Origin of the sequence: Variovorax multivorans, from assembly GCF_051216835.1 — a bacterium.
Classification (GTDB): domain Bacteria; phylum Pseudomonadota; class Gammaproteobacteria; order Burkholderiales; family Burkholderiaceae_C; genus Variovorax.
The window spans coordinates 1-57,671 of record NZ_JBPJZL010000004.1 but is presented as its reverse complement, the minus strand read 5'-3'; the positions used below and the strand labels follow the sequence as shown (position 1 = coordinate 57,671).

47 protein-coding genes (1 of these 47 running past the window's edge) are annotated in these 57,671 nt (G+C 65.4%); 32 read left to right on the top strand and 15 right to left on the bottom strand.

What is annotated here, in order from left to right; all coding sequences use genetic code 11:
* From ACSFCA_RS10535 to ACSFCA_RS10525, 3 genes are all read left to right on the top strand, one after another.
* Window positions 1–371: the 3' portion of an NUDIX hydrolase gene (locus tag ACSFCA_RS10535; RefSeq protein ID WP_093052657.1), read on the top strand. Its footprint begins 181 nt before the window's first position; the window shows 371 of its 552 coding nt (coding positions 182–552); the start codon falls outside the window, past its left edge; the stop codon is at window positions 369–371.
* Between the two features lie 17 nt (window positions 372–388).
* Window positions 389–871, top strand: coding sequence for a CreA family protein (locus tag ACSFCA_RS10530; RefSeq protein WP_093052660.1), 483 nt, complete (start codon window positions 389–391; stop codon window positions 869–871).
* Between the two features lie 143 nt (window positions 872–1,014).
* Window positions 1,015–1,527 carry a murein hydrolase activator EnvC family protein gene (locus ACSFCA_RS10525; RefSeq protein ID WP_309148838.1) on the top strand — a complete coding sequence of 171 codons (513 nt, stop codon included), beginning with the start codon at window positions 1,015–1,017 and terminating at the stop codon, window positions 1,525–1,527.
* Between the two features lie 88 nt (window positions 1,528–1,615).
* On the opposite strand, the gene ACSFCA_RS10520 is transcribed toward ACSFCA_RS10525, so the two are convergent.
* The 3 genes from ACSFCA_RS10520 to ACSFCA_RS10510 form a co-directional block, all read right to left on the bottom strand.
* Window positions 1,616–3,523 carry a hypothetical protein gene (locus ACSFCA_RS10520; RefSeq protein WP_435459473.1) on the bottom strand — a complete coding sequence of 636 codons (1,908 nt, stop codon included), beginning with the start codon at window positions 3,521–3,523 and terminating at the stop codon, window positions 1,616–1,618.
* Between the two features lie 120 nt (window positions 3,524–3,643).
* Window positions 3,644–5,272: a phospholipase D family protein gene (locus ACSFCA_RS10515; protein ID WP_435459472.1), complete on the bottom strand. Its 1,629-nt coding sequence runs from the start codon at window positions 5,270–5,272 to the stop codon at window positions 3,644–3,646.
* Window positions 5,273–5,367: 95 nt separating this feature from the next.
* Window positions 5,368–5,598 (bottom strand): hypothetical protein, encoded by a 231-nt coding sequence (locus ACSFCA_RS10510; RefSeq protein WP_093080462.1) that lies wholly within the window; start codon window positions 5,596–5,598, stop codon window positions 5,368–5,370.
* Between the two features lie 170 nt (window positions 5,599–5,768).
* On the opposite strand from ACSFCA_RS10510, the gene alkB reads away from it, so the two are divergent.
* Together alkB and ACSFCA_RS10500 are read left to right on the top strand one after the other, a co-directional pair.
* Complete coding sequence (gene alkB, locus ACSFCA_RS10505; protein WP_435459471.1) at window positions 5,769–6,461, top strand: DNA oxidative demethylase AlkB; 693 nt, start codon at window positions 5,769–5,771, stop codon at window positions 6,459–6,461.
* 5 nt (window positions 6,462–6,466) lie between these two features.
* Complete coding sequence (locus tag ACSFCA_RS10500) at window positions 6,467–8,299, top strand: ABC transporter ATP-binding protein (protein WP_435459470.1); 1,833 nt, start codon at window positions 6,467–6,469, stop codon at window positions 8,297–8,299.
* Between the two features lie 45 nt (window positions 8,300–8,344).
* Here ACSFCA_RS10500 and ACSFCA_RS10495 read toward each other — a convergent pair whose 3' ends face one another.
* The 4 genes from ACSFCA_RS10495 to ACSFCA_RS10480 form a co-directional block, all read right to left on the bottom strand.
* Window positions 8,345–9,157, bottom strand: a complete 813-nt coding sequence (locus tag ACSFCA_RS10495; RefSeq protein ID WP_435459469.1) for a hypothetical protein — start codon at window positions 9,155–9,157, stop codon at window positions 8,345–8,347.
* 43 nt (window positions 9,158–9,200) lie between these two features.
* Complete coding sequence (locus ACSFCA_RS10490) at window positions 9,201–10,919, bottom strand: ShlB/FhaC/HecB family hemolysin secretion/activation protein (protein ID WP_435459831.1); 1,719 nt, start codon at window positions 10,917–10,919, stop codon at window positions 9,201–9,203.
* Window positions 10,920–11,110: 191 nt separating this feature from the next.
* Entirely contained in the window at window positions 11,111–11,905 is a 795-nt protein-coding gene (locus tag ACSFCA_RS10485) for a hypothetical protein (RefSeq protein WP_435459468.1), read from the bottom strand.
* Entirely contained in the window at window positions 11,902–22,146 is a 10,245-nt protein-coding gene (locus tag ACSFCA_RS10480; RefSeq protein WP_435459467.1) for a two-partner secretion domain-containing protein, read from the bottom strand. The genes ACSFCA_RS10485 and ACSFCA_RS10480 overlap by 4 nt, the downstream gene beginning before the upstream one ends.
* Window positions 22,147–22,438: 292 nt before the next feature.
* Here ACSFCA_RS10480 and ACSFCA_RS10475 point away from each other — a divergent pair, with 292 nt between their 5' ends.
* Window positions 22,439–22,645 (top strand): hypothetical protein, encoded by a 207-nt coding sequence (locus ACSFCA_RS10475; protein ID WP_093052689.1) that lies wholly within the window; start codon window positions 22,439–22,441, stop codon window positions 22,643–22,645.
* A 39-nt stretch (window positions 22,646–22,684) separates the two neighbouring features.
* On the opposite strand, the gene ACSFCA_RS10470 is transcribed toward ACSFCA_RS10475, so the two are convergent.
* Window positions 22,685–22,954: a hypothetical protein gene (locus ACSFCA_RS10470; RefSeq protein ID WP_435459466.1), complete on the bottom strand. Its 270-nt coding sequence runs from the start codon at window positions 22,952–22,954 to the stop codon at window positions 22,685–22,687.
* Window positions 22,955–23,172: 218 nt separating this feature from the next.
* On the opposite strand from ACSFCA_RS10470, the gene ACSFCA_RS10465 reads away from it, so the two are divergent.
* Window positions 23,173–24,858 (top strand): alpha/beta fold hydrolase, encoded by a 1,686-nt coding sequence (locus ACSFCA_RS10465; protein ID WP_435459465.1) that lies wholly within the window; start codon window positions 23,173–23,175, stop codon window positions 24,856–24,858.
* Between the two features lie 12 nt (window positions 24,859–24,870).
* On the opposite strand, the gene ACSFCA_RS10460 is transcribed toward ACSFCA_RS10465, so the two are convergent.
* Window positions 24,871–25,059, bottom strand: a complete 189-nt coding sequence (locus ACSFCA_RS10460; RefSeq protein ID WP_093052698.1) for a hypothetical protein — start codon at window positions 25,057–25,059, stop codon at window positions 24,871–24,873.
* A gap of 201 nt (window positions 25,060–25,260) precedes the next feature.
* On the opposite strand from ACSFCA_RS10460, the gene ACSFCA_RS10455 reads away from it, so the two are divergent.
* The 8 genes from ACSFCA_RS10455 (at window position 25,261) to ACSFCA_RS10420 (ending at window position 33,116) form a co-directional block, all read left to right on the top strand.
* Window positions 25,261–26,217 (top strand): S1C family serine protease, encoded by a 957-nt coding sequence (locus tag ACSFCA_RS10455; RefSeq protein WP_435459464.1) that lies wholly within the window; start codon window positions 25,261–25,263, stop codon window positions 26,215–26,217.
* A gap of 72 nt (window positions 26,218–26,289) precedes the next feature.
* Complete coding sequence (gene kdsA, locus ACSFCA_RS10450) at window positions 26,290–27,135, top strand: 3-deoxy-8-phosphooctulonate synthase (protein WP_435459463.1); 846 nt, start codon at window positions 26,290–26,292, stop codon at window positions 27,133–27,135.
* 106 nt (window positions 27,136–27,241) lie between these two features.
* On the top strand, window positions 27,242–28,888 hold the full coding sequence (locus ACSFCA_RS10445; protein WP_435459462.1) for a methyl-accepting chemotaxis protein: 1,647 nt from the start codon (window positions 27,242–27,244) through the stop codon (window positions 28,886–28,888).
* Between the two features lie 83 nt (window positions 28,889–28,971).
* The gene (locus ACSFCA_RS10440; protein ID WP_435459461.1) at window positions 28,972–29,805 is read left to right on the top strand and encodes an alpha/beta hydrolase; all 834 of its coding nucleotides are present in this window, start codon (window positions 28,972–28,974) and stop codon (window positions 29,803–29,805) included.
* A gap of 20 nt (window positions 29,806–29,825) precedes the next feature.
* On the top strand, window positions 29,826–31,046 hold the full coding sequence (locus ACSFCA_RS10435; RefSeq protein ID WP_435459460.1) for a helix-turn-helix domain-containing protein: 1,221 nt from the start codon (window positions 29,826–29,828) through the stop codon (window positions 31,044–31,046).
* Window positions 31,047–31,092: 46 nt separating this feature from the next.
* Entirely contained in the window at window positions 31,093–31,776 is a 684-nt protein-coding gene (locus ACSFCA_RS10430) for a Vgb family protein (protein ID WP_435459459.1), read from the top strand.
* A 1-nt stretch (window position 31,777) separates the two neighbouring features.
* Window positions 31,778–32,545: a DUF899 domain-containing protein gene (locus ACSFCA_RS10425; protein WP_435459458.1), complete on the top strand. Its 768-nt coding sequence runs from the start codon at window positions 31,778–31,780 to the stop codon at window positions 32,543–32,545.
* Between the two features lie 13 nt (window positions 32,546–32,558).
* Window positions 32,559–33,116, top strand: coding sequence for a hypothetical protein (locus ACSFCA_RS10420; protein WP_435459457.1), 558 nt, complete (start codon window positions 32,559–32,561; stop codon window positions 33,114–33,116).
* An 18-nt stretch (window positions 33,117–33,134) separates the two neighbouring features.
* On the opposite strand, the gene ACSFCA_RS10415 is transcribed toward ACSFCA_RS10420, so the two are convergent.
* Window positions 33,135–34,427 (bottom strand): LysR family transcriptional regulator, encoded by a 1,293-nt coding sequence (locus tag ACSFCA_RS10415; protein WP_435459456.1) that lies wholly within the window; start codon window positions 34,425–34,427, stop codon window positions 33,135–33,137.
* A gap of 170 nt (window positions 34,428–34,597) precedes the next feature.
* Between ACSFCA_RS10415 and ACSFCA_RS10410 the strand changes: the two genes are divergently transcribed.
* Genes ACSFCA_RS10410 through ACSFCA_RS10375 form a run of 8 tightly spaced genes read left to right on the top strand, consistent with a single transcriptional unit; the run spans window position 34,598 to window position 42,118 of the window.
* Window positions 34,598–35,626: an amidohydrolase family protein gene (locus ACSFCA_RS10410; protein ID WP_435459455.1), complete on the top strand. Its 1,029-nt coding sequence runs from the start codon at window positions 34,598–34,600 to the stop codon at window positions 35,624–35,626.
* A 2-nt stretch (window positions 35,627–35,628) separates the two neighbouring features.
* Window positions 35,629–36,330: a 4-carboxy-4-hydroxy-2-oxoadipate aldolase/oxaloacetate decarboxylase gene (gene ligK / locus ACSFCA_RS10405; RefSeq protein ID WP_435459454.1), complete on the top strand. Its 702-nt coding sequence runs from the start codon at window positions 35,629–35,631 to the stop codon at window positions 36,328–36,330.
* A 15-nt stretch (window positions 36,331–36,345) separates the two neighbouring features.
* Window positions 36,346–37,632, top strand: a complete 1,287-nt coding sequence (locus ACSFCA_RS10400) for a gallate dioxygenase (protein ID WP_435459453.1) — start codon at window positions 36,346–36,348, stop codon at window positions 37,630–37,632.
* Between the two features lie 35 nt (window positions 37,633–37,667).
* The gene (locus tag ACSFCA_RS10395; RefSeq protein ID WP_435459452.1) at window positions 37,668–38,648 is read left to right on the top strand and encodes a Bug family tripartite tricarboxylate transporter substrate binding protein; all 981 of its coding nucleotides are present in this window, start codon (window positions 37,668–37,670) and stop codon (window positions 38,646–38,648) included.
* A 5-nt stretch (window positions 38,649–38,653) separates the two neighbouring features.
* Window positions 38,654–39,655, top strand: a complete 1,002-nt coding sequence (locus ACSFCA_RS10390; protein ID WP_435459451.1) for a Bug family tripartite tricarboxylate transporter substrate binding protein — start codon at window positions 38,654–38,656, stop codon at window positions 39,653–39,655.
* Window positions 39,656–39,678: 23 nt separating this feature from the next.
* On the top strand, window positions 39,679–40,518 hold the full coding sequence (locus ACSFCA_RS10385; protein ID WP_435459450.1) for a metal-dependent hydrolase: 840 nt from the start codon (window positions 39,679–39,681) through the stop codon (window positions 40,516–40,518).
* Window positions 40,519–40,535: 17 nt separating this feature from the next.
* Complete coding sequence (locus tag ACSFCA_RS10380) at window positions 40,536–41,426, top strand: DUF1932 domain-containing protein (RefSeq protein ID WP_435459449.1); 891 nt, start codon at window positions 40,536–40,538, stop codon at window positions 41,424–41,426.
* Window positions 41,427–41,428: 2 nt separating this feature from the next.
* Window positions 41,429–42,118, top strand: a complete 690-nt coding sequence (locus ACSFCA_RS10375) for a substrate-binding domain-containing protein (RefSeq protein ID WP_435459448.1) — start codon at window positions 41,429–41,431, stop codon at window positions 42,116–42,118.
* On the opposite strand, the gene ACSFCA_RS10370 is transcribed toward ACSFCA_RS10375, so the two are convergent.
* The gene (locus ACSFCA_RS10370) at window positions 42,115–43,020 is read right to left on the bottom strand and encodes a LysR family transcriptional regulator (RefSeq protein WP_435459447.1); all 906 of its coding nucleotides are present in this window, start codon (window positions 43,018–43,020) and stop codon (window positions 42,115–42,117) included. The genes ACSFCA_RS10375 and ACSFCA_RS10370 overlap by 4 nt on opposite strands.
* Before the next feature lie 75 nt (window positions 43,021–43,095).
* Here ACSFCA_RS10370 and ACSFCA_RS10365 point away from each other — a divergent pair, with 75 nt between their 5' ends.
* From ACSFCA_RS10365 to ACSFCA_RS10340, 6 genes are all read left to right on the top strand, one after another.
* Entirely contained in the window at window positions 43,096–43,968 is an 873-nt protein-coding gene (locus tag ACSFCA_RS10365) for an HpcH/HpaI aldolase/citrate lyase family protein (RefSeq protein WP_435459446.1), read from the top strand.
* Between the two features lie 33 nt (window positions 43,969–44,001).
* Window positions 44,002–44,982 (top strand): tripartite tricarboxylate transporter substrate binding protein, encoded by a 981-nt coding sequence (locus tag ACSFCA_RS10360; RefSeq protein ID WP_435459445.1) that lies wholly within the window; start codon window positions 44,002–44,004, stop codon window positions 44,980–44,982.
* 17 nt (window positions 44,983–44,999) lie between these two features.
* Window positions 45,000–46,193 carry a CoA transferase gene (locus ACSFCA_RS10355; protein ID WP_435459444.1) on the top strand — a complete coding sequence of 398 codons (1,194 nt, stop codon included), beginning with the start codon at window positions 45,000–45,002 and terminating at the stop codon, window positions 46,191–46,193.
* Window positions 46,194–46,196: 3 nt separating this feature from the next.
* Window positions 46,197–47,072 (top strand): amidohydrolase family protein, encoded by an 876-nt coding sequence (locus tag ACSFCA_RS10350; RefSeq protein ID WP_435459443.1) that lies wholly within the window; start codon window positions 46,197–46,199, stop codon window positions 47,070–47,072.
* 27 nt (window positions 47,073–47,099) lie between these two features.
* The gene (locus ACSFCA_RS10345) at window positions 47,100–48,071 is read left to right on the top strand and encodes a tripartite tricarboxylate transporter substrate binding protein (protein ID WP_435459442.1); all 972 of its coding nucleotides are present in this window, start codon (window positions 47,100–47,102) and stop codon (window positions 48,069–48,071) included.
* 153 nt (window positions 48,072–48,224) lie between these two features.
* Window positions 48,225–48,794, top strand: a complete 570-nt coding sequence (locus ACSFCA_RS10340; RefSeq protein ID WP_435459441.1) for a thioredoxin family protein — start codon at window positions 48,225–48,227, stop codon at window positions 48,792–48,794.
* Between the two features lie 215 nt (window positions 48,795–49,009).
* Here the strand turns inward: ACSFCA_RS10340 and ACSFCA_RS10335 are convergent, their stop codons facing one another.
* Both ACSFCA_RS10335 and ACSFCA_RS10330 read right to left on the bottom strand, forming a co-directional pair.
* Window positions 49,010–49,753 (bottom strand): response regulator, encoded by a 744-nt coding sequence (locus ACSFCA_RS10335; RefSeq protein WP_258350011.1) that lies wholly within the window; start codon window positions 49,751–49,753, stop codon window positions 49,010–49,012.
* Window positions 49,754–49,851: 98 nt separating this feature from the next.
* A complete protein-coding gene (locus ACSFCA_RS10330) occupies window positions 49,852–50,883 on the bottom strand; it encodes an alpha/beta fold hydrolase (protein ID WP_435459440.1) in 1,032 nt (343 codons plus the stop codon).
* Between the two features lie 248 nt (window positions 50,884–51,131).
* Here ACSFCA_RS10330 and ACSFCA_RS10325 point away from each other — a divergent pair, with 248 nt between their 5' ends.
* Window positions 51,132–52,499: an ATP-binding protein gene (locus ACSFCA_RS10325; RefSeq protein ID WP_435459439.1), complete on the top strand. Its 1,368-nt coding sequence runs from the start codon at window positions 51,132–51,134 to the stop codon at window positions 52,497–52,499.
* 35 nt (window positions 52,500–52,534) lie between these two features.
* On the top strand, window positions 52,535–54,274 hold the full coding sequence (locus ACSFCA_RS10320; RefSeq protein WP_435459830.1) for a cytochrome c biogenesis protein DipZ: 1,740 nt from the start codon (window positions 52,535–52,537) through the stop codon (window positions 54,272–54,274).
* A gap of 201 nt (window positions 54,275–54,475) precedes the next feature.
* Here ACSFCA_RS10320 and ACSFCA_RS10315 read toward each other — a convergent pair whose 3' ends face one another.
* Window positions 54,476–54,724 carry a hypothetical protein gene (locus tag ACSFCA_RS10315; RefSeq protein WP_435459438.1) on the bottom strand — a complete coding sequence of 83 codons (249 nt, stop codon included), beginning with the start codon at window positions 54,722–54,724 and terminating at the stop codon, window positions 54,476–54,478.
* A gap of 361 nt (window positions 54,725–55,085) precedes the next feature.
* Here ACSFCA_RS10315 and ACSFCA_RS10310 point away from each other — a divergent pair, with 361 nt between their 5' ends.
* Entirely contained in the window at window positions 55,086–56,087 is a 1,002-nt protein-coding gene (locus ACSFCA_RS10310) for a hypothetical protein (RefSeq protein WP_093176449.1), read from the top strand.
* Between the two features lie 491 nt (window positions 56,088–56,578).
* On the opposite strand, the gene ACSFCA_RS10305 is transcribed toward ACSFCA_RS10310, so the two are convergent.
* Complete coding sequence (locus tag ACSFCA_RS10305; protein ID WP_435459437.1) at window positions 56,579–57,214, bottom strand: class I SAM-dependent methyltransferase; 636 nt, start codon at window positions 57,212–57,214, stop codon at window positions 56,579–56,581.
* Window positions 57,215–57,671: the final 457 nt, after the last annotated feature.

Here is a 57,671-nt window from a genome sequence, read left to right as displayed (position 1 = left end):
GCAAGCGCAACATCGAGCCGCGCTGGGGCAAGTGGACGCTGCCGGCCGGCTTCATGGAACTCGAGGAAACCACCGCCCAGGGCGCGGCCCGCGAGACCGACGAAGAGGCCGGCGCCAACTACGTGATGGAGGGACTGTTCTCCGTCATCAGCGTGGTGCGCGTGGGCCAGGTGCACCTGTTCTACCGCGCCCGCCTGCTCGACGACAAGTTCGACCCGGGCCACGAAACCATCGAGGCGAAGCTCTTCACCGAAGAAGAAATCCCCTGGGATGAGATCGCCTTTCGCACCGTGCGCGAAACGCTCGAGCACTACTTCGAGGACCGGCGTCGCGGCAGCTTCGACCGCGTCCACACGATCGACATCGTTTGAAAAAACCGCACACACCCATGACGCTTCGCTCCACCCTGCTTCGCGCCGCGCTCGGCTTCGGGTTCATCCTGGCCGCAACGGCACACGCGGAAACGGTGGGCGACGTCGACACCGCCTTCAAGCTCATCGGGCCCGACCACAAGATCGTGATCGAGGCCTACGACGACCCCAAGGTCACTGGCGTTACCTGCTATGTCTCGCGCGCCAAGACCGGCGGGCTGGCCGGCGCCTTCGGCGTGGCTGAGGACAAGTCCGAAGCCTCCATTGCCTGCCGCCAGGTCGGCCCCGTGAGCATCACGCAGCCGCTGCCCAAGCGCGAAGAGGTCTACAGCGAACGGCTGTCGGTGCTCTTCAAGCGCCTGCGCGTGGTGCGCATGGTCGATGCAAAGCGCAACACGCTGGTGTACCTGACCTACTCCGACCTGCTGATCGACGGTTCGCCCAAGAACAGCGTGACGGCAGTGCCCATCGATCGCGGCACGCCCATTCCGCTGAAATAGCCTCAGACCGCCTTCAATGGCCACTTCGCGTCGGGTTGCTCTTCAAGCGCCGACGCGTGAGTTTGCTAGCATCTGCCGCTTGGCCCGCCCGGCGAGCCAGACCGCAGGAACCCTCCGCAACGAACCCGTTCCAACAAAGCGCCATGCACCTTCAGACTTTTGTTTTACGTACCGGCGCCGCAGCGTTGCTTGCCGCGAGCCTCGCGGCCTGCTCCACGGTCGACCTCAACACCCCGTGGCCGGCCCCGGCGGTCAAGCCGCCACCGGTCCAGCAACGCCCGGCAGCCCTGTTCGTCCGCCCCGCGAACGGCGCGACCATCGCCCGCTTCGACGGCGACCGCGTCAAGGGCATCGACATCGCCGGCAACCTAGGCGACCCGGTCGTCGCCTCGGCCGATGGACGCGTGGTGTACGTGGGCGGCGAACTGCCGGCCTACGGCAACATGGTCATCGTGAAACATAACGAGACCTTCCTTACCGCCTACGCGCACGTGCAGACCATCCTCGTGAAGGAAAACGCGGTGGTGCGCCAGGGCGACAAGATCGCCGAAATGGGCCGCAGCAACGCCGACCGCGTGAAGCTGCGCTTCGAGATCCGCAAGAACGGCACGGCCGTCGACCCGGAGCCGTACCTCAGCGGACGGCTGCAGCAGTAGCCTCCCCGCAGCAGCCCGTCTGCTGGCGCTGCGTCCATGAAAAAGCCCCCTCGCGGGGGCTTTCGGCTTTGAGGGGCGACCCCGGTCCTCAGTTCTGGTCGCGAAGCGCCAGTTCGCGCCAGTTGGCGTCGTACGTGCTGACGTACATATTCCTGTAGACGACGGAACCCTGCGCCGGCAGGTTGAACGTCTTCGATGCCGTGCCCGCGGCCGACGGAGCTACATCGGCACGGTCCTGCACGCTGGCAGATGGGCCGGACACCAGGCTCAGGAAGAACTCCGCGGCGAAGCCGGGGTTCAGGTCCGTTGCGCTGACGGCGAAGTCGCTGCCTCCTGAGTAGGACGCGAAGGCTGGCGTGGTCGAGAAGCCCGGGTAAGTTGCGGCCGCCGCCTCCGCCAGCGTCATCGGCCGGCCATGGAAGCGGTGCTTGTAGACGATGTCGAAGCCACTGAACTTGGCCACCGTCGAGCCGTCGCTTTCGTAGGCCGTGAAGGTGTACTCGGGCGTGGCTGGAATCGCCGCGATCGCGCTGTCGCTCAGGCCGGCGGTCGACAGGCCGCTGCAGTTCGACGTCAGGTAGTAATAGTTGTTGTTGGGGGAGCCCTGGATCGGCCAATCGCCGCCGCCCGAAGGACGCATGTGGCGCAAGCCGCCCGCGGGCAGCCCCGGCCCAGTAACGACGACCGAGGCAACGTTGCCGCTGTTGCCGGTGTTCGTGTCCTGGATCGCGAACTGCAGCGAACTGCTCACGCAACCCGTCGCCTTCTCCTTGGTGGAGTGGATGTGCGGGTTGATGTCCAGCACGCGCCCGTCGCCGCGCAGGCGCCACGTGCCGTCAGTGCCCTTGACGATCTGCATGCCCTGGTTGTTGCTGAAGGCGACGCCGTTCTTGTCCTTGTGCGTGAATTCGACATACGCGCGCGGGCTCGTGTTGTTCGCGTCGATGGTGTAGTTGATCCGCTGGATGACCACGTCCGTGAAGCTCGCGCCCACGAGGCTGGGGTCCGACGCCGCGTCGCCGGCGAACTGCGCCGCGTTCAGGTCGGAGGACCGGAAGCCATAGGTTCCGGTGGCAGGGTTGCTGCCATCGGTCATGAGGGGCAGCAGTTCGGCCGGCGCGGGCAGTCCGTTCGCGAACTTGCCCACGAAGTCCGACAGCACCTTGCGGATCAGCGTGATGTCGTCCGCCGCGGTGCTCATGCCATCGCCGCTCAGCGGCGTCGTGGAGGTCTCGGCGGCCGCCTTCACGGCCAGATCGTCGGCAATCTGCTGCTGCGTGACGATGTTCGTGATGGTCGCCACGTTGGTGGCCGGGTCCACGCTCACGCGCAGCACGTCGAGCGCCTTGTCCAGCGCACTCGACAGCGGCGTGAAGGCGGTGCGCAACAAGTCGATGCTCGCATCCACGCCCAGAGCCAGCAGCACCGGCAGCAGCTTGGCCTTCAGGCCGTCGGATTCGGCCTTGAGCTCGTCGGCCGTGAGCGAGGCGAATTCGCCGCCGTCGAAGTACTGCTCGGCCAACCGGCCCGCGATGTTGGCCACCACCAGGTCGGTCAGCGGCGTGATGTTGATGGTGCCGTTGGCGTCGGCGGCGGTCGCGGCCGAATGGATCACCGTGCGCTCGCCGCCCACCGTGCCTTCGGCGCGAAAGACGAAAGGCGCCGTCATGCCGCTCACGTCGATGTTGTAGTTGCCGTCGACCAGTGCCACGGTCTTGGTCACGCCCTTGGCGTCCTTGACGGTGACGGTACCCACCAGGGGCAGGCCGGAGGCTGCCGTGCCCGAAAACGTAACCGGCGTGGATGCGGCCGGCGGATCGCTGGCCGGCGGGTTGCCGCCGCCCGCAGCCGGGAAGCCGGCGAACCCGCCGCCACCGCCGCCCCCACCCCCGCCGCAGGCTGCGAGCGAGATCAGGAGCGCCACTGCGCATGCGGAACGCGTCGTCTTGAAGAAGAGCGGGCTGGAAGCCTCGGGGGTCGCGAAGTTTGTTTTCATGGATGGTTTTTCAGGTGAAAGGGCAAACAAAAGAATCAACTCGTAACACGAGCGTTGCGATTCTTCTGTGCCCCTGCCTTCCTCACCATCCTCTGTTTTGAGGATGCGGTCCCGTGGCGGCTAGAGCAGGCTCTCGGGTACCAGCGGCGCCAGCAGCTCCAGCTTCCAGCGCGACCAGAAGTCCGTTTCGGGCTCCTGGTGCAGGATGGTGTCAGCCGCGTCCCCCGAGGCCGGGCTCACCCACTCGATGGCGCCTGTCGGCCCCAGTTGCAGCTGGTAGGCGCCGTCCAGCCGGATGAAGCCGATCAGGCTGGTGAGCTGCTGAGCGATCTGCGGGCTGAAGATGAAGATGCCGACCTCGGTGTTGTGCAGCATCGAGCGCGGGTCGAAGTTCATCGAGCCGATGAACACGATCTTGCGGTCGACCACCGCCGACTTGCCATGCAGCCGCCCGCTGGCCGAGCCGTACATGCCGAAGCGCTTGGTCTGCTCCACCCGCTTGGGGCTCAGCTCGTACAGCTCCACGCCCAGGCGCAGCATTTCGGGGCGGTAGCGGCGGTAGCCGATGTGCACCAGCGACTCGTCGGTGGCCGCCAGCGAATTGGTGACGATGGTATAGGCCACGCCGTTGCCGCGCACGAGGCGGATCGTCTCCATGCCGCCGCGGCCCGGAATCAGGTAGGGCGTGGTCTGCATGACCTCGTTCTCGGCGCCGCGCACGTAGCGCCGCACGTTGTAGAGCACGCTGTCCTTCGACTCGTCGGCGGGCGGGCCACGCGCTTCTTCGGTCGGCCCGAGCGCCTTGGCCGGCGGGTCGGCATACGCCTCGGCGCGGGCCCACACCAGCTTCAGCGCGCCCGCGTCCAAGTCCTTGGCCAGCGGGTTGTTGCCCAGCAGGTCGGTGGAGTCGGGCTCTTCGGGGTGCAGCTGGTCGGGGCCGGTGGTCAGCCGGTCGAAGCGCTCGCGCAGTTGCTGCGGTGTTTCGCCGGTGGGCGGCACCAGCGACTCGATGGGGTAGACGTAAGGGCTGTTCCAGTACATGTCGAACAGCGACGACAGCTTGGGCACCACGGCGCCTGCCACCAGCGTGTCGATGTCGATGAAGTTCGAGCCTCCGTCGCGCAGGAAGTACTCGTTGGCCATATTGCGCCCGCCCATCACACCGATGGTGTTGTCGACCACGTAGAGCTTGTTGTGCATGCGGCGGTGCACGCGGTCGAAGTCGAGGATCGACCAGGCCCAGCGCGTGCCGAAGCGGCCACGCCCCGCGGGGAACGGGTTGAAGAGCCGCACCTCGACGTTCGGATGCGAGGCAAAACTGGCGAAGAGCGGGTCGGCACCGGCGGTGTAGAGATCGTCCACCAGCAGCCGCACGCGCACGCCGCGGTCGGCCGCGTCGCGCAGGGCGCGCAGCAGGTAGCGGCCGGTCTCGTCGTTCTGCACGAGGTAGTACTGCACGTCGATGGAGCGCTGCGCGCGGCGCGCGAGTTCGATGCGCGCGTGCAGCGAGAACTGCGGCATCGGCAGCAGCCTGAACCCGCTCAGCGGCTCGCCGGGCGGAGCAGCCGCCTTCACGAGGCGGCCGAGCGTGGTGTCCGCTCCGTCGGTGATTGCGACGGAGGGTTTGCGCTGCACGTCGACGGGCAGTCCGGCGCAGCCGACTATGCACAGCGCGACGATGCCGAGCAGCAGCCACGACAGCCACCGGGCGCGCGGTCTGTCAGCAGCCCGACAAGGAGAGTTCGACATTGGAACGACGAGGCGTGGGTTGGAGCGTGGATCGAAAGGCTCGCGGTTTCTACCACGCGCCTGCCGACCTTGCCGCGCCGCCGCGCGCGTTCAGTTCAATGCTCGCGCGCCGGGCCCCATTGCCTGACGAAGTGGTCCGCCCGCAGCGTGGCCCGCTCGATCGCCGCGTCCCATGTCAGCTGCTGGGTAATCACCAGGGCGCAGCGCGGAATGCCGCGCAGACTCAACTCGCAAATGCCGGCATAGGTGCCGCTCGGCGTGCGCATGAGCTCGAACCAACCCGTCCAGCCTTCTGGAACGCTGAGGGGAAGTCGAGCGCTGTCCATGGTGAGCACACCGTATTCCTTTTATTACGCAGTTACAAGAATTTAAACCCTAAGCACTACTTATGGCTGGGAAGCAGAGGCTAAGTGCAACACCGCCAAACGACATCACCTGAACATGGGAGCTCCGGCGAATTGGGGCCGAGGCGGCTTTTCGGCAAAGATCGAGGGGCATGAACTCAACAACGAGCTCCCGGAATTCCAGCGGCGGCGGATCCGCCACCCTTTCACTGTTCGACGACCCGCCGCGCGAGGCGCGCGAACCGCTCGGCCCGGGCGCCTTCGTGCTGCCCGGTTTCGCCCTGCCCTTCGTCGACGCGCTCCTGCCGGCCATCGAAGGGCTGGCAGAACGCGCACCCTTCCGCCACCTCGTCACACCGGGCGGCTTCACCATGTCCGTTGCGCTGACCAACTGCGGTGCGCTCGGCTGGACCAGCGACCGGCGCGGCTACCGCTACAGCGCCACCGACCCCGACAGCGGCAAGCCCTGGCCCGCCATGCCCGAGCCGTTCACGCGACTGGCGCGCGAGGCAGCCTCGGCGGCCGGCTTCGACGGCTTCGCGCCCGACGCCTGCCTCGTCAACCGCTACACGCCGGGCGCGCGGCTGTCGCTGCACCAGGACAAGGACGAACACGACTACGGCGCGCCCATCGTCTCGGTGTCGCTCGGCATGCGCGCCGTCTTTCTGTTCGGCGGGCATGCGCGCAGCGACAAGACGGTGCGCGTACCGCTGGTGCACGGCGACGTCGTGGTCTGGGGCGGCGAAGACCGGCTGCGCTACCACGGCGTGCTGCCCCTGAAAGACGAGCCGCACCCGCTGCTGGGCGCGACGCGCATCAACCTCACATTCCGCAAGGCGGGCTGACACGCATGCAGGCCAGCGACAAGACGGACAAGAAGATCGGCCCCGGCAACGCCATCCGCGAGCTCTATGCCGCCCTGTGGCACTTTGCGGAAGGCGCGCGCGGACAGCTGCTGGCGGCCACTGCGCTGCTTGCAGCTTCGCAGCTGATCCGCCTCACGCTGCCGTACCTCGCAGGACAGGCCATCAACGCACTGCAGCGCGGCGAGCTGAACACAGCCGGCCACTGGATCGCGGCACTGGTCGGGGTGGCCGTTGGCGCATGGGTGCTGCACGGCCCGGGCCGCATTCTCGAACGCAACGTCGGCGTGAAGGTGCGCGAGACACTCGCCGACCAGCTGTACGCACGCATCGCAGCCGCACCTCTCGCCTGGCACGATGACCACCACTCCGGCGAGCTGCAACACCGCGTGCATCAGGCCGGCCGCGCGCTGTCGGACTTCGCGCAAAACCAGTTCATCTGGCTCACCAACGCCGTCAACTTCGTCGGCCCGCTGGTCGCGCTGGCGCTGCTGTCGCGCACCAGTGGCGTGACGGCGCTCGCGGGGTATGTGCTGATCGGCCTCGTCATCGTGCGCATCGACCGCGCGCTGATGAAACTGGCGCGTGCCGAGAACGATGCCGACCGTCGCTATGTGGCTGTGCTGCTCGACTTCCTGGGCAATGCCTCGACCGTGATCGGCCTGCGCCTGCAGGGTGCCTCAAGGCTGCTGCTGCGGCGACGCATGGCCGCGATCTCGCTGCCGCTGAAGCGCACCGTGGTCCTCAACGAAGGCAAGTGGTTCGCCGTCGACCTCATGGGGCTGGCGCTGACCTGGGGGCTGGTGGTGGTCTACGTGTGGCAGGCACGTGCGCCCGGACAGGCCGTGATGCTGGGCGCGGTGTTCATGATTTATCAATACGCGCAGCAGGCGGCCGGCGTCGTGACTTCGGTGGCCGCCAACTTCAGCTTCTTCGCGCGCATGCACACGGACTACAGCAGCGCCGAGCCGATCTGGCAGGCGCCATCGGGAAACGAAGCGATGGCCACGCCGCCCGAGCAGGTACCCGAGCGAGAGCGGATAGAGGCCGATGCGCCGTGGCGGCAGTTGAGCATCCAGGCGCTGCAATGGCGCTACGCGCCGCGCGGTGCTTCGGCCGAAGAAGAACCCGGGGCTGCCGAACCCGTGCGGAGTGGCCTGCACGACGTGATGCTGACACTGCGCCGCGGCGAACGCGTCGCCCTCGTCGGCCCGAGCGGAGGCGGCAAGAGCACCCTGCTGCGCGTGCTGGCCGGGCTCTATCCGCCCGACAGCGGCACGCTGCTGCTCGACGGCCAGCCGGTCGATTGGGCACAACTGCGCCGGCTCGCCACGCTGATCCCGCAGGAGACAGAACTCTTCGAAGCCAGCGTGCGCGAGAACCTCGCCTTCGGACAGCCGCGCGACGACACGCTCCTGCAGGCCGCTCTGCACACCAGCACTTTTGACGAAGTGCTGAAGGCGAACCACGGCGACCTCGACACCGCCGTGTCGGAGCGGGGCTTCAATCTTTCAGGCGGGCAGAGGCAGCGGCTGTGCCTTGCGCGCGGCGTGCTCGCGGCGCAAGGCAGCTCACTGCTGCTGCTCGACGAGCCGACCAGTGCGCTGGATGCCAGCACAGAAGCCCGCGTGCTCGGGCGCATTGCGGATGCGTTTCCGGATGCTTGCTTGATCGCGTCGGTCCACCGGTTGAGCTTGCTCGAGCGATTCGACACAGTAGTGCTGATGGAGGCCGGGCATGTGCTCGACCATGGGCCGTGTGAGGCGGTGTTGGCCAGGCAGCCGCTATTGCGGCGGATGACGACGGCTACCGCCCACTAAACGGAGCGCACCTCGACAACCTAGGAGAGTGCGAAGAAGCGTCCGTCACCACAGCCTTGCTTTGGTTTGCACAAGCGTATCGACACACTGCGCCAACGCCTTGGCGCGTTCCTCGCGAATGCGCTGCCAGTTGTCGGCCCGCCAGGCGGCCCAATCTGCCGGCTCGGAACGATAGGAGCAATTGGCAGGAATTGGCGGAAGGCCGAACCGCAGGCTCGCCAAGGCCAGCCCGGCGCTGAACTGCAGGCGATACAACTCGTCGGTGCCCGACAGATTCTCATAGACCAGTCGCCACACGCCAGGATTGATCGGTGCATCGGCCTCGGCCGGCAACTGCGCCGCAGACTCCATGTCTTCACGCGTCCATCCGCTTTCGCGACGGCCGCGCTCCAGTTCAGCCCACGCCCGGGCAGCATAGACGCGGGTGGCGACCTCACCGAGCGCTTCGGGCAAATCCTTCAAGCCCGGATTGGTGGCCCATGGTTGGCCCACGAGTTCCGGGACCGGATCACCGACCAGATCATCCTTGGAGAAGCCCTGCACCGTACCGATCACAGGTCTCCCCACGATGGCCGAGACACCGACGCGAAGCGCCACCTGCGCGGCAACGGCATTGCCCGTGTGATCGCGGCGCACCACCCGCAACGGCTCGAAGTCTTCGGGATAGGACTTGCCACGCAAACGCACCTGCGTTTTGCCCACAGGCACGATGCCATCGGGCGCCGCATAGCTGCTCAGGGCAGGCGCCGCGGCGGCCGCTTCACCTGGCTGGCTCGCGTTGAGCGGTGGTTGGGTCACGCATGCGGACAACAGGAGCGCGATGCCCAGCCCCGCGAATCGCGTGGCAACAACTTTCACGCGCGCCTCTTCCTTCGTTGCTCTCACTGGAATCTCCCTCTGATTAAAAACTTGCGTTGAGATTGAAACCCAACGTCACCTTCGCAGTGCGATAGCCCTCCGGCTTGCTGATTGGCGCGCCGACGAAGAAGTCGTAGCTCAGCTTGCTCCACTGGCCGCGCACGCCGATGACTGCGCCAGCAAGGCTGCGGTCAAGAAGATCGACGGTCGAACGCCCGCCGACGTGGCCGTAATCCATGCCCGCGTACAGTTCCGCCCCGCTCTGCCCCATCGCCCAGCCGATGTCGTTGCGGATGAGCCAGCCGCGCTCGCCCAGCAGGCTCGTCTCGCCATCGAAACCGCGCACCGTGTAGCGCCCGCCGATGGCGAAGCGGTCTTGCGGCGTCAGAGGCGTGCGGTTCCACTGGGCGCGGATCAGCCCGGAGTAGCGCAGCTTCTGTTCGCCGAGCTTGAACGGCGCATTGAGGGTGACATCGGCCGTGTACAGCTTCAGGCGTGAGGTGCCCTCGCCGAACTCTTCTTCCGGCGCGACGCGCGAGCCGAAGCCGCCCGTGCCACGCTTGTAGGCCAGCGTGCCTTCGAGCGTCGCTTCGCCGATGAACTCCTTGTGGTTCAGGCTGAGCTCCCAGCCACCGACCACGCGGTGCTGCACCTCGACTTCGGTGTCGTCCACGAAGTTGCGCGATTCGCGGCGCCAGCCCTTGACGGCCACCGTGGTCTTGCGGCTCTGGTCGCGGTAGAGCAAGCGCGAGAGCTTGACCTCGGCGTTGTTGGATTTGCCGGCGTAGACATAGTCCTGGTTCAGGCCGGCTACGCTCTGGTGGTACTGGCTGTTGGAAGCGGTAAAGCCCAGGAGCCAGTAGCCGTAGGGCAGCGAGTAGTGAACGGTCTGGCCTTCGGTGCCCTTGGCCGGATCGCTGAAGACGTGGTTGTTGATGTTGTGGTTGGCGCTGACGTAGAACAGGTCGTTCAGGCCGAAGGGGTTGTCCAGGGAAAGGGTTGCGCCGGACTGGTAGCGGCCGGTGGCTTCAGTGCCGCTGTCGTCCAGGCTCAAGGCGATGCGCCACTTCTTGGATTGGACGTACTTGACGACGAGGTCGCTGTCGCCAGGCTTGGCATTGGGGGCGGTCGACGGTTCGATCTGGATGTCGGCTTCGGCGGTGGGGGTGCGCTTGAGGTTCTCCAGGCCTTGTTCGATGTCGCGCAGATTCAGCAGGTCGCCGGGGCGTGCGGGGACGGCTGTGGCGAGCAGGGCTGAGCTACCGAGCAAGGTCGATGAGGAGCCTGCGGTCGTGCGGATGGCGGCGATGCGGCCTGGCACGAGCGACAGCGTCAAGATGCCGGTCGAGAGATCCTGTGGCGAAGCGAGAACACGGGTCGTGACATAGCCGCGAGCGATGGCGGCTTGCTGGGCGCGTGCGAGGACTACATTGACGCCGGAGGTGCCGAGGCAGCGGCCAATGGGCGAATCGTTGCCATCGGGGCCGGACAGATCGGCGACGGCCCATTGGAAGGATTCGGACTGCTCACCGACGAGCAGCACACGGTCGATGCGAAAGCACGGGGATTCGGCTTCGGGGATGCGCTGGTTCGGCGCCGGTGGCGCCGCTTGTGGACGCTGATCGACGGTGCGCTCATTCTGTTCGCGCAAGGCGCGTTCGCGCTCTTGCTGGCGCTGCTGCTCGACGAAGGGTTGAGGCGTCGTCGGTGACTGTTGCGCTGCGGACAACAGCGGACCGGCTGCCAATGCGGCTGCCAACAAGTTGCTCTTCAAATCAGACTCCCTTTTCTTATTTTTGAACGGCCTCGTTGCACAAGCCCTTGCTCAATCGCTTCACGGAGCAGGGCAGCCCAAAAACCCGAGGTGGTGACGCCCGTGGGATAACCGCATCTGGGATTTGGGGAAGCTCGCGGCGCGCATGATTTATGCGCACACCCAACGTGAATGACACTTTAATCCGGCAATGGCTTGGGTTCTTCATTAATCCGAAACAAGCCGGGGCGGAATAAATTTCTCAATGCAACGCGACGCTCTGAGAAAAGAGAAAAATTATCCACTACGTCGAACACGCTCGGCGTTAGCGTTACCAAAAATCCTTCGCCAATGGGCTCAACGCTGAAGCCGTTTTCTCGAAGCCTTTGCACATCCACTTCAGAAGCATATTTCTCGCCGAAGAAGTTTGCCCAGCAAATGTTGGCGGGGCCTTTCTCATTTAAGGCTACATCTGGAACTCCGTAAATAAAATCGTTTACGCCAAAATTCTCCACAACCTCCGGATGGTATGCCTCTATTCTCGTTTCCAAACTTGTTTCAATATGCATTGTGGCATATTTTGAATTTGTTAATTCGCTAAGCCGAGAGAATAACAAAATCCAGTCAACTTTTTTGTCTGGAGTGGCTGAGAGCGTAATCCATCCTTGCTTCAGGTCGCCAAATTTATTGACTGATGTATGGAAAATGCATCCCAGGCATTTAACGGATTTCAGTCGCCTCCAGAAAAAATTCCACTTAACATGTGATCGCCCCAATGGACCGTCAATGATCGCACTTGGAGCCCAATATTTTTCACAGTCGTCGATATTTTCGACGATCGTCCTAATAGGTTCACTATTTCCTACACGCTCTGGCAACAACCGCACATCGACGTCATATAGCGTTTGCAAGAATTTTTTTCCGAACGCCCATTCCGTTGTATTCAATCTTGCTACCAGGGATATTCTCAGCTTCGGGGTTTGCGACGACGTCATTGCGGCCTTACAGTGATTTGCTTAATAAGTTGCGTTGTGGGGTCAAACGTGTAAATTCGCCCTCCGGCATTACGAATTTCCGTCCACAGTGGCTCCGATATCACTTTATTTGATGGGCTAACTACCAAGCTGTATGGAATCTTATTGTCTGCTGCATATTGAAGCTGTGCCCTAAGTTGCTCACTACTAGTTAGATTTATGACATCCTTGGTCTCCACCAATCCTACTGGTCTACCCGCATTGTCAAAAATCGTCCTGACCGTGCTCCCATCTGGCATAGGAACGGGCACAGCGGTCGTGTTCTTGGGTAAGCCTGTCGCCTCATTGAACGCATTCTGGAATTGCGCCCCATTGAACTGATTTTGCACGGCCTGCGAGCCGGTACCAGGCGCGATGTTCCACGTCACCCCAGTGCTCAGGTCGGATCTGAGCACCGTGATTTGGGTGCCCGTCGCGGGGTCTACCCGGAAGTAGCTGCCGCCACCGGCCCGCTGAAACACCAGCGACCCATCGGCCGCCACGCCGGCCGGCACCAACGACCCTCCGGCTGGCCCCGCAAAGGTGCCATCGGCGTTGGCGGTGTAGCCCTTGGGCAGACTGACGCCACCGCCGTTGGTCATGTCTCCCACGTGCAACGTGCAGCTTCCATTCGCGCATGTCACACAAGGCCCCACGTTGTGCACCCACGTGCTCAGCGTCCCAACGAAGAACGTGTGTCCCGTTTCGACCGTCAGGTTGTACGTCACCCCCCGGGGCGCGTACATCTGAACCGAGCGCACCCTCAGGTGTCGGTGGTTGTCTTGCGATACCAGTTGATCGCCGGCCTGCAGCTTTTCTACCCCCACGAACCCGCGGCTTTCGACGTAGAAGGGGTGACCCGGCGTGACCAGCAGTTCCTCGCTGGTAGTTTGCGACGCGTCGGTTTGCTCCACCGTCAGCCGCAGGATCGGGCGGTCGTCGCGCACGTGAGTGGCCGTCACCGGTGCAAGGAACGCCTCTCCCGCGCCATCTTCCAACCGCGTCCAGACCTTGTCGCCCGGCTTGATGGTCTCGATGGCACGCTCGCCCGATTCGGTGGACACCAGCGTACCCGGCGCAAAGCAGCAAGGCGCCAATCGGGCGGCCGTCGCCTGAGCCTGCGTCACGACACGCCCCTCGGTGACTATGGCAGGCCCTTCCGCCGATGTCACGGCAACCAAGCGTCCCTCGGAATTGAACAATTGCGCCACCCTGCTGCCAGAGGCCACCACGACCTGAGTGACTCCCTCGAACAACCCGTTGACCAGTACTCCGGTGATCGCGCCGGTGCGCGCGTCGACCAGAACCGTGCCGGCGTTGACGTTTCCGCTGTCGATGCCTTGCGTGACTGCTGAGATCAGCCCGCCTGCCACCGCGCCAGTCGTCACAGGGCCCACAACGGTCAGCGGCATGGTGACCATGCCTACCCCCAGGACCGCGAGTCTCTTCGCGAACTCTTGCGATTGCTGGATGCACCCCGCACTCGGGCTTACCAAGTTGCAGCCGGCCGGAACCTTGTTGTAGAGATCGTTGGCGATGGTCAAGAAAGCGGGCGTCTGCAGGCTGAGCACCCGATTGATGTTGCTGTCGCTGCCCAGGGCACCCGTGGCGATGAGGTTGCTCAGGTCGCTGTTGCCGGCTCTGTAGGCGGCCGTCAGTTCAGCACAGTTGTTGGTGGCTTTGCAGTTCAGCAGGGCAAGGTCATTGGCCTGGCTGATGGCACGCATGCTCTCAACGGCGTCCGTGATGCACTTGTCATCTTTTCCGCATTTAGCAATCTTGGCCGCGAGTTCCGCCACGTTCTGATGGGACAGGAAGTTGTTGGCAGCCGCGTTGGCCCCTGCCTGCCCAGCCAGGGCGATCTGGCTCGCATCCGCCCCGGTGAGCGCGGCCGCCAGACCGGCGATCATTGCGGCGAATTGCGTGGTATCGGACTTGACCCCATACGCTTCGGCCGCAAGCTCGCCCACAGCCGCGCCGATGGCCCCTGCACCGCAGCCTGCAGCGTTGTTCGTCCGGGCCGCTCCCACCGCGCACCCTGCAATCGCGTGCGCCACCTTGTTGGTGAACTCGTTGAGCGTGGCGTCGTCGCCCATGCTCATTGTGCCGATGGCATTGGCCGCCTGCGCCGCCACGGTGTCCAGGATGCCGTTCTTCAGCGCATCCGCCAGGTTCCTCTCCAGGCTGCCGCCGTTGATGGCCGTGTTGATCACTGCCCTGGCGGCCGCGGCCTGCAGGTTCTGGCCCAGTTGCGTGAAGAACGGCTGAGAGCCCGCGCCCGCCGTGGGCAAGCCGGTCGGATTCAGGTCCATCGCGCCCAGCACGCCGCCGGTGGCGATGGCCGTCAGCAGGTTCCTCACATTGGCGCTGCTGCCCAGATCGTGCAGAGCCCCAGCGATATCGCCTTGGTTGTTGATCAGTGCGATGGACGCCTGGCTTGCGAGGGCAGTGATACCCGCCGTGACGGCACCGCCCACTGCAGTGGAGATCGTTACCCCTCCGGCAGCAATGAATCCGCCTTCACCAAGAACGGCAACACCGCCACCAGTCGCCGTGGTGGCTGCGGCGTCGCCCACTGCCGCACCTGCTTCTGAGGCTGCCCCTGCTGTGAAGTACGCCACCACCAGCGTCACGATGGCCGCGCCTTCCGGCGTCAGCCCCTGCTTGTCGTAGTCCCAGGTCTTGTGGACTTCCTCGACCTTCTGCCAATCGATCTTGCCGCTGAGCTTCGGGTCGTTGGTCAACTGATCCACCCAACCCATGCCCGGCTGTTTGGAAAGCTCCTCAATGCTGTCCCGAGCACCCAGGCCAGCTTGCACATGGTTCGCCGCAACGGACAGGCTCCCCGCGTTGATCTGGTTGTAGTTCGTCGTCTGGTTGGTGCTTCCGTTGTCCCGGTTGACCTGGTACACCAGATCGCGGCCTTGGCTCGTCGTGCGCGTGGTCGTCTCGGTCGTCTGCGTACCCAAAATCAGGGTGTCGGCGCTCAGGCTCACCTTGCCCGGCGTATTGATGGTCGTACCCGCCAGCGCCAACGTATCGGCGGCGGCGATGTTGACGTTCGCGCCATTGATCGTGGTGCGGGCCAATGTCGTGGTGTCGACCTCTGTGGAGGTAGTCTCCCGCGCCTTGATCCCCTTGCCGACGTCCTTGAGAATCGCGGCGCTGCCGAAGTCGTACCAGGCGCTCTTGCTGCTGGTCGTCCCAGTCACGGATTGCTGGTTTGTCGCCGCCTGAATGATCACATTGCCGCCCAGGATCGAGACATCCTTCGCAGCATCCACCTGGACGCCTTGCATGAAGACGCTATTGTTTCCTTGCAGCAGGACGCCACCGTTGCTGCTGCTGATGGTGCTGGGTGCTGCGGTGTCGGACTTGATCTCTACGCCTGTGGTGGTGGTCTTGCCGGAGGGCAGGATCACTGGTGCGCCGATGGTCGCAAGACCTCCGATGAAGCCGAGGGCACTGACTCCCCGCTTTTGGCGGTCCAGCTCGATGCTGCTGTTGACGGTATTTCGGCCTTCGACGATGTTGAGGTTGCGCTCGGCCACCACGGCAACACCATCCTTGCCGCTGATGCTGGAGCCGATGATGTTGATGTCGTTCTTCGCGCCAAGTGAAACCACGCCGCCGGAGAACTTGCTGCCGACGCTCGTCGAGTTGTCGAAGTCACCCGAGAGCTTGTTGTCAGTGCGACTGAAGGTTTTCTTGTCCGACCACTGCGCGGAGTAGCTGCCGATGACCCGGGCCTCACCCGACTCGATATTGATGTCCCGGTCAGCATGCACGCTCAGCAGGCCCTTGCCTGCGTCTACGGTGGCCTGACGTGCATTGACGTCGCGATCCGCCCTGAGCACGGTGGTGCCATTCGTCGTGATGGTGCTTCCGAACTCCTGCGAGCTGGCCATCGCCATCGACGTGGTGGAACTGGCGCCCATCATGGCCCGGGTCTCGGTCACCGTGCCCAGGTTGATGTCGTTCTTTGCCGTGATCGACGTGAAACTACCAACCCCTTGATTGGAGATGATCCCGCCGATCAGATTCACGTCGTGGCCGGCACTGGCAACCAGCCTGCCGCCCGGGTTCGTCACGTACAGGCCTGCGATGCGGTCCAGGTTGGTGTTGTATCCGTTGGTCTGCGTGGTGCTGCGAACATTGATATCACGCCCTGCATCGATCCTCAGGCTGTCGCGCGCATCGATGGTCCCGCCGATGTTGTTCAGATCCGTTCTGGCATTCAGGGTGACATCGCCACCGCTGATACGGCCGCCAAGGTTGTTGATGTTGTCCGCATCGATCCTGACCAGGGTCCGCCCGGCGATGGTGCCTGTGTTGACGAGGTCGCCGCTGCCTTTGATGTTGATTGCATCGGCGCTGAGCAAGGCCCCGTTGCCGTTGATGTCCCCAGGACGCACACGAACGTAGACCTGCGGCACCAGGACCTGCTGCGTACTCCCATCCGGCAGGGTCACCGTTTGCTCGACCAGCCAGACAATGTCGCTGGTGAGTTGAGCCATTTGCGCCGGCGTCAAGGCGATGCCGGGGCGCAGACCATATTCCTTTGCGAAGGTGGCGCCTGCGTTCATCAGCGCGGCGTACTGCTCTTCGTCGCTGTAGTAACCGTCCAGGTAGCGGTAGCCCGTCAACTGGGCCACCTGCTCACGAATCAGTTTTTGCTCGTAAAAGCCATCACCCAGCCGCTTGAGGATGTTGTTCGGATCAAGGCCCAGGTTGTTCAGGAGGTAGTCGCTGCTGAGCCACTGACGATAGTTGGCGAAGCGCGGGTCCGTCTCGATGAGGTACCGACCGCCGGTGTTCAGGCCGAACAGGCTGGCTTGCGGAACGGTGACATTGGGCATGCTGGTGCGAACCACCATCGGCACTGTCTGGCTTCCGGTGCCGCCAGTCCCGTCAGTGCCGGCCGCTGTGCCTGCGCTTGTCCCACTGGTCTTGACAACGCCATTCACATTGGAGGCGACTTCGACGATGGCACCCTGGCGTCCGCCAGCAGCCACATTGCCCGTGCCACTCGCCGCATTGCCGAACGTCGTATACCCGGCAACGCCCGCGTTGTAGCCCCTGGTGGCGTTCAGATGCTCCTGCGGTTTGTAGTCAGTGAGCGTGTAGGTATCGGTCGTCGTCGTCGGAGGAATGATGATCGGTGCCTCTGGTGGCTTTCCAGGGCGGTTGGGGTTGTAGCCGATCCATATGGCACTCACGGAGGTATCGCGCTTGCCCGGCGTGGCTTGGTTGTCCACATCAGAGGCATTCAGTGCGCCACCGGCCATGATCTGGCTGTCGCGGTTGTAGACATGCCCGTTGAGGGTCATGTCACCACCAGAGACGATGCGTGCCGGATCGGCCGTCCCCGGTACTACGGAATCTTCGGTGACCGTGATATTGGTGACGGCATTGGTCCAGCCTTTGCCGATGACGCTGACAGTGCCATCTTCAGCCTTGTGATAGACCAACCGCGTGCTGGGGTCTCCCCACGTGATGATGTTGCCCTGTGAATCGAAAGGTTCCCAGGATTTCCCATCCATCGTGATGATGCTGGGGACCGATACGGTGCTGCTGTTGGTTGCAACTTTCAGATGTGTATCGACATTGTTGATACTGCCCATGGCGATGGCCATTACACCCAATGATTCGATACTCGCGCTCTCGTTGTTGAGCGTGCCGCCCTTGCCGGTGGCATAGCGCTTGGCATCCAAGGCACCGCCAATGAACATATCGCCGGCGCTGAAGATGAGTGCGTCGTCCCGGTTGTTGATGGTGCCCGCACCGATATCCAAGCTGTTACGAGCAGCTATCGTCCCAGCCTTGGTGACGCCGCTGGCCGTCTCAGCAACGTTGTTGAGCGTGCCCGCCGCGATGGAGATCGCGTTGCCATAGAGGCGACCCGTGCCGATGTTGGTCAGCGTTCCCGCGTTGACCTGCGTGGCTCCCTGGCTGTCGATCAGGCCACGGTTGCTCAGTGTCCCTGCGGCGTTGATGACAGTGTGCGTCCCGGAAATCTCCGCGTTGAGGGTGTTCTCGACATCATTGCCACTGGCCGTGACGGTTCCACCCGCCAGCAGCTTGCCGTTGTTGGTCAGCTTGCCTGTGGTCGCATAGGTCAGATTTCCCCCGGCCTTGACGTCGACGTTGTTCGTCACGTCTTGCGCCAGCGTGATGCTCAGGTCGTTGACGCCAACCGTCGTACCATCGCCACTGAAGCCTTTGGCATCGAGCTCCAGCTTGCCGAATGCGGCAGTCTGAACCTTGCCATCCGTGCCGAGCACGGCGGCCGTACCTGCTACGAGTGTGCCGCCGGTGTTGACGACGTTCAGCGTCTTGGCGGTGGGATTGACACGGCTCGGATCAACGATGGACAGCGTGTTCCCGGCAGAAATCAGGCCATTCGTGTTGGTCAGCGTGCCGCTGCCGGTGATCGTGGTGTTGGCACTGGCCCGAATGGCGCCCGACGTGTTGTCCAGGCTGCCCATCCCCATGACGACATTCTGGCCCTCGATGCCCTGGTTCGCGCCTTGCGTGTCGGTATTGGAGATGCTGCCGGCGTTGAGGGTGGTCGTCGTGGTTGACCGGATCAGGCCACCGGTATTGGTGATGCTGCCAGCGCCGATGCCCAGATCACCAACAGCCAGCGTCTGGCCGCTGCTGTTGTCATAGCTCGCGCCATTGGTGTTGATCGCCACGGTGGACTGGCCAAGCACCGTGCCCTTGTTTGTGTTGTCGAAGGCCTGTGTGTTGGCAGTCAGAGCGTTCTTCGCGCCAATGAACCCGGCCGCGTTGCTGACTGTCCCGGCCTTCAAATCGAGCGTGTCGGCGCTGGTGATGCCACCTTGCTGGTTGCTGTAATTGGCCGCATTGATGTTGGTCAGGGCCTTGCCATTCGTGTCGATGGTCATGGCGCCACCGCTTTGCACCAGGCCGGCGTCGTTGGTCAGAGCGCCTGAGCTGATGGCCACCGTGGTGGTTGCTGCCAATGTGCCGTTCGCACTGTTGTCCAAGACGTTCTTGTGCGTGTCGATGCTCAAGCTGTTGCCGAAGACCTTGCCGCCTTGGTTGACCAGGCCACCGTTGCTCAAGGTGGTGATGCCGCCTGCCTGGAGGGTGCCACCAGTATTGGTCGTCGTGCCCGTCGTCGTGACCGTCAGATTGCCGTTGACAGCGGCCGTCGTCCCCGCGCTGTTGTCCAGGCTGGAGGCAGTGATCGCGGTGTTGCCATTGGCCGCGAGGGTACCGCCTGCGTTCGTGGCCGTGCCGGCGATGGCGACGTTGAGATCGCCGACTGCGGTCACACTGCCGGCGTTGTTGTTGAGACTACTTGCCTCAATGGTGGTGTTGCCGCCCGCGCCGATCACACCCTTGTTGCTGTTGTCGAGCAGGCCGCCCACGTTCAGGGCGAGGCTGGACGTTTCCGCAGCGCGGATGGAACCGCCTTGGTTCAACAAACTGCCGGCTGCGAAGGTCGTGTTGCCATTGCTGGCAATGACACCCGCATTGCTGTTGTCCAATGCACCAACGACGGTGATGCGCGTGGCATCGGCGCCGGTCTGGACTATCCGGCCACCGCGACTGCTCAAGGAGCCGGCGTCGATGGTGATTTGCTTGGCACCGGTTGCGGCTTTGTCACCGTCCTGGTTGAAGGCCCCTGACATGGCGACGACCAACGCGTTGTTCGTCGTGATCTGGCCGTTGGCACCATTGAAGCTGCCGCCTGCGATGGTCAGCGTGCCGGTGCCGGCATGCTCGATCTTGCCCCCGTTGCTGGTGATGGCCGTGGCCTGCAGTGTGAGATCTTGTCCGTTGCTGGCGATGCGGCTGCCGTCATTGTTCAGCGTGCCGCTGGTGGCGATGGTCGTCGCGCCCGTACCGGTTTGCACGATCTCGGCATTGTTCGTGTTCGCAAGATTCGAGACATTGATCTGCAACTGCCTTGCATTGAGCTGGCCAGCGTCATTGACGAGGGTTTGCGCGGCGTTGCTGTTGGCGGTGATCGCCAGAGTGTCGGGGGCAACCACTGTGGCCTTGCTGGTGGTGACATTGCCCTGTGTGGCTGTGACCGCGATGTTGGCTGCGCTGGTCTGGCTGGCCGAGAGATCGACGCTCGCGCCTTGCAGAGTGGTACTGCCGGCCGCGAGATTCGTGCCGTTGGCGACCAGTGCGCCGGTGGTGGTCACGCGCAGGTCGCCAGCCCCGCCAAGCTTGCCGTCGTTCTGGATGCCCGCACCGAGCACGCTGGGCGTCCCGCTTTGCACGCTGCCGGCGGTGATCGTGGCGTTGCGGCCTGCCGTGATGCTGCCGTCGCTGGTGAGTGCACTGCCAACCGCGATGTTGGCATCGTTGCCACCGCGCAGGCTGCCACCGTTGGCAAGCGAGCCGACCTGGATGCCCAGGTCGGTGGCCGCGTTGATGCTGCCGCCGCTGCCATTGGTCAAGGCGTTGGTCACCCCGAGCTGCACGCCGGCCTGTGCGGACTGAACGCTGCCGTTGGTGTTCTCCAGCGAGCTGGTGTTCAGCGTCAGCCCTTGATTGGAAGCCAGGGTGCCGGCGCTGTTTGTAGTCGCTCCGGTGACGTTAGCGCTCAGTGCACCCGTCGCCGAGATCGTGCCCCGCGTGTTCTCGACCTTGCCGCCTACCGTGAGGTTGGCATCGGTGGCGCTCGTGAGCATGCCATCTGTATTGATCAGGTCGCCGCTGGTGGCGATGTTCAGACTGCCTGCGTTGAGCTTGCCGCCCGTGTTGTCGAAGCGCTCCACGTTGGCGCTGAAGCCGTTGCTGACGTTCAGCGTTCCGCCATGGTTGTCGAACGTGGGCTGATTGACCGCCATGCTCGCGACGCTGAGCGTGCCGCCGTTGTTGTTGATGTTGGCGCTTTGCAGCGTGATCGGACCACCGGCGTAGATCTTGCCGCCGTCGTTCAGGATGGCACCGGTCGCGGTGATGGTGCCGGGCGATGGCGGTACATACGCCGCAGGAGCGGTCGTGCCACCGGTACCCGAACCCGTGCTGGAACCACCGCTGGCCGTGGACGTGCTCGCAGTGCCGCCCGCGCTCGTGCGGCCACCGGCCCCAATAGAGCCGCCCGTACCCGCCGTCGAGACCGGCGCGGGTTCGAGTCCAATCACGCCGCCATTGGTATTGCTCAACGCCGGTGCCGAGATATCCAGCGACGCGCTGCTCGTCTGGCGGATCGTCCCCCCGCGGTTGTCGATGTCACCCGCAGTACTGGCAAGCTGCACGCTCTGGCCTTCCAGCGTGCCGGTGTTCTCCAACCGCCCCGATGCCGTAACAACCAGGCTCCCAGCGCTCGCACCAATGCTGCCGGCATTGCGCACCCCGAGGCCAGCCTCTGTCCCGATCAGCGAAATCTTGTTCGCATACATGCCCCCCAACGCCGCAACGTCGAGCGCAAAGGTCGGAACAGCACCAGTGCCTGACGTCGGCGTGATCTGGCTGTGATCAGCGCTGATCTCGTTCGCACCAGTCACCACCTTGAGTTCACTCGCCCAGATACCCGCATTGACTTGCACGGCACGCGCCAGGATGGCCGCATAGTCGGTCTTGCTCATATCGAGCCCCGCGCCATCGATGGTGACGGTGCCGCCACGAACCAGGAAGCTGTCGAGCCCCCCAATCGCGTTGAACTGCGGCGTCCCCGTGGTGAGCGTGGCCCGTGAGGCGTTGATAAAGCCGCCTCCGTCCACGCTGATGCCGGCCGGGTTCGCAATGATCACTTCTGCTCGCTGGCCACCCACTTCGATGTACCCGCGAAGCTGACTCGGCGAGCCGCCATTGACCTCGTTCAGGATGATGCGCGCCGGGCCTGTTGCCAGGAACGGATTGCCTTGCACGAACCCGCCCAGTTGGGTCTGCACATTCACCCGGCTGTTGTTCAGGATGGCGCCGTTCGCGCCCACGTTGAACTGGTTGTAGACGTTGCGCGAAACGCCTGCGGCCGAAGGCGTCTGGATGTTGACCAGCGGCACGCCATTGGGCGCCACCAGCACCGTCGGGCGAAGATTGCCCGGCACATTGGGCGCGCCGACGATCTGTGCATGTGCCGACGTTGCCATCAGGACGCCGGCGATGGCCATGGCGCCCGCTGCGGTCGTCGCCTTGCTCGCACCCTTGCCGGTACTGGCGGCCGTTTCCTGGACCACCATACGCATACCTCTGGCCGCATTGAAAACAACGCGGTGCAAGTGCCGATTCATGTTTAGCGCTCCCTGAAATCTTTGTTAATCCGCAACACATTTGTGTCCAGACACGCGTTGCAGGGGCGCGATTATGGGATAGCGTTACATCTCAGCAAGGCATTTAGTCACGCTTTGTAAGATTACGTCGAAGGTTTTTCGATCGATGTAATGCATATGAATTACTTGGCTGCGCCGCCACCGCATGCCAGCGAAATTGCGCCCGGATGCCCGGCGTTTGCCCCGCCTTCGCGCAACAGCCGTCGCCGCTGACCTACAGACAAGACTCCCTCGCAGAGCCAGGGTGAAACCCATGACACACCCCATCGAACTCACCATCGAAGAACCGCTGCCGGGCGCCTTTGTCTGGCAGCTGCTCGAAACCGACGACAAGGGCACGCACCCGCGCGTGCTGCGCAAAGCGTATGACGCTGTGGAGAGCTATGAACTGGCGCTATCCGCGGGCCAGCGCGCGCTGCAAAGCGAGATCCGTCACCGCGCGCCTGCCGGGCACGGTTGATTGATCGAATCGCTCACGGCGCCGTCAAGCCTTGCCGGCTCAGGCGTGCAGCGCGAAGTCGTCGATCGTGAGCGTGATGGACGACCGATGCGGCCCGGCTTGGTAGCGCGCAACAGCCACGGGCTCTATGACGTGAAAGTGCTGCCTGCATGTCTCCAGCAGGTGGTCGCCGACTTCGCGGGCGCCGAATTCGTCGTGCAGGGTTTCTTCAGAAATCTGCGCGACGACACGGGGGCCACCGGGGCCTTCGGGGTAGAAGGCAAATCGCACGCTCGCGGTGTCGAAGCAATAGATGCCTTCGAAGTTCATCTCTCTTGTCTCCTTGTGAAGCGCGGCGATTGGGCGCGCGCGCAGCAGCGGCAAAGAGTAGAAAAATTCGCATGCGCGTGCAGGAAATATCCTACAGACAACAAGGAGAGAACTTGTATCCGGAAACGGTTTCGGCTTCCATTGCGCAGCGCCGATCCGGCGAAGATCGGAGCTTCCAGATTTCCTGTTCCCGGAGCCTTTCCGGAGCACCCGACTCGATGACCGAAACGATCACGCGCCCTGCCCGGCTCCGCCGCCGCGCAGCCGCATCCGGCCTCGCCGCCGCGCTGCTTTTGTTGGGAGCCTGTAGCGGCCCCACCGAAGCCCAGCGCCTGGCAACCGCCAGCACGCCGCCGCCCACCGACTGCACCGCCTGGGTCGGCACCGACCGCAACGCCATGATGGGCGGCTACCTGCTGCCGCAGGGCCAGAAGAACAGCAAAGGCACCGGCGCCAAGGTCTGCGTGCCGGTGCTGATGACGGCCAACCCTACGCCTTCCGGCTATGCGGGCGGCGACTATCACATCGCCGAGTTCACCGACGACAAGCTCAAGGCCCGTTGGCGCACCTGCAAGGAAGACCCGGCATGCTTCAAGCGCATCGACGCGCAGATGCAGCGCTGGCTGCCGCCCAACAAGGAGCGCGCCACGCGCTCGACCGGCGTGGTCGACCCCTCCGGCAAGATCGATCCGGACGGCCAGGTCGACCTGAAGCAGATCCGCCGGCCCGCCTTCTTCGCCAAGGCGCCGTACCGCGAAAGCATCGCCGAGGCCGACGCCCGCACCTACGTGGTCGAGTTCACCGCGCCGCGCGACACCTTCGAGCGCATCGACCTGAAGATGACCGGCAACATCAAGCTGCGCGGCTGGTACATCGAGGGCGCGGGCGTGGACGGCGGCAAGGGCAAGAAAGTGCGTGCGCTGGTCATCATGGCGCCGGGCGGCGGCGGGCAACTCACGGCCATCCAGCACCCTGATGAGGCGTCGTACCGCGTCGACGAGAAGACCGGCAAGACCGTTCCCATCAACTTTCCCAACGCGACCACCGAGACCATGGGCCAGCGCTGGTGGCGCGAGAACCTGTATGCGCTCAACCAAGCCGGCTTCGACGTACTGGCCTACGATCGGCGCGGTGAAGGGTTGTCGGGCGGTTTCAGCGACACCAACACGCTGGAGCAAGGCGAAGACGTGTTCCGCGCGCTCACGGCGCTGGAAACCGGGCGCGGGCTGCGCATCCTCACGCCAAAGGGCGAAGTGCTCGAAGGCGAAGCCACCCGGGGCAAGCTGCTCGCTGGCATGCCATCGAGCGAGATTCCGCTGGTGCTCGGCGGCTACTCGCGCGGCTCGATGTCCACCGCCTGGGCCATGACGAGGAACTACGTGGCCCAGTGCAGCTTCGACATGCCCGAGCCCAACTGCACGCCGCCCAAGGGGCTGCGGAACATCCGCGGCGCGATATTGCTGTCGTCGTTCGCCAGCGGCGCGGGCTACGTGGGCGACTCGCCTGATCTGGCCGACCGCAATCTGTTCCTGGGCGGCATGGCGGCCGATCACCACATCGTGTTCTATCCGAACTCGTCCACGCTCGCAGGCATGGACCGCTGGCCCGCCGCCTTCTTCGGCAAGGGCCTGTGGGACCGCGCGGAAACGCTCGAAGGCACCGTGGCCGCCTACAACCGCATCCGCGGCGTGAAAGAGATCGTGCTGGCGCGCGGGCCGCACTCCATCGAAACCTGGCCCGCGTCCGACCAGGCCTATCTGCGCGAGCGCATGGTGGTGTTCGCGAAGGCGCTGATCGTCGGCGGGCGCACCATCCCGGGCGCGCGGCCGTGGAAGGACTTCAAGTCGCTGGTGGCGACCACGCCCGACTCGTGGGAGCCGTCGTCGCGGCCGAAGCCGCCCTGAGCGACGAGCCGATCAGTACTTGCGCGGGTTGTCCGGCCGACGGTCATAGCGATCGGGCACGCCGTCGCCATCGCTGTCGCGGTTGCGTTCATAGCGGTCAGGAATGCCGTTGTGGTCGCGGTCACGATTGCGGCGGTGGTTGTCGTGGCCGCAGCCGGCCGCAAGGCTGGCGACTGCAAGCAGAAGAATGAGGTGCTTCAAGCTGTGTTCCCCGTGCTATCGGTGTAGTTCTTGGGAGCAACAGTGTCCGGGCGGCTGCTGAAGAATCGCTGAGCCTCTGCTGAAGGCTTCATGAACGCCGGGCTCTGAAACGATGGCCCGGCGGCCTTCCGGTGCCCGGGTTGAAAACCTCCGGCACGCCGCCATTTCCTCTGGGATCTGGCGACTGAAAAGAGGTGCTCCATGGGCGCGCGCGACGAATTCATTCTTGACTCCTACTCGGCCACCGTCACGCAGGTGGCGCACACCGCCAGCGCGGCGGTCGCCCACATCAAGGTCCGAAAACAGGCACAGCGCGGCGGCGCGGGCCGCCAGGGCAGCGGCTCGGGCTTTCTCTTCACGCCCGATGGCTTCACGCTCACCAATGCCCATGTGGTCGAGGGCGCAAACGAGTTGCGCGCCGCATTCGCCGACGGCACCGAAAGCGTCGCGCGCCTGGTCGGGCTGGACGCCTCGACCGACATCGCGGTGCTGCGCATCGAGTCGCACCCGAGCACCTTCCTGCCACTGGGCAGTTCAGCCGCCCTGCAACCCGGCCAGCTGGCCGTGGCGGTCGGCAACCCACTGGGATTCGACTTCACCGTGACCGCCGGCATCGTGAGCGCGCTGGGCCGCAGCCTGCCCGCGCGGAGCGGCCGGATGATCGAGGACGTGATCCAGACCGACGTGGCCCTCAACCCCGGCAACTCGGGCGGCCCGCTGCTCGACAGCGCGGCGCAGGTCATCGGCGTGAACACGGCGGTGATCCCTTCGGCGCAAGGCCTGAGCTTCGCGGTGGCCATCGACACCGCACGCTGGGTGGCCGGCGAGCTGATGCGTCATGGCGCGGTGCGCCGCGGCAAGCTGGGCGTGCAATGCGCGGCCGTGGCATTGCCCAGGCGCTGGGTGCGCGAGAACGAATGGCCCGTGGCCACCGGGGTGCGCGTGGTCGAGGTGGTGGCGGGCTCGGCCGCCGCGCGCGACGGGCTGCGCAGCGGCGACATCCTCATTGGCTGCGACGGAGTGCCGCTGGCCCAGCTGTCCGACCTGCTCAAGCGGCTTGCAGGCGAAGGCTATGGGCGCCCGCTGCTGCTCAAGCTCCTGCGGCCCGTGGCCGGGACGCTCACGCCGTTTTACCTGACGGTAACGCCGGCAGGCTGACCCCCTCGCCCCCCTCTTGCCGGCGCAACGACAATAGGCGCCTGCAGTGAAGCACCTGTCCAGGAGAAAACCTTGTCCACCGTCACCATCACCCCTCAAGTCAACGCCAGCAACGAAGCCCCCTTCGTCCTCTTCGGCGGCGTCAACGTTCTCGAATCGAAGGACCTCGCCCTGCGCAGCGCCGAGGAGTACGTGCGCGTCACGCAGAAACTGGGCATTCCCTACGTCTTCAAGGGCAGCTTCGACAAGGCCAACCGCTCCTCCATCCACTCCTACCGCGGTCCCGGCCTGGACGAAGGCCTGAAGATCCTGCAGGCCGTGAAAGACGCTTTCGGCGTGCCCGTGCTGACCGACGTGCACGAAACCGCGCAGGCCGCCCCGGTCGCGGAAGTGGTCGACGTGCTCCAGCTGCCCGCCTTTCTCGCGCGCCAGACCGATCTCGTCGTGGCGCTGGCCAGGACGGGCCGCATCATCAACATCAAGAAGCCGCAGTTCCTCAGCCCGTCGCAGATGCTCAACATCGTCGAGAAGTTCAAGGAAGCCGGCAACGACAAGCTCATTCTGTGCGACCGCGGCACCTGCTTCGGCTACGACAACCTCGTGGTCGACATGCTGGGCTTCGGCGTGATGAAGAAGGTGACGCAGAACCTGCCCATCATCTTCGACGTGACCCATGCGCTGCAGCAGCGCGAAGCCGGCGCCGCCGCATCGGGCGGCCGCCGCGAGCAGGTGGCCGACCTGGCACGCGCCGGCATGGCCGTCGGCCTGGCCGGCCTCTTCCTCGAAGCCCATCCTGATCCGGCACAGGCCAAGTGCGACGGCCCGAGCGCGCTGCCGCTGGACAAGCTGGAGCCGTTCCTGACGCAGATCAAGGCGCTGGACGATCTGGTGAAGTCGTTCGCGCCGCTGAAGATCTGAAGCAGGGGCCCGAGGGCCCGGCGCGGCTCCATCTGTGGGCCATTTACTAAAGTTTTCATTTGGACTGCCGATATCCAGCCATTCCCCTGGATTCCGGAGTCCGAACATGTTTCTGAGCAACGTCTCAATTGGCAAACGCCTGGCCATCGTGCTGGGCCTCATCCTGGCGCTCTTTCTCGCCACCAGCGTCGCCGCGGTGTGGAAGCTGCAGCAGCTCAGCCAGGAGATCGACACCATGATCGAGGACAACGTCAAGACCGAGCGTGCCGGCTCCGACTGGCTGCGCCACACCACCTCGGGCGTGCAGCGGGCGGCGGCCATCGCCAAAAGCAGCGACGCCAGCCTGATCGACTACTTCGCGCCGGCCACAGCCAAGTCGATCAAGGACACCAACGAGCTGCAGAAGTTCATCGAAGGCAAGCTGGTCAAGCCCGAAGAGCGCGAGCTGCTCGAGAAGGTCGGCAACCTGCGCAAGGCCTACCTCGCCTCACGCGAGGAGGTGAGCAAGTTCAAGCTGAAGGGCGACCTCGAAGGCGCCAACCGCATCTTCGACTCCCAGTTCCAGCCCACATCGGTCAGCTACATCGCGGGCGTGCAGCAGGTGGTGGACATGCAGCGCGAGCAGCTCGATGCCGCCGCCGCCCGCGCCAACAATCTGCGCGCACAGACCAGCACGCTGCTGATCGTGTGTTCCGCCGTGAGCCTGGTGCTCGGCACCCTGCTGGCCTGGCTGCTGGCACGCAGCATCACGCGCCCGCTGCGCAGCGCCGAAACCATCGCACAGTCGATCGCCGAGATGGACCTCACGGGCGCAGTCCAGCCCAGCTATGCCAAGGACGAAACCGGCCACCTGCTGCGCGCTCTCGACCAGATGCGCACCGCCTTGCAGGGCTCGCTGACGCAGGTGCATGGCGTGGTGATGAACGTATCCACGGCCAGCTCGCAGATCGCCACGGGCAACCAGGACCTGTCGTCGCGCACCGAAGAGCAGGCCAGCTCGCTGGAGCAGACGGCCGCCTCCCTCGAGGAGCTGACCTCCACCGTGAAGCAGAACGCGGACAACGCGCGCCAGGCCAACCAGCTGGCCACCTCTGCCTCGGAAGTGGCTGTGAAGGGCGGCAGCGTCGTGTTCCAGGTGGTGGAGACGATGGGCTCGATCAATGCGTCGTCGAAGAAGATCGTGGACATCATCAGCGTGATCGACGGCATCGCGTTCCAGACCAACATCCTGGCGCTCAACGCGGCCGTCGAGGCGGCGCGCGCGGGCGACCAGGGGCGTGGCTTTGCGGTGGTCGCCTCCGAAGTGCGCAGCCTGGCGCAGCGTTCGGCCGCAGCGGCCAAGGAAATCAAGACACTGATCGGTGACTCCGTCGACAAGGTCGAGGAAGGCAGCCGGCAGGTGGCCGATGCCGGCCGCACCATGAAAGAGATCGTCGGCAGCGTGAAGCGCGTGACGGACATCATGGGCGAGATCAGCGCGGCAAGCCAGGAGCAGACCTCGGGCATCGAGCAGATCAACCAGGCCGTCACGCAGATGGACCAGGCGACACAGCAGAACGCGGCTCTGGTCGAAGAAGCCTCGGCTGCAGCCCAATCGCTGCAGGAGCAGGCAGGGAGCCTGTCGCGGATCGTCGGCAGGTTCAAGCTGGAGCGGCAGCACACTGCTGCATCCGCGACCACATCGGTCAGTGCCTTGGGCACCTACGCACCCAACGCGCCACGCGCCTACCAGGAGCTGATCGCGTCCCACTAGCCGGAAGAAGCCGACAAAGGCCCTGTGCGGAGGAATGAGGCGAAACTAGGCGCCACGTATCAGTCTTTCCTCCGGAGCCTACCTTGTCATCCAAAGTCTCCCGCATTGCCCTGTCGGCCTCGGCTGCCGCCATTGGCAGCATCGCGGCGTACTGGACCCTGCTTGCCACGCGCCAGGGGCACATCCTTTTCAACGCCCGCAAACTGCCCGTCGTCCATCTGTCGGACGACTTCTCCACGTATTCGCACACCGTGCCGGGCGGCATGGTCCGCGGGTATGTCTATCACCCCCAGGGCGAAGACTCGCTGCGGGACCTGTTCGTCTACTTCGCCGGCCGCGGCGAAGACGTGCGCGCCACCGCGCAGATGCTCCACTGGCTGCCCGAAGGCTTCGGTTTTGCCGCGCTCAACTACCGCGGGGTGGCCGACTCGCAGGGGCGCCCTTCCGAGATCGCATCCGTCGAGGACGCGAGCCAGTTCGCCAACCATCTGCGCCGCGCCTTTCCGCATGCACGCCTGCACGTGGTCGGCCGCAGCCTGGGGACGGGCGTGGCGATCCAGCTCGTGGCGCGGCAGGACTTCGAGAGCCTGCAACTCGTCACCCCTTACGACTCGATGCTGGAAGTGGCAAAGAAGCGCTTCCCGCTCGTGCCGCTGTCGCTGCTGCTGCGGCACCAGTTCAACTCGCTGGAGCACTGCAAGGAGGTCGCGGCCAAGACCCAGGTGCTGCTGGCCGAGCACGACGACGTCGTGCTGCCCGAGCGCTCGCAGAAGCTCATTGCCGCATGGCCCACGCCGGTCAGCGTGCAGACGGTTCCCGCGTCGAACCATCACAGCATCATGGGTCTGGAAGAGACCTGGCTCTATCTCGTCGACTTTGCGTTGACGGCGGTCATTCCCGAGCCGAAGGCGGTGTAGCCCGCTGGCTGGCCGATGCCATGGACTCCCTGATCGCCGCCTCCGCCCGCGCCCTGGCCGCTGGCGATGCGCTAGGTGCCCTCAAGCGGGTCGCCCTGCGCGACGATCCGCCTGCGCTGGCCTTGCGCGGCATCGCCATGGCCCAGCTCGGCGAACACACGCGTGCCCGCGAGCTGCTGCGACGCGCCGCACGCGACTTCGGCGCGCATGAAGTGCTGTCGCGCGCTCGCTGCATCGTGGCCGAGGCCGAGGTGGCGCTGGCCATGCGCGACCTCGGCGGCTCGCCGCGCACGCTGACGGCGGCAGCGGCCACGCTGGAGGCGCACGACGATCATGCCAACGCGCTGCAGGCGCGGCTGATCGCCGCGCGCCGGCTCCTGCTGCTGGGGCGCCTCGCCGACGCCGCGGCCGCACTGGAGCGCCTCGATGCGCGCGGCCTGCCGCCGTCGTTGGCGGCAGTGGCCGAGCTGAGCGCGGCCGAACTGGCGCTGCGCTCGCTGCGCATCGGCCCGGCGCAGGCAGCGCTGGCCCGTGCGCACGAAGCGGCCGTCCGAGCGCGCGTGCCGGCACTGCTGGCAGAGGTGGCGGAGGCGCGCGCGGCCTTCGAGCGCCCCGCCGCGCGGCGCATCTTCGCGGGCGGCGAGCAGGCGCTGCGCCTCGATGAAGTCGCAGCGCTCCTGGCCTCCGACGCGCTGGTGGTCGACGCCTGCCGCCGGGGCCTGGGCGCTGGCGACGCGTGGCAGCCGCTGGCACGCCGTCCGATCCTGTTCACGCTCGCGCGCTCGCTGGCCGAGGCGTGGCCCGGCGATGTCGATCGCGAAGCGTTAATCGCATCCGCATTCCGCACCCGCCACCCCGACGAGACGCATCGGGCGCGCCTGCGTGTCGAGATCGGCCGCCTGCGCGCACTCGTCACCACGCTGGCAAGCATCGAGGCCACGCCGCGCGGCTTCGTGCTCAAGCCGCACGGCGAGCGCGCCGTCGCCCTGCTGGCACCGCCCATCGACGGCGATCAGGCCTCGCTGGTGGCGCTGCTTTCCGACGGCGCGGCCTGGTCGACCTCGGCCCTGGCGCTGGCGCTCGGAGCCAGCCAACGCACCGTGCAGCGCGCGCTGGTCGAGCTGGAGGCCGAAGGCCGGGTGCGCTCCATCGGCCAGACGCGCTCGCGCCGCTGGCTGTCGCCGCCGCTGGCGGGATTCACGACGATCTTGTTACTCCCCGCTGCGCTGCCGTTTGAATAGAGTTGTCTCCAGGCGCCGATCCGAGGCGTTTCACCAGGAGCCAACGATGAGCAGCAACAAGACAAGCAAGGGCAGACCCCAGCCCACCGTGCGGGCAGCCGAGATCGTGCGCGAGTACGGCCCCTTCGCCGACGCCACCCAGGTGGCAGGCGTGACCTATGACGGCCAGCGCGTCTGGGCCGCCACCGGCGCCAGGCTCGTGGCCTTCGACCCCGCCAGCGGCGAGACCACGCGCACGCTGGACACCGCCTGCGACGCTGGCACCGCCTTCGACGGCAAATACCTCTACCAGATCGCCGAGTCGCGCATCGACAAGATCGACCCGGCCACGGGCAAGGTGCTGGCGTCGATTCCCTCGCCCGGCCATGGCAACGACTCGGGCCTCACCTGGGCCGAAGGCAGCCTGTGGGTGGGACAGCATCGCGACCGCAAGATCCACCAGATCAACCCCGAGACCGGCGCCGTCGTGCGCACCATCGAGTCGAACCGCTTCGTCACCGGCGTGACCTGGGTCGACGGCGAGCTGTGGCACGGCACCTGGGAGGCTGAAGAAAGCGACATCCGCCGCATCGACCCGCAAAGCGGCGCCGTGATCGAGCGGCTCGAAATGCCGCACGGCATTGGCGTCAGCGGGCTCGAGTCCGACGGGGCCGATCTTTTCTATGCCGGCGGCGGCAAGAGCGGAAAGGTCCGCGCCGTGCGCCGTCCCCGCAACTCAACGGAGCATTGACATGACCGAAATCAATCACGCAGCAAACCACCCCGTCGTGTCCAGCGACCAATGGCTCGCCGAGCGCAAGGCACTGTTGGCGCGCGAGAAGGAGCTGATGCACCTGCACGACCAGATTGCCCGCGAGCGCCGTGCGCTGCCATGGGAACGTGTCGAGAAGAACTACATCTTCGACACGCCCGCGGGCAACCGCACGCTCGCCGAGCTGTTCGAGGGCCGCCGCCAGCTGATGGTGCAGCACTTCATGCTCGGCCCGGGATGGGAGCAAGGCTGCCAGAGCTGCTCTTTCATGGCCGACCACACCGACGGCATGAACGTGCACCTGGCGCATCGAGACATCACGATGGTGGCCGTCTCGCGCGCACCGTTGGCCGAAATTGCGCGCTTTCGCGAGCGCATGGGCTGGCAGTTCAAGTGGGTGTCGGCGAACGGCAGCGACTTCAACCACGACTTCCACGTCAGCTTCACACCCGAGGAGCAGGCCACCGGCAAGGTCTACTACAACTACGCCGTGCAGCCCTTTCCCCAGGAAGAGGCGCCAGGTGTCAGCGTGTTCTACAAGGACGACGCGGGCGACATCTTCCACACCTACTCGACCTTCGGTCGCGGCGTGGAAGTGATGATGGGCGCCTACTACATGATGGACCTCACGCCGAAGGGCCGCGACGAGCGCGAGGTGCCCTACAAGATGGAATGGGTGCGCCATCACGATCGCTACGAGCCGCAGGCAAAGACGGCGGGCGATTCGTGCTGCTCGGCACACGGCTGAAGCGCGAAGCATCATGACGAGCCTCTGGCCCTGGCTGGCGGTCGCGGGGGTCGGCGCCCTTCATGGGCTGAACCCCGCCACCGGCTGGGCCTTCGCAGCCGCCTGGGGCGTGCGCTCGCGCGACCGGTCGCAGGCGCTGCGGACCCTGGTGCCGATCGCGGTCGGGCATGCTGCATCGGTCGCACTGGTTGCCGCTGCTGTGGCGCTGGGACTGTCGATGGATCGGGTGGCGCTGCAGGTTGTGGCAGGTGGGCTGCTTGTGGCCGTCGTGGCGTACCACCTGTGGGGTCGCAGTTCAGGGCGGACCGCCGGGCACGCCGGGCTGGCGCTCTGGTCCTTCATGATGTCCACCGCGCACGGCGCGGGGCTGATGCTGGTGCCGGCGCTGATCCCGCTGTGCATGGGCGATGCGCCGGCAGCCCGCGAGATCACCGCATCGGGCTCGCTGATGCTGGCGCTCGCGGCCGTCGGCGTTCACACTGCGGCGATGCTCGGCGTTACCGGCGTGATCGCCACCGGCGTGTGCCGCGGCTTCGACTTCAGGCGGAAGTCGCCTGCGGCGCCGCACTGAAGGCGATGCCCGGCCGCATCACTTCCGCCCTTTCGGCACACGGAAATCGGGCGACCCGGCCACCACCTTGCCGATCTCTTCCATCAAGGCCCGCGCGCCCGGTGAAGGAAACGCGCCCAGTCGCTGCGTCAAACCGATCTCGCGCCGTGTTTCCTCGAGCGGAAAGTCCAGCACCACCAGGCTGCCATCGCGAATCTCGTAGCGCAGCTGGTGCGCCGAGATCGCGGTCAGCATGTCGCTTTCCAGCAGCAGGCCGCGCAGCACGGCAAGGTCGCCCGTCTCGACCGCAGGCAGCGGCGGCGCCTGCCGCGCATCAGAAAAGAAACGCTCCAGCAGCTCGCGCGATGGCGAGCCGTGCCGGGAGAGCGTCCAGCTCGCCTCGCGCAGCATCCTGAAGTCGATGCGTTTCGCCCGTGCGAGCGGATGGCCGGCGCGCGCAATCACCGAGATGCGGTCTTCGAACAGCGGCTCCTGCTGCAGGTCCTTCACTTCGCCCGCGCTGCGCAGCGCGCCGAGGATGAAGTCGATGTCGCCGCTGCGCAGCGACGCGGCCAGCGCGTCGTACGGGCTCTCGACCGTGGTGACATGCAGGCCCGGGTGTCGTGCGAGCAGCGAGGCAATCGCCAGCGGCAGGATCTGCGTGCGTCCGAGCGGCAGCGCACCGACGTTCACGCTGCCCTGCAAGGTGCCTTCGCTGGCCGCGATGTCGGGGCCGATGTGCCGCAGCTCCGACAGCACGCGCTTGAAGTAGAAAGCCACGATCTCGCCCGCCGGAGTTGCCGTGAGCCCGCGCGCATTCCGGTTGAAGAGCGTGACGCCGAGCCCACTTTCCAGGTCTTTCAGTGCGCTGCTGATGGCCGGCTGCGTGATGCCGAACTCGCGCGCGACGGCAGGCATGTTGCGCTTCTCGGCGAGGCTCGCGATCACGGCGAGGCGCCGGCCGTTCAGGATCGAGGTGAAGAGCGAATGCACGTCGGCCGTGCTGTCGATTCCGCCGCGCGCCACCAGCTGCGTGCGCGCCTCCTCGAACTCGCGCTCGATGCGCAGGGCACGCGCCAGCACCAGTTCGCCGTATGCATTGAGCGCCACGCCGCGCGAGCGCCGGTCGAACAGCGGCCTGCCGAGCGCAGCCTCCAGATCGAGGATCGAGCGCGTCACCGCCGACGCCACGCGGAACAGCGCCTCGGCGGCCGCGGCAATGCTCCCGGCCGACGCCACGGCCGAGAACGCGCGCAGGTGGCGCAGGTTGATGCCGAGCGCCACGCTGTCGGCATGCTCGATAACTTTGTGATGCTCGGTTTTTTTGTTCACTGGCGGGTACGTCCCTCTTGATCATGCATTTTCACGCTTAAGGGTAAACCCTTTATCGATAAAAAAGAATGATGGCAGCGCAACGCTAACTCACCCCACGCAAAGCAACCGCCGCGCAGACTTCTCTTCATGCTTGAAGCACACCCTGCACACCTTCCGGAGCGTTGCGAATGATCATCGACTGTCACGGCCACTACACGACCGCACCCAAGGCCCTCGAGGCATGGCGCAACCGGCAGATTGCCGGCATCCAGGATCCGTCGGCCAAGCCCAAAGTCTCGGAGCTGAAGATCAGCGACGACGAGCTGCGCGAGTCCATCGAGGGCAACCAGCTGCGGCTGATGAAGGAACGCGGCAGCGACCTGACCATCTTCAGCCCGCGCGCGAGCTTCATGGCGCATCACATCGGCGACTTCGAGGTCTCGTCCACCTGGGCCGCCATCTGCAACGAGCTGTGCCATCGCGTAAGCCAGCTCTTTCCCGATCACTTCATCGGCGCGGCCATGCTGCCGCAGTCGCCGGGCGTCGACCCGGCCAGCTGCATTCCCGAGCTGGAACGCTGCGTGAACGAATACGGCTTCGTGGGCATCAACCTCAACCCCGACCCCTCGGGCGGCCACTGGACCAGCCCGCCGCTGTCCGACCGGCACTGGTATCCGCTTTACGAAAAGATGGTGGAGCTGGACATTCCCGCGATGGTGCACGTGAGCACGAGCTGCAACGCCTGCTTTCACACCACCGGCGCGCACTACCTGAACGCCGACACCACGGCCTTCATGCAGTGCCTCACCTCGGACCTGTTCACCGACTTTCCGACGCTGCGCTTCGTCATTCCGCACGGCGGCGGTGCGGTGCCCTACCACTGGGGGCGCTTTCGCGGCCTGGCGCAGGAGATGAAGAAGCCGTTGCTCAAAGACCACCTGCTGAACAACATCTTCTTCGACACCTGCGTGTACCACCAGCCGGGCATCGACCTGCTGACACGCGTGATACCGGTCGACAACGTGCTCTTCGCGAGCGAAATGATCGGCGCGGTGCGCGGCATCGACCCCGAGACCGGCTTCTTCTACGACGACACGCGCCGCTACATCGACGCCACGCCGATGCTCGACGACAAGGCGCGCCAGCAGATCTACGAAGGCAACGCGCGCCGCGTGTATCCGCGGCTGGACCGCGCACTCAAGCAAAAAGGACTCTGAACATGTCGACCACTCCCCTCCTCCAGGAACTCGGCGTCGTGCACCGCAACGTGGTGCGCGCCGATGCGGCCGCCGTCGAGAAGCTGTCGCGCTTCGGCGTCTCCACGGTGCACGAGGCATTGGGCCGCCTGGGCCTGATGGCGCCACGCATCCGCCCCATCCACCCCGAGGCGCGCATGTGCGGCACCGCCGTCACGGTGCTGCTGCAGCCCGGCGACAACTGGATGCTGCACGTGGCAGCCGAGCAGATACAGCCCGGCGACGTGGTCGTGGCCGCCTGCACCGCCGACAGCACCGACGGCTTCTTCGGCGACCTGCTCGCCACCTCGTTCAAGGCGCGCGGCTGCAAGGGCCTGGTGATCGACGGTGGCGTGCGCGACGTGCGCGACCTCATCGCCATGGGCTTCCCCGTGTTCAGCCGCGCCATCCATTCGAAAGGCACGATCAAGTCCACGCTGGGTTCGGTCAACGTGCCGGTGGTGTGCGCCGGCGCGCTGGTGCAGCCGGGCGACGTGGTGGTGGCCGATGTCGACGGCGTGGTGGTCGTGCCCGCACAGCTGGCCGCCCGCGTGGCCGATGCCGCCGAAGCGCGCGAAGCCAACGAAGCCGGCAAGCGCGCGCGCTTCGCGGCCGGCGAACTGGGGCTGGACATGTATGCCATGCGCGAGCCGCTTGCCAAGGCCGGCCTGCGCTACGTGGACTGAGCAAGGGACCGCACCGTGGCTCGCATCATCGGCGCCGTCGCCTGCTCGCACACGCCCACCATCGGCTTCGCCTTCGACAAGAACAAGCAGCAGGACCCGGTCTGGGCGCCCATCTTCGAGGCCTTCGCGCCGGTGCAGCAGTGGCTGGCCGACAAGAAGCCCGACGCGCTCTTCTTCATCTACAACGACCACGTCAGCTCGTTCTTCTTCGACCACTACTCGGCGTTCTCGCTGGGCGTGGGCGAGCGGCATGAAGTAGCCGACGAGGGTGGTGGCGCGCGCGACCTGCCGCCGTTGTCGGGCCACCCAGCACTGGCGCGGCACATCGGCCGCTCGCTGGTGGCCGACGAGTTCGACATGTCCTTCTTCCAGGACCGGGCGCTGGACCACGGCGTGTTCTCGCCGATGTCGCTGCTGTGCCCGCACGAGCCGGCATGGCCGATACCGGTGGTGCCGCTTCAGGTCGGCGTGTTGCAGTCGCCGGTGCCGTCGGCGCGGCGCTGCTACAAGCTTGGCCAGGCGCTGCGGCGCGCGATCGAGAGCTATCCGGACGACGTCAAGGTGGCGATCGTTGCCACCGGCGGGCTCTCGCACCAGGTGCACGGCGAGCGCGCGGGCTTCAACAACACCGCCTGGGACGCGCAGTTTTTCGATCTGATCGAGAACGACCCGGTGCGGCTCACCGAGATGACGCAGGCCGAACTGGCGACGCTCGGCGGCATGGAAGGCGCCGAAGTCATCATGTGGCTGGTGATGCGCGGCGCCCTGTCGTCCAACGTGCGCAAGACGCACCAGAGCTACTACCTGCCCTCGATGACGGGCATTGCCACCGCCATCTACGAGAACCTGGCGAGCCCGCCCGTCGCCGGTGAAGTCGAGCGGCACCGCCGCCACATCGATGAGGAACTGGCGGGCGTGGAAGCGCTGCAGGGCACCTATCCGTTCACGCTCGAGACCAGCGTGCGCGCCTACCGGCTCAACAAGTTCCTGCACGGCATGACGCGCCCGGCGCACCGCGCGGCCTTTCTTGCCGACGAAGAGGCCGCGTTCGACGCCGCCGCGCTGACGGACAAGGAGCGCGACATGGTGCGCCGCCGCGACTGGCGCGGCCTGATCCAGTACGGCGTGATCTTCTTCATGCTGGAAAAGCTGGGCGCGGTGGTGGGCGTGTCGAACCTGCACATCTATGCCGCGATGCGCGGCCAGTCGCTGGAAGAGTGCCAGCAGACCCGCAATGCACCCGGCGCCCTTTATTCAGTGGCCGGCAAGGACGCCGCGCCGCAGGCGTGGGACCGCCGCTGAGCCGCGCCTGATTTTTGATTCTGGAGACAACACAAATGACCCCCCTTTCCCGGCGCCTCGCCCTCGGCGTGGCCGCACTGGTCGCATTCGGCCAGCTCGGCATTGCCAGCGCGGCCGACGCCTTTCCGTCGAAGCCCGTGAAGATCCTCGTGGGCTACAGCGCAGGCGGCGCGGTAGATGCGATTGCGCGCTCGGTCGGCCTGCGCATGTCGGCCATCCTGGGCCAGCCCGTCATCGTCGAGAACAAGCCCGGCGCGGGCACGAACATCGCGGTGAAATCCGTCATCACAAGCGCGCCCGACGGCTACACCCTGCTGCTGGCAGCCAACGCGCTGGCCGTGAATCCGTCGCTGTTCCAGCCCGCACCCTATGACCTGGAGCGTGAGCTGACGCCGGTGGCCTCGGTCGGCCGGGTGCCCGTGGTGTTCACGGTGCGCGAAGAGTCAGCCATCAAGACGCTGCCCCAACTGGTCGCGGCGGCCAAGGCCAAGCCGGGCAGCGTGACCGTCGCCACGCCGGGCAATGGCTCGACACCGCACCTGGCCATGGAACTGTTCCAGCACACCGCCGGCCTGCAACTGCGGCATGTGCCGTACAAGGGCGGCGCGCAGGCGCTCACCGATGTGCTCGGCGGCCATGTGGACGTGGTTGCGGTCAATGCGCTCGAAGCACTGCCGCTCGCCAAGTCCGGCAAGCTGCGCGTGCTGGCGGTGATGAGCGCCGAACGCTCCGCCGTGCTGCCGGGCGTGCCGACCGTCGCCGAGTCGGGCTACCCGGGGTTCGAGGCCAGCGTGTGGTACGGCTTCGTCGGGCCGGCCGGGCTGCCGAAGCCCATCGTCGACAAGTTGCACGACGCCGTGCAGAAAGCCATCGACTCGCCCGAGGTGCGCTCCCAGCTCGCCGCGGCCGGCGGCGTTCCGCTGCCGGGGCCGACCGAGCAGTTCGACAAGCTGCTCAAGGCCGACGTGGCGCGCTACGGCAAGCTGATCCGCGAAGCCGGCATCAAGCCTGATTGATCGCCATGAGCACAACAGGCATCCCCCGTCGCCACGCCTGCCTTGCGGCAGCAGCCGCCGCCCTGCTGCCGGCAAGCCGCGCCGCCATGGCGCAGCAGGCCTATCCGTCCAAGCCGATCCGCATGGTCATACCCTTCCCGCCCGGCGGCTCCACCGACGTGCTCGGGCGGGCCATCGGCATCGAACTGGGCCGCGCGTGGCACCAGCCCGTGGTGGTCGACAACCTCCCCGGCGCCGGTGGTTCCATCGGTGCCGACAAGGTCGCGAAGTCGCCTGCCGACGGCTACACGCTGCTGATGGGGCACATCGGCACGCTGGCCATCAACCCGTCGCTGTACCCCAAGCTCGACTACGACCCTGTGCGCAGCTTCGCGCCCGTGGCCTGGGTGGCGCGCGTGCCGAACGTGCTGGTGGTGCATTCCTCCGTTCCGGCGCGCACGCTGGCCGAACTGGTTGCGCTGGCCAAGGCACGGCCGGGCCAGCTGGCCTTTGGCTCCGGCGGCAACGGCAGTGCGGCGCACATCGCGACCGAATATCTGAAGCTGCAGACGGGCGCCTCGTTGCTGCACGTGCCTTACAGGGGCACGGCCCCGGCCGTCACCGACCTGCTCGCAGGCCAGCTGCAGTTGCTCTTCACCGGCGCGCCTGCGCTGCTGCCGCACATCAAGTCCGGCAAGCTGCGTGCGCTGGCGGTGTCGAGCCCGAAGCGCATCGCACTGCTGCCCGACGTGCCGACGGTGGCGGAAAGCGGCGTACCCGGCACCAAGGACTTCGAGGCCGACCAGTGGTACGGCGTGGTTGCCCCGGCCGGGACTCCCGCGGACATCGTCGCCATGCTCAACCGGCAGATCAACCAATCGCTCAACACGCCGGACGTTCACGCCCGGCTGGCAGCCGAGGGCGCCGAGCCCGCGCCTACGACGCCGCAGGCCTTCGGCCAGCTGATCGCGAGCGAAATGAAACGGTGGGACCGCGTGATCAAGAGCGCTCACATCACCGTCGACTGAGATTGCGCAGGAACACACCGACCATGAAATCGCTCGTCCGCCTTCTGCTCTCCCTTGTCGTCGTAGCGCTACTCGCCGCCTGCGCGCAATCGCCCCAATCGCCTCCCTCCACGAGCGGTGGCAAGACCGAAGTGCTCTGGCTCGGTCAATCGGCATTTCGCATCACCACGCCGGGCGGCAAGGTGATCGTGACTGACCCGTGGCTCAAGCTGAACCCGCTGACACCCGCGGCATACAAGAACCTCGAAGCCCTCGGCAAGGTCGACGTGCTGCTGGTCACGCATGGCCACTTCGACCACTTCGCGGATGCGCCGGCGCTGGCGCTGCTCAACCAGGTGCCGATGTACGCGCCCGGCGACATGAACCAGACGGTGGGCGTGCTCGGCATCCTGCCGCCCAACCTGGTGCCGCGCTTCAACAAGGGCGGCACGATCAACCCCGTGCCGGGCATCAAGGTGACTGCCGTGCACGCCGAGCACTCCTCGGTCATCGTGTGGAAGAACCCTTCCACCGGCAAGGACGAAGTGCACCCCGGCGGCGAGCCCGTGGGCTACATCATCGAGCTGGAGAACGGATTCCGCATCTACCACATGGGCGACACGGGCTTGTTCGCCGACATGAAGTTCATCGCCGACTACTACAAGCCCGACCTCGTGCTGATGCCGATAGGCGGCCACTTCACGATGGACCCGGTGGACGCCGCCTACGCCACGCGCGAATGGCTCAAGCCGCGCGCGGTGATTCCGATGCACTATGGCGCCAACCCGCTCGGCAAGGGCACGCCCGACGAATACATCCGCGCGCTAGGCAACACGAGCACGCGCGTGCTGGCGTTGAAGCCCGGCGAGAAGGCCATCTTCTGACAAGGACACACACGATCATGGGAACGACACTGGGCCTCATCGGCTACGGCGAAGTGGGCGGCATCTTCGGACGCGGGTTGCGCGGGCAAGGCGGCGTGGATGCGGTCTGGGTCTGGGACAAGCGCTTCGCCGATTCCGCGACGGGCGCGGCGGCGCGTGCTGCGGCAGAAGGCGACGGGATGCGCGTGGCAAGCAGCATGCAGGAGCTTTGCAGCCGCGCCGACCTGCTCATCTCGGCCGTCACGGCCTCCAACACGCTGGCGGTGGCTGAAGAAGCCGCGCGCTACGCGCGCACCTGCAGCCGTTTTCTCGACCTCAACTCGGCATCGCCCGGCACCAAGCAGCGCGCCGCGGCGGTGCTGGAGCCCGTGGGCGTCGCCTACGTCGAGGCCGGCGTCATGACCTCGGTACCGCCCTACGGCATCCGCGTGCCGATGCTGCTGGGCGGCGCGCAGGCCGGAGCGCTGGCTGAAACGCTGACCGCCTGGGGCATGGACGTTCGCGTCGTGAGCGATCAGCTCGGCGTGGCCTCGGCGATCAAGATGAGCCGCAGCATCATGATCAAGGGGCTGGAAGCACTGGTCATCGAAAGCTATACCACCGCCAGGCGCTATGGCGTGGAAGCGCATGTGCTGCCGACGCTGAAGGAAACCTTTCCGCAGATCGACTGGGACAAGCAAGGCGCCTACTTCTTCAGCCGCGTCGTGCAGCACGGCAAGCGCCGCGCTGAAGAAATGCGCGAAGCGGCGCAGACCGTGCGCGAGGCCGGCTTCGAGCCCCTGATGACGGCCGCCATCGCGGCCAAGCAGGATTGGGTTGCCGCGCAGGCACGCGACGGCCTGTTCGAGGGGCTGGATGCCGCAAGCGACTGGCAGGCCTACGCGGATCGCCTCATCGGCCGCGCATGACCATGTCGAATTCGATACGGGGCATCTGCTCCATGGCCACGAAAGGCCTGCTGCTGGAACTGGCCGCAGCGTACACGCGTACGAGCGGCGTGCCGGCTTCCTTCGAGGCAGTGGGCGGCGTGGATGCCGCAAAGCGTGTCTCGGCAGGAGAGCCATTCGACGTGGTGGTGCTCGCCTCTGATGCCATCGACAAGCTCGCGGCTGCTGGCAAGGTGGACGCATCGCGCAAGACCGACGTGGTGCGTTCCGGCGTTGCCGTGGCCGTTGCCGCGAACGCTGCGCGAGTCGACATTTCCACGGAAGAAGCGGTGCGGCGCGCCGTGCTGGGTGCGGCCAGCGTCGCGTATTCGACCGGGCCCAGTGGCGTTGCCCTGAGCGCGCTGTTCGAACGCTGGGGCATCGCCGACACCATCAAGGGTCGATTGGTACAGGCGCCGCCCGGTGTACCGGTGGGCTCGCTGATCGCGCGGGGAGAGGCCGCACTGGGCTTTCAGCAACTGAGCGAGCTGATTGGCGTCGAAGGCATCGCGCTGCTGGGGCCGTTGCCACCGGAAATCCAGATCACCACGATCTTCAGCGCAGCACCGGGCTCATGCGCTTCGCAGCCGGATGCCGCGCGCGGGCTGCTCGCGTACCTGGCCTCAGCCGACGCTGCAGAAGCGAAACGCCGCCACGGCATGGAGCCTGCCTAACGGGCCGCCGACTTGCGAGAACCATTGCCCTTGCCAGCAATGACAAGCCCCGCGCTCTCGACAAAGCCGTGAATCAGCCTCAGCCGCGGCGATGCCCGCTGCCACAGGACGCCGAAGCGCCGCGTCTCCGAAGGCAGCGGCAGCGGAATCTTCGCGATGCGCTGCCCATCGAGCAGCGGCGAGGCGATGTCGGGCACGATCGACACGCCGAGGCCGCGATCGACCATCATGGCGATTGCCAGCAGTGAACTGAGCTCGAAGCGCTCCTGCGGCACGATGCCTGCCGAACGAAGGTAGCGGTCGGCCTGCTTGCCGCCGCCAAGGTTGCGGTCGTAGCGGATGAGCGGCGAGGTCCGCAGCAGCTCGTGGGGATCGCGCCGCGCTAGGCGGCTCGGCGCGAGCAGCACCAGCGGTTCTTCGCGCAGCAGGGCCCAGTCGAATGTCTTCGCGAGCGCGAACGGTGGATACAGGCACACGGCCGCATCGAGCTCGCCCTGCTGCATCGCCTTGTAGAGCGTGGCTGTGTTGCCCGACTGCAGATACACCTTGACGCCCGGATGCGTCTTCACGAAGCGCGCGAGGATGTCCGGCAGCAGGCTGTGGATGGCCGTGTTGATGGTGCCGATGACCAGCTCGCCGCCGGCCGCCTCGCTGCCCACCAGCGCCTTGATGTCGCTCACCTCGCGCAGCAGCGTGCGGGCCCGCTGCACCAGCCGGTGCCCCGCCTCGGTCGGCTGCACCGTGCGGCCGGCGCGCGCGAGCAGCGGTGCGTTGAGCTCCCGCTCCAGCGCGCGGATCTGCTGCGCCACCGCGCCGGGCGTCAGGTCGAGCCGGCGCGCGGCCTCCGACATCGAGCCCGACTCCACCACCAGAAGAAAGCTTTGCAGGTAGGCCGTTTCCATGAAGATAGATTTTCTGCGATCTGATCGCAGGGAGCAGCTGTTTTTCTCTTCTCATGAACTGCGGACACTGCATGCATGAGAAGCAAACTCTTCGTTCCCGGCACCCGTCCTGAACTGTTCGCCAAGGCACTGGCCAGTGCGGCGGACGCCATCTGCCTCGACCTGGAAGACGCGGTGTCCGAGCCGCGCAAGGACGAGGCGCGCGAGACCGTGCGCCAGCTGCTGCTTGCCAGCGGCGATGCGACCTCCTCGCAAAAGACACTGATCGTTCGCGTCAACGCCATGGACACGCCGCACTTCGAGTGCGACGTGGCGGCGGTGGCGCAGGCCGGCGTGCACCTGATCAACCTGCCGAAGCCGCAAAGCCCGGCGCACGTGCGCACGGCGGTAGAAGCCATCGAGCGCGCCGAACGCTCTAACGGCGTGCAGGCGCCCATTGGCCTGCTGCTGAACATCGAGACACCCACTGCCTTACGCACGGCAGCGGAACTCGCACTGGCGCATCCGCGCGTATCGGGGCTGCAGCTGGGGCTGGGCGACCTGTTCGAGCCGCTGGGCATCGCCCGGCGCGAACCTTCCGCGATTCGCCAGGCCATGTTCGCGGTGCGCATCGCAGCCGGTGAAGCGGGCGTGTATGCCTACGACGGCGCGTTCGCGAACATCCGCGATGCCGAGGGCTATCGCGCCGAAGCCATGCTGGCGCGCGACCTCGGCTTTCTGGGCAAGACCTGCATCCACCCGAGCCAGATCGCCATTGCCAACGAGGTGTTCCGTCCCACCGATGAAGAGATTGCGCATGCCTGCAAGGTGGTCGAGGCGGCCCGTGAGGCCGATGCCAACGGCGTCGGTGCCTACGTGGTGGACGGAAAAATGATCGACATCCCCTTTGTGATTCGCGCACGCGCGATCGTCGAGAGTGCACGCAGCCTCGGGCTGCTTGCGAGCTGAGCTTTCCATCAATAAGAAACCGGAGACAACAAAATGCAATTCCCATCCATCCTTCGCCCGCGCGTGCTCGCTGTTGTTGCAGCGGCAGCGCTCACCAGCGCGGCATTCGCCCAAGGCGCCTACCCCAGCAAGGCCATCACGATCGTGGTGCCCTACCCGGCCGGCGGCTCCAACGACACCTTCGCGCGACAGGTCGCCAAGGAACTGGGCGACCAGCTCAAGCAGCCCGTGATCATCGACAACCGCCCCGGCGCGAGCGGCAACACCGGCACGGCACAGGTGGCGCGCGCCACCCCCGACGGCTACACGCTGGTGGCGGTGTCGTCCAGCATGACGACCAATGCGGCCGTGCAATCGAAGATGCCCTTCGATCCGGTCAAGGGCCTCGCGCCCGTGGCCATGTTCGCCAAGGGCCCGTTCATCGTCGCGGTCAACAACGAGTTTCCCGCGAAGACACCGGCCGAGCTGATCGCCGCCATCAAGGCCAAGCCCGGCCAGTACAACTACGCCTCGTCCGGCTCGGGCAGCGTGAACCAGTTCGGCACCGAGCTGCTCAAGGCCAAGGTGGGCGACCTGCAGATCGCGCACATCCCCTACAAGGGCATGGGTCCGGCCGTGACCGACCTGATCGGCAACCAGACGCAGCTGCTGATTTCAAGCGGCCCGTCGCTACTGCCGATGGTGCGTGCCGGCAAGCTGCGCGCGGTGGGCATCACGAGCCTGAAGTCGAGCCCCGTCGCACCCGATCTCACACCGATGGCCACTGCAGTGCCCGGCTACGAATTCGAACTCTGGTGGGGCCTGCTGGCACCGGCAGGCACGCCGCCCGACGTGGTCGCAAAGCTCAACGGGGCCGTCAACCAGATCCTGACCAGGCCCGAGATCACGGCCAACTTCCTGCGCGAAGGCGCCATCGCCACGCCGCTGACGCCGGCGCAGTTCGGCACCGTCATCGCCGACGACGTGGAGCGCTGGAAGAAGCTGGCCAAGCAACAGAACATCACAGCCGACTGAGGAAAGAAAGAGACCCCATGAGCACTACCGCCCCCGACAACGCTGGCGACGACAAGCACCTGCCCGCGCGCCAGGGCCCCGCCGGCCCGTTGAGCGGCCTGCGCGTGCTCGACCTGAGCGCCTACATCGCGGGCCCGTACGGTTGCTCGCTGCTGGCCGATCAGGGCGCGGAAGTCATCAAGATCGAGCCGCCCACCGGCGACAACCTGCGCAAGTACCCATCGACGCTGGAAGCCGAGAGCCGCGCGTTCATCGGCGTCAATCGCAGCAAGCTGGGCGTGGTGCTCGACCTCAAGAACCCGCAAGACCTTGCCGCGCTGATGGCACTGGCGCGCACTGCCGACGTGCTGGTGCACAACTTTCGCCCCAGCGTGCCGCCGCGGCTGGGCATTGCGTACGACCAGCTGAAGACGGTGAACCCGCGCCTGATCTACTGCGCCGTCACCGGCTATGGCGAGACCGGGCCGCTGCGCGAGAAGGCGGGCTACGACCAGGTGCTGCAGACCATGACCGGCATGTGCGCGCTGCAGGGCAAGCGCGGCGAGCCGCCCGAGATCATTTACGGCTCGGTGGTCGACTACTACGCGGCCGCGCTGGTGGCTGCCGGCGTGGCATCGGCGCTGTACGAGCGGGAGAAAAGCGGCGAAGGCCAGTTTGTCGGCGTGTCGCTGCTGCGCTCCGCGCTCACGATGCAGTCGGCCCGCATGGTGTGGGCCGAGGGCGAGCCGAAAGACGTGGGGCGCGACATGCGCTCGGGCGGCATCACCGGCCTCCACCCCACGCGCGAGGGCCACATCTATATCTCGGCCAACACGCCGCATTTCTGGCAGGCGCTGTGCACCAAGGTCGGCCTGCCGGAACTGGCTGCCGACGAGCGCTACGACTCGGTGCGCAAGCGCGCGCAGCATGCCGCCGAGATCGTTCCGAAGCTGCGCGTCGCACTGGCCGCGCGCACCGCACTCGAATGGGAAGAACTGTTCGGCGAGGAAGTGCCCTGCTCCGCCGCCCGCACCGTGGAAGACATGTTCGACAACGAACAGGTGCTGGCCGAGGACATGGTGACGAACTTTGCGCACCCCACGCTCGGCTCGTACCGCGGCTTCACCAGGCCGGTGCGATTCGGCCGGACGCCGGGGCCCGAGCCCTTTGCCGCGCCGACGCTGGGACAGCACACCGGGGTCGTGCTGGCCGCACAGCGCGTGGACGAATAGGCCATGCGCACCGACATCGCGGTGCCCCACAGCAGCGGCACTCGCAAGCCCGTCAGCGCGGCACCCGAAGGCGCATGCGACACGCACATGCATGTGTACGACCGACGCTTCGCGCTGCACGGTCCGCCCGGCGCCATGCTCGATCACGCCACCGCGGCCGACTACCACCTGCTTCAGCAACGCATCGGCACGCAGCGCACGGTGGTCGTGCAGCCGCGCGCCCACGGCACCGACAACGGCGTGACGCTGACAGCCATCCAGGCTCTCGGAGCAGAGCACACACGCGGCGTGGCGGTGGTGCGGCCCGAGGTGAGCGATACCGAACTCGAACGCCTGCACGCGGGCGGCATCCGCGGCATCCGGTTCACGCTGTACACGCCGATGAATGCGTCGACGGACTTCGCCATGGTCGAGCCGCTGGCGCAGCGGGTGCATGCGCTCGGCTGGCATGTGCAATTGCACTGGAATGCCAACCAGATCGTCGAGCATGCGGCGCTGCTCGCGCGCCTGCCCTGCACGATCGTCTTCGACCATCTCGCCCGGCTGCCGCTGCCCGATGCACTGGCGCACCCCACATACGACGTCGTGCGCCGGCTGCTCGACAACGGCCGCACGTGGATCAAGCTGTCGGGCGCCTACCTGGATTCGCGTGTCGGTGCGGAAGGCGGCTATGCCGACACGACGGGCGTCGCACAAGCCTGGGTACGGCACGCACCCGACCACGTGGTGTGGGGCAGCGACTGGCCTCACCCGACCGAGCGCGCCGCCAAGCCCGACGACGCACAGCTGTTCGACCTGCTGGGCCAATGGATTCCCGACGAGGCCGCGCGCCGCCGCGTGCTGGTGGACAACCCGGCGCGGCTCTACGACTTCTCCTGAACTACAAACAAACTCCGAGACATTGGCATGAAGCAACCACAGAAGCGCCTTCTGAAATCCGTCGTAGCGCTGGCCGCCTGCGCCGCTCCCCTGCTGAGCTGGGCCGCCTGGCCCGACAAGCCCATCCGCATGGTGGTGCCATACGCCGCGGGCGGCGGCGCCGACAACACCGCGCGCATCGTGGCGCAGCAGATGAGCACAGCACTGGGCCAGCAGATCGTGATCGACAACAAGCCGGGCGCGGGTGGCGTGATCGGCGCCGACAACGTGGCCAAGGCGGCCGGCGACGGCTACACCGTGCTCTACGACGCATCGGCGTTCTCGGTGAACCCGTCGCTGCGCAAGCTGCCCTTCGACGCGGCGAAAGATTTCATTCCGGTGTCGCTGGTAGCCACCGCACCGCAGATCCTCGTCGTGCCGACCAGTGCGCCCTACAAGACCGTGGCGGAGTTCATCGACTTCGCGCGCAAGAACCCGGGCAAGCTGAGCTTTGCGTCGGCAGGCGGCGGCACCGGCTCGCACCTGGCGGGCGAAGCATTGAACGAGCAAGCGAAGATCAACCTGATGCACGTGCCCTACAAAGGCGGCGCGCCCGCACTGACCGACGTGATGGGCGAGCAGGTGTCGGCCTACTTCGGCAACGTGGCGTCGACGCTGGGCTACGTCAAGGGTGGCAAGCTGCGCGCGCTGGGCGTGAGCTCCGTCAAGCGCGTGCCAGGGCTGCCAGACACGCCGACGCTCGCCGAGTCGGGCCTGCCGGGCTACAACGTGGTCGAGTGGAACGGCGTGTTCCTGCCCAAGGGCACGCCGGCCGACATCGTGCAGAAACTCGGCAAGGCGGTGCAGGCTGCGGTCAGCGACCCGACGGTGCGGCAAAAGCTGCTGCAGCTCGGCCTGGAGCCGGCCGGCACCACGCCGGAGGCATTCGCGAAGTTCGTGCAGGACGAGACGGCAAGAGTGAACGCGCTGGTGAAGGCACGCAACATCAGGGTCGATTGATCCTGCACTCGACGGGGTGTGAGTGAAACGTAGTGTGTGGGTTTCTCCCCGCGGATACAGAGGCATACGCGTTTCACGCCACGGCAGGGTGGCCCAACGAAGAATCGGCTCCGTTCGCAGACGAACGCCCGCCACTCTTCCGAAGGAACCACCATGCGCATTCACTCCTCCGCCCTTTTCTTCGCCGTCGCCATCGCGGCCTCGGCGGCGGCCCTCACGCTGACCTTTGCCGCACCATCGCCGCTCGGCGGAGACGTTCCGGCCGCCGAGGCAGTGCCCGCGCCGGAGTTCCAGAACATCGACACCTGGCTCAACTCGCAGCCGCTGAAGCTCAGTGAGCTGCGCGGCAAGGTAGTGCTGGTCGATTTCTGGACCTACACCTGCATCAACTGCCTCAACCACCTGCCTTACGTGAAGGACTGGAACGAGAAGTACAAGGACAAGGGCCTGGTCATCGTCGGCGTGCACACGCCGGAGTTCGCGTACGAGAAATCGACGAAGAACGTGAAGGACGCGATCCAGCGGCTGCAGATCAAGCACGCGGTGGCACAGGACAACAGCTACGGCACCTGGAAGGCCTTCAGGAACCAGTACTGGCCTGCGGTGTACCTGATCGACAAGCAGGGAAAGATCGTCTATTCGCACTTTGGCGAAGGCAGCTACGGCACCACGGAGAAGAAGATCCAGGCGCTGCTGGCTGAGCCTGCGCCGGTGGGGTCCTGAGAGCTTTGTTCAGGGTGCGATCACGCCGACGGGGGACATTCGCGGAGGGGAGCACCCGGTGTCATTCGCACGCACCCCGAACAAGAGCCCCAACAACACAACGCACGACGAAGCAACAGAAATGAAGAAGCTCTGGTTCGCCCTCCTTTTCCTTGCAGGCGGCATCACCCACGAGATACGCAACCCGGTGAGCTGCCAGTGCATCACAGCACGATTCAGTCCAACGCCTCGACAGTCGAAGAAAAAACGTAGCCCTCGCTGCGCACCGTCTTGATGAAGCGCGGCTCGCGCGCATCGTCTCGCAGACGCTGGCGCAGCCGGCTCACGAGCAGGTCGATCGAGCGCTCGAAAAGTTCGGCCTCGCGCCCCTGCGTAAGACTCAGCAGCTGATCGCGGCTCAGCACCTTCTGCGGATGGTCGAGAAACACGCGCAGCAGCCGGTACTCCGCACCGCTGAGAGCCACCATCACCCCGCTGTCGTCGATCAGATGGCGCGCCGTGGTGTCGACCTGCCACTCGCCAAACGCCAGCTTCGAGGCCGACTCGGTCGAGCGCATGTTCGGCGGCAGCATGCGCGTGCGGCGCAACACCGAGCGCATGCGCGCCAGCAGCTCGCGGGCAGAGAACGGCTTGGCCAAGTAGTCGTCTGCGCCCATTTCCAGACCGAGGATGCGGTCCGCCTCCTCGCTGCGCGCAGTGAGCATGAGGATCGGCGTGGCCTTGTACTTGCCCGTGCGCAGGTCACGGCACAGCGTGAGCCCATCTTCGCCCGGCAGCATCAGGTCGAGGATGATGAGATCGAACGGCCCAGACTCCTCCAGCGCCGCGCGCATGTGCCGCCCCGTGGGCACCGCGACCACGCGCAGGCCGTTCTTGACCAGGTACGTGGTGAGCAGTTCGCGGATTTCCCTATCGTCGTCGACGATGAGGATGTGGTCGGAAGTCTTCGAGGTCGTCATGCAGGTGGCCGGTACGTCGGAAGCCGCAATGTAGCCCGGCTGCGGGCCGGGACAAGCGGGTTTGTATTCCTGTGTATCCAGCGCCCCGGACGGCCACACTACGTTGCCGACGCGAGCTTCCACACCGCATCGGCAAAGACTTGCGGTGTCTCCTGCGGCACGTTGTGACCCGCGTTCACGACCAGGTGCGTGCGCGGCCCCGTGAACTTCGCGGCATAAGCCTTGCCGTCAGTGGCCGGCACGACACCGTCGGAGTCGCCGTCCATCGTGATCGTAGGCACCTTGATCGCCGGGAACGCGGCCAGGCGCTTCTCGTATTCCTCGTACTGTGCGAAGCCGTCTGCAAGACCCAGGCGCCAGCGGTAGTTGTGAATGACGATCTGCACGTAGTCGGGGTTGTCGAACGACGCGGCGGTGCGCTCGAAGGTGGCATCGTCATATGCCCACTTCGGCGAATTCGTGGTCCACAGGATGCGCGCGATGTCGCGCCGGTTCGCTTCCAGGCCAAGCCGGCCGCGCTCGGTGGCGAAGTAGTACTGGTACCACCAGCCCAGCTCGACCTTCGCGGGCAATGGCAGCTTGTTGCCGGGGCGGTTGGTCATGATGTAGCCGTTGACCGAGAGCAGCCCGATGCAACGCTCAGGCCAGAGCGCCGCCATGATGCAGCCGGTGCGCGCGCCCCAGTCGTAGCCGACGATGACGGCGCGGTCGATCTTGAGGGCGTCGAGCAGCGCGATCTGGTCGAGCGCCACTGCCGCCTGCTGCGCAGAGCGCGGGTTGGCGCTGTCGAGAAAGCGCGTGGTGCCGTGGCCGCGCAGGTGCGGCACGATCACGCGGCAGCCACGGGCCGCGAGCAGCGGCGCGACTTCGGCGTAACTGTGGATGTCGTAGGGGTAGCCGTGCATCAGCAGCACCGGAATGCCATCGGCGGGGCCGGCCTCGTAGTAGCCGACATCGAGCTCGCCGGCCTTGATCTGGCGGATGGGCTCCAGCTTGCGCGGTCTGGCGGCGGGCACGGCATCTGCCGCGTGGGCGGTGCTGCTCATGAATGCCAGCTCGACGGCAGCGAGGCTGGCGGCGGCGCCACCCAGCAGGAAGCGGCGTTGGCGGTTGACGGGTTCTTCGGACATGGGACGTTCCTTCGTTTGTGTTGGCGACGGAACGATTGAATGCGCCGGATGTATGCGGCATGTGTCATGCCAGGGGTGTTCTTGTATGGCCGTGTGTACGGGCCGCGCCGGATACACGGCCATACAAAGCCGAAGCTGCGACGGCATCTGAGCCTCGGCAGGTAATGTTGTATGTCCCGTTCGCAGCCCAACACACTGCAATACAAAGAAGTGATCTGCGGCGCGAGCCCGGGTCTATAAACCAGCCCATGCCTACATCCGCAAGCCTCCCCGCGCCCCTCGCCCCGGCCAACCCCGCAGGCCTGCGCCGACTGCTGCCGCGCTCACTGTTCTCGCGCGTGACGCTGATCATCGTCATCGGGCTGGCCATTGCGCAGCTGCTGACCTTCACGGCGATTCGCTACGAACGCGGCATCGCGATGCGAGAGCTGATGATGATCGGCATCGAGCGTGACATCGCGAGCTCGGTCGCCATCCTCGACCGGCTGCCGGCCGCCGAGCGAGAAAGCTGGCTCGCACGGCTGGAGCGGCGCAACTACCGCTTCGTGCTGGGCGGCAGCGCGCAGGGCACGCCGCCCGACACGCCGATGTCGCAGCAGTTCGCCGCCGCCATCACCGATGCGATGCGCCCATTCGAGATCGTCAAGGTCGGCCAGGTGGGCAGCCCACCGCAAAGCTTGCAGATCCAGGTACGGCTGTCAGACGGGTCTTCCGTGGTCGTGCATGCGCGGCGCGTGGACATGCCGGTGTCGAGTTGGGTGATGTGGCTGTTGTGGATACAGCTGCTGGTGCTGGCCGTGTGCGCCTGGTATGCCGTGCGGCTGGTCACGCGGCCGCTGGCGCAGCTGGCCGACGCGGCCGATGAACTGGGGCCGGACCTGAAGGGCCAGCAACTGCCCGAAGAAGGCCCGACCGAGGTGAAGCACGCGGCGCGCGCATTCAACGCGATGCAGAAGCGCATTGCGGGCTACATGGCCGAGCGCGTGGAGATCCTTGCGGCCATCTCGCACGACCTGCAGACGCCCATCACCCGCATGCGGCTGCGCACCGACCTGATGGACAGCGACCAAGACCGCGACAAGTTCCGCCAGGACCTGGATGCGATGCACGCCCTGGTGCGCGAAGGCGTGACCTACGCGCGCACGCTGCACGGTGCCACCGAGCCGCCATGCCGCATCGACGCCGACGCGCTGTTCGAGAGCATGGTGGCCGACTACGAAGATTCAGGCGAGCAGGTGCTGCTCGAAGGCCGCACGGGCGAGCCCATCGTGACGCGGCCGAATGCGCTGCGGCGAATCTTGACGAACCTGATCGACAACGCGCTGAAGTTCGGCACCGACGTGCGCCTGCAGGTGCACGCCGAGGCCGACCGCCTGGTGCTGGCCGTGATCGACAACGGACCAGGCATTCCGCCCGACCAGCTGGAGAACGTGCTCAAGCCCTTCTACCGCGTGGAAGGCTCGCGCAACCGCAACACCGGCGGCACCGGGCTGGGCCTGGCCATCGCTCACCAATTGGCGATGGCGATGGGCGCGGAGCTGGTGCTGCGCAACCGACCCGAAGGCGGGCTCGAAGCCCGGCTGACCATGGGCACTCGTGCCGCGCCGCCGAACTGAGCCGCGCTCATCCCTCTATTGACCAGACCTTGACCATGCTCCTCCTCATCGTTGCCTACCTGGGTGGTGTGCTCACCATCCTGAGCCCGTGCATCCTGCCCGTGCTCCCGTTCGTCTTCGCGCGCGCCGACCGGCCGTTCCGCTCGCATGGCCTGCCCATGCTGCTGGGCATGGCGCTGGCGTTCTCGGCCATCGCCACGCTGGCGGCAGTGGGCGGCGGCTGGGTCGTGGCACTCAACGAGTACGGGCGCAGTGCGGCGATTGCGTTGCTGGCGGTGTTCGGCGTGACGCTGCTGTTTCCATCGGTGGCTGATCGGCTGAGCCGTCCGCTGGTGGCGCTTGGCTTGCGGTTGTCTGGGCCTGCCTCTGAGAAGGCGTCAGTGTTCTCGCCGCTGCTGCTGGGGGTCGGCACGGGGCTGCTGTGGGCGCCGTGCGCAGGGCCGATCCTCGGGCTGATCCTGACGGGCGCTGCGCTCAATGGAGCGAGCATCGGCACGTCCTTGCTGCTGCTGGCCTATGCGGCCGGTGCGTGCACCTCGCTGGCGGCTGCGCTGCTCTTTGGCGGTCGGCTGTTCTCGGCGATGAAGGGGTCGCTGCGCACCGGCGAATGGATGCGGCGCTTGGCTGGCGTGGCCGTTCTCGTAGGTGTCGGCGCCATTGCGCTGGGGCTGGACACCGGACTGCTCAGCCGCCTTTCGGTAGGCACCACTTCGGCATTGGAGAAGGCGCTGGTGGAGAAGATCGATATGCCCATGCCCACGCCGCTGCCCTTGCAGCAATCGGAGCCCAAGAAGCCCGCATTGGCGCTAGCCGACGAAGGTAGTCTTCCTTCGCTGGCCGGCGCCACCGAATGGATCAACTCCGCACCGCTGACGCCCGAGAGCCTGCGCGGCAAGGTGGTGCTGGTCGACTTCTGGACCTACTCGTGCATCAACTGCCTGCGCACCCTGCCCTACGTTCGCGCATGGGCAGAGAAGTACAAGGATGCCGGGCTGGTGGTAGTCGGCGTGCATGCGCCGGAGTTCGCGTTCGAGAAGCAGCCTGCCAACGTGCGCCGCGCAACGAAGGACCTGGGCATCGGCTTCCCGGTGGCCGTCGACAGCAACTACGCGATCTGGCGTGCCTTCGGTAACCAGTACTGGCCGGCGTTCTATGTCGTCGATGCGCAGGGCCGCATCAGGCATCACCAGTTCGGCGAGGGGCAGTACGCGAAGTCGGAGCAGGTCATCCAGCAGTTGCTGGCGGAAGCCGGGCGGCCCGTCGTGCCGGCCGACACGGTCTCTCCGGAAGGCCAGGGTACGCAGGCTGCGCCGGCTGTGTCGCCGGCCCTGTCGGGCGAAACCTACCTGGGCTACGAGCGCGCGCAGAGCTTCGCCTCGCCTGGCGGCATCGCGAAGGATCGTGCACGGGTCTATCCCGCGGCTTCGTCACTGCGCGCCAACCAATGGGCTCTGAGCGGCGAATGGACGGTGGAGAGCGAACGCGCGGTGCTGGCGCGGGCCAATGGGCGCGTCGCCTATCGCTTCCATGCACGCGACCTGCATCTGGTGCTCGGCCCGTCGGCCGATGGCAAGCCCGTGCGCTTCAAAGTGCTGATCGACGGCAAGCCGCCACTGGCGGACCACGGCACCGATACCGATGCGCAAGGCAACGGCACCATCGACGGACAGCGGCTGTATCAACTGGTGCGCCAGACGGTGAACGAAAAAGACCGCCTGTTCGAGATCGAATTTCTTGACGCGGGCGCGCAGGCCTACGTCTTCACCTTCGGGTGATCGCCCTTGGCGCTGCTCATAGGTGCTGAGCTACAAGCACCACGGCCCCGGCGATAGAAATAGCGCCGCCGACGAACTTCCTGAATGCCTTCATGGCGTTGTTCTCCTTCAGTGAAGCCCTATGGTGCCGCGCGACGGTGTGCTCGTGGGTTGGGAATCCTCATGTGTGGGATAGAAAAGCCCAACCTGCAAGAGCAGCATCTACGACTTGGCACCCGGCAAGGAGAGCCGCTCTCTCGCGAACTGGCTGGCCCGAAGCCGCACACGTTGCAATGCAGCCTCCAGCGTGGGCTGCTGCATGAATACGACCACTCCCCGCCTGAGTCCACGAAGGCTCAACTCGGCAACGCCCGCATAGCGGCCGCTGGTGGTCTGCTTGATATCGATGCGGCTCGACCAGCCATCGGGCAGATCGACGAGGAGTTGTAGTTGTTGTTGCTGGACATTCATGTTGAGGCTGAGGATAGGCCTCGAACCCGCTGCGCCCCAAGGAACTAGTTCCTTTGCATTAGCAATACTTCAAGATTGCCATCAGGGGATATCCGGCGCACCCCTCATCCTCAATGTCTCCCAGATTGGTCGCGATCATCGGCTTGCCCGCCTCCCTCCGGCGGGCTCCTCCCTCCGACCCCATGCGACAACGGGGTCCTTCAGCTCGCCTTGTGCGAGCTTTTTTTTGCCCGCACCGTCATTCGCCACCACGCAAGCGATAGACGGCCCGACTTGCATCTTGTGTGACGCAAACTTACATTTACGCAAGAGGAGGCCACACAAGCCAGTCGGGCGACATAAGAGGTGGCAATGCAAAGCCATGCCGATCGTCTTCAATCCAGGCCCGCCTCCACGCTTCGAAGTCAGGGGCAGGAACGACTTTCAACAAAGTACGACGCTGTTCGTCGACCGATCGACCTCCTGGCTGCAACGAGCCATGTACCCTCTGGGCGGCTATAACCCGCTGGGGTTGGTCGAGCAGAGGTATCTGGCTGGTGTGCCTCACACTGGCACGACGTCAAAGACGGGGGTCTCGGTCCCCGGCCAGAACACCATGCGGGCGCATCATGTGGCCGACCATGTGATCCAGCAGTGTGTTTGCGAGTACCTGAACAAGCAGATAACCCTTGGACGATTCGTCGACCGGATCGGCACGCTCTATCTGACGAGTTGGGTCGACGTGATAGTTACCCCACGGCTCTTCGTGATCTGGGCGCAATGGGTCAGTGCGCTGGCAAAGGTGCTGGCGGTCGTCGCGGCTCAAGCAGCAGGACTGCCACAAACCAGGCAGCTGGCATACGGGAATTCATTGGCCTTGGGACTTTCCAATTCCGTGGCGAACGTGCGAATGGGACACCCGCTGACCGACAACGCGCTCTGGCACGGCATTGCTCCACGACTTCAACGAGGCCAGTACGACCTGCTGGGCTACTTTTTCGGCTGGTTGGGCAATCACGACTTCACCAAGCCCACCTTGTCAGTCGAGACATCGCTGGTTGCTGACGTCTGGGAAGACTATTTCACAAATAAGCCCTTGTTTTTCCAGAACAAGAACCGTGTCGTCGTGGGCAAAGTCTTCGTTGGTCCTGCGAATCGACCCAACGCCATCTTCATATCCGAGGAAGATCCGGTCAGGCCGCACAAAGTCGCGCACCGAAGCCTTCCCCAGTACTACCCCGGCGCCAGAGGAGTCAGAGGCTATGTGATCAGGGCAAGCAGAGCGAGCTTCCACGCGACTGCCGTGGTTGCGACCTTGTGCGCAATCGGATACGCCGGCAAGGAGTTGGTTTGGCCGAAGGAAGGTCCCAAGAAGCCGCTTTAGTCGCAGCACCAGAAGTTGGTCGGCAGTCCAACACTACTCTGGACTGATGCCGTCTATTTCTGGCTGGCTCTATCAAAGAAAAACGGGTTACGCCTTGTGAGCGTAACCCGTCGTTCTATCTACTGATTTTGGTCGTGTGAAACCGATCTAAAGATGGCTGGTAGCCCGCATGAATGCTCGCTTTAGTCAATTCGAAAAGACTTTTGTACCCCCTTTTGTACCCCTACTGCGCTTTCCAACCTGGAAGAGATCGACACAGCCGTCGAATACGAGCAGACGGGCGGGCACAATGCTTGCCGGCGATTCAACGATCGGGTGCAGCGTCTGTGTCGGTCTGCGGGAGACGATCCGTCCGATGCCCACCTCCGATATCTATGCGGCGATTGCCGCAAAGAGGCATTGGGCCTTCAAGGCGAAGCAACCGCTGCGGGTGCCACTCCAGCAGTTCAGACGATACGCGATCGCCCTTGAGACCACCACCAATCCAATCCTCAGGTAATCGGCCCACGAGGGAAGAGCAGGTACTTGGTCCAGTGGACCTCTCGACCATAGACATCATTGTTGGGCGAAGCGATCATCGAAACTTGGAAGCCCCCTCCCGCTGTCAGTTCGGGCAACCTGCCTGACTCCGCGCTGAAAAAGATCCGTCCATCTTCCAGACGAGTGCTGCGAATGCTGATCACGACGATACCGGTCGGCTTGACCAGTTGGCGGAGGACCTCGACGGCCTCCTCCCGCCGATCTGGCGGGATGTGCATCCAGACGGCGCTGACTAGGATAAAGTCGTATTTTGAGCGTCCGCCTTTCAGCACTTCGTGCAACGGGGGGAGCGTATCGTCGATCCAACGTATCGGTAGTCCGGAATGGGCTAAGGACGCACGTTTTCGCAGCTGCGAGCTTGGCTCGACGGCGGTGACAACACATCCACGCTGAGCTAAATAGGCCGCATCACGACCAGAGCCAGCCCCAATGTCCAGACACATCCCGCCAGCCGCTGGCAGATGCTTGAGCAGATCCCCATGAACACGTTCAAAAGGGACGGATTCGTATCTGTCAAACAGTACATCGGCACGTTCGTCATAGTATTCGACGACCTCGCGCAGCCACGGGGATCCAGCGCTGGTCATTTAACGTTGGCCGCCTCAGAAGCCGGAGCGGTCGGCGCTGACGTCGAGGCTTGAGGGGGCTTGTTATTTGACAGCGTCGGAGCTGCGCTGGCAGCCGGCGATGCAGCCGGTGCAGATGCGCCAGCTGGCACAGATGGCCCATCTGCCCCCTTTCTCATCCGCTCGCGAACCGCGTAGTGTTCTACCTGCCCAGGCTTGTAGGCGCCGACGATGCTAACTGCGGCGGCGCCAATCAGTAGGACGGACCAGAGCGAAACAACCAGGTATCGGAAGCGCCCGTTCTTCGGCGCTTCATCGACTCGAGCTTTGCGTTCGCTAGCCTCGTACGCCAGCTGAAAATCTAGGGAACATCTGATCAAGTCCACGGATGGCCGCTCTGAACGTTGATTACGCATGCTGAATGAAGGAGCGCCAACGATGAGCCAGATCAGTTTTTCGGATGCCGAGCATGCAGGCA

Excerpts from the sequence above, each read along its gene's own strand:
- ACSFCA_RS10530 (WP_093052660.1), top strand. The coding sequence starts at position 389 with ATGACGCTTCGCTCCACCCTGCTTCGCGCCGCGCTCGGCTTCGGGTTC.
- ACSFCA_RS10525 (WP_309148838.1), top strand. The coding sequence starts at position 1,015 with ATGCACCTTCAGACTTTTGTTTTACGTACCGGCGCCGCAGCGTTGCTT.
- ACSFCA_RS10520 (WP_435459473.1), bottom strand. The coding sequence starts at position 3,523 with ATGAAAACAAACTTCGCGACCCCCGAGGCTTCCAGCCCGCTCTTCTTC.
- ACSFCA_RS10515 (WP_435459472.1), bottom strand. The coding sequence starts at position 5,272 with ATGTCGAACTCTCCTTGTCGGGCTGCTGACAGACCGCGCGCCCGGTGG.
- ACSFCA_RS10510 (WP_093080462.1), bottom strand. The coding sequence starts at position 5,598 with ATGGACAGCGCTCGACTTCCCCTCAGCGTTCCAGAAGGCTGGACGGGT.
- alkB (WP_435459471.1), top strand. The coding sequence starts at position 5,769 with ATGAACTCAACAACGAGCTCCCGGAATTCCAGCGGCGGCGGATCCGCC.
- ACSFCA_RS10500 (WP_435459470.1), top strand. The coding sequence starts at position 6,467 with ATGCAGGCCAGCGACAAGACGGACAAGAAGATCGGCCCCGGCAACGCC.
- ACSFCA_RS10485 (WP_435459468.1), bottom strand. The coding sequence starts at position 11,905 with ATGACGTCGTCGCAAACCCCGAAGCTGAGAATATCCCTGGTAGCAAGA.
- ACSFCA_RS10480 (WP_435459467.1), bottom strand. The coding sequence starts at position 22,146 with ATGAATCGGCACTTGCACCGCGTTGTTTTCAATGCGGCCAGAGGTATG.
- ACSFCA_RS10475 (WP_093052689.1), top strand. The coding sequence starts at position 22,439 with ATGACACACCCCATCGAACTCACCATCGAAGAACCGCTGCCGGGCGCC.
- ACSFCA_RS10470 (WP_435459466.1), bottom strand. The coding sequence starts at position 22,954 with ATGAACTTCGAAGGCATCTATTGCTTCGACACCGCGAGCGTGCGATTT.
- ACSFCA_RS10465 (WP_435459465.1), top strand. The coding sequence starts at position 23,173 with ATGACCGAAACGATCACGCGCCCTGCCCGGCTCCGCCGCCGCGCAGCC.
- ACSFCA_RS10455 (WP_435459464.1), top strand. The coding sequence starts at position 25,261 with ATGGGCGCGCGCGACGAATTCATTCTTGACTCCTACTCGGCCACCGTC.
- ACSFCA_RS10445 (WP_435459462.1), top strand. The coding sequence starts at position 27,242 with ATGTTTCTGAGCAACGTCTCAATTGGCAAACGCCTGGCCATCGTGCTG.
- ACSFCA_RS10435 (WP_435459460.1), top strand. The coding sequence starts at position 29,826 with ATGGACTCCCTGATCGCCGCCTCCGCCCGCGCCCTGGCCGCTGGCGAT.
- ACSFCA_RS10430 (WP_435459459.1), top strand. The coding sequence starts at position 31,093 with ATGAGCAGCAACAAGACAAGCAAGGGCAGACCCCAGCCCACCGTGCGG.
- ACSFCA_RS10425 (WP_435459458.1), top strand. The coding sequence starts at position 31,778 with ATGACCGAAATCAATCACGCAGCAAACCACCCCGTCGTGTCCAGCGAC.
- ACSFCA_RS10420 (WP_435459457.1), top strand. The coding sequence starts at position 32,559 with ATGACGAGCCTCTGGCCCTGGCTGGCGGTCGCGGGGGTCGGCGCCCTT.
- ACSFCA_RS10410 (WP_435459455.1), top strand. The coding sequence starts at position 34,598 with ATGATCATCGACTGTCACGGCCACTACACGACCGCACCCAAGGCCCTC.
- ligK (WP_435459454.1), top strand. The coding sequence starts at position 35,629 with ATGTCGACCACTCCCCTCCTCCAGGAACTCGGCGTCGTGCACCGCAAC.
- ACSFCA_RS10395 (WP_435459452.1), top strand. The coding sequence starts at position 37,668 with ATGACCCCCCTTTCCCGGCGCCTCGCCCTCGGCGTGGCCGCACTGGTC.
- ACSFCA_RS10390 (WP_435459451.1), top strand. The coding sequence starts at position 38,654 with ATGAGCACAACAGGCATCCCCCGTCGCCACGCCTGCCTTGCGGCAGCA.
- ACSFCA_RS10385 (WP_435459450.1), top strand. The coding sequence starts at position 39,679 with ATGAAATCGCTCGTCCGCCTTCTGCTCTCCCTTGTCGTCGTAGCGCTA.
- ACSFCA_RS10380 (WP_435459449.1), top strand. The coding sequence starts at position 40,536 with ATGGGAACGACACTGGGCCTCATCGGCTACGGCGAAGTGGGCGGCATC.
- ACSFCA_RS10375 (WP_435459448.1), top strand. The coding sequence starts at position 41,429 with ATGTCGAATTCGATACGGGGCATCTGCTCCATGGCCACGAAAGGCCTG.
- ACSFCA_RS10370 (WP_435459447.1), bottom strand. The coding sequence starts at position 43,020 with ATGGAAACGGCCTACCTGCAAAGCTTTCTTCTGGTGGTGGAGTCGGGC.
- ACSFCA_RS10365 (WP_435459446.1), top strand. The coding sequence starts at position 43,096 with ATGAGAAGCAAACTCTTCGTTCCCGGCACCCGTCCTGAACTGTTCGCC.
- ACSFCA_RS10360 (WP_435459445.1), top strand. The coding sequence starts at position 44,002 with ATGCAATTCCCATCCATCCTTCGCCCGCGCGTGCTCGCTGTTGTTGCA.
- ACSFCA_RS10355 (WP_435459444.1), top strand. The coding sequence starts at position 45,000 with ATGAGCACTACCGCCCCCGACAACGCTGGCGACGACAAGCACCTGCCC.
- ACSFCA_RS10350 (WP_435459443.1), top strand. The coding sequence starts at position 46,197 with ATGCGCACCGACATCGCGGTGCCCCACAGCAGCGGCACTCGCAAGCCC.
- ACSFCA_RS10345 (WP_435459442.1), top strand. The coding sequence starts at position 47,100 with ATGAAGCAACCACAGAAGCGCCTTCTGAAATCCGTCGTAGCGCTGGCC.
- ACSFCA_RS10340 (WP_435459441.1), top strand. The coding sequence starts at position 48,225 with ATGCGCATTCACTCCTCCGCCCTTTTCTTCGCCGTCGCCATCGCGGCC.
- ACSFCA_RS10335 (WP_258350011.1), bottom strand. The coding sequence starts at position 49,753 with ATGACGACCTCGAAGACTTCCGACCACATCCTCATCGTCGACGACGAT.
- ACSFCA_RS10330 (WP_435459440.1), bottom strand. The coding sequence starts at position 50,883 with ATGTCCGAAGAACCCGTCAACCGCCAACGCCGCTTCCTGCTGGGTGGC.
- ACSFCA_RS10325 (WP_435459439.1), top strand. The coding sequence starts at position 51,132 with ATGCCTACATCCGCAAGCCTCCCCGCGCCCCTCGCCCCGGCCAACCCC.
- ACSFCA_RS10320 (WP_435459830.1), top strand. The coding sequence starts at position 52,535 with ATGCTCCTCCTCATCGTTGCCTACCTGGGTGGTGTGCTCACCATCCTG.
- ACSFCA_RS10315 (WP_435459438.1), bottom strand. The coding sequence starts at position 54,724 with ATGAATGTCCAGCAACAACAACTACAACTCCTCGTCGATCTGCCCGAT.
- ACSFCA_RS10310 (WP_093176449.1), top strand. The coding sequence starts at position 55,086 with ATGCCGATCGTCTTCAATCCAGGCCCGCCTCCACGCTTCGAAGTCAGG.
- ACSFCA_RS10305 (WP_435459437.1), bottom strand. The coding sequence starts at position 57,214 with ATGACCAGCGCTGGATCCCCGTGGCTGCGCGAGGTCGTCGAATACTAT.